Source organism: Streptomyces sp. NPDC127595 (assembly GCF_042671685.1).
In the GTDB taxonomy this organism is placed as follows: domain Bacteria; phylum Actinomycetota; class Actinomycetes; order Streptomycetales; family Streptomycetaceae; genus Streptomyces.
In genome coordinates this window covers 1-57,671 of sequence record NZ_JBHXWK010000015.1, presented here as the reverse complement: position 1 = coordinate 57,671, position 57,671 = coordinate 1, and the positions used below count along the sequence as shown (strand labels likewise).

Here is a 57,671-nt window from a genome sequence, read left to right as displayed (position 1 = left end):
CAATCATCGTGCTACACCTGCCGCATCCCGATCAATAAGGCACATTTCGGTGCCCCGGTTCTCTGGAGGTAACCATGAGCAGCGCAGTGGGCGACGAATCGCGGCCGGAGGACCCGTGCCAGGCCCGTGAAGTGCTCGGCATCGTCGGCGACAAGTGGTCGCTGCTGATCGTGCGCAACCTCAGCCAGGGGCCGCGCCGCTTCACCGAACTCAAGCGGGCCACCGACGGGATCAGCCAACGTATGCTCACCGTCACCCTGCGCGACTTGGAACGCGACGGGATCCTCACCCGAACCGTCCGCACCGTCATGCCGCCGCACGTCAGTTACGAACTCACTCCGATGGGCAGGACCCTCCGCGAAGCCACCGCGCCCCTGTTGGAGTGGAGCATCACGCACCTGACGCACATCGACGCCGCCCGCGCCGTGTACGACGCACGCCCCGACACCCCGCCCGCCTGACCCCTGCCCGGCTACTCACCCATCGGCAGGTACGGCTCAATGAGTCTCCCCCTGGTCGCCTGGGCGCGGGACTGCGTGAACAGTCCGGATGCGGCCTCGTAGAGGAACCCGCGGCAGACCCGCAGCTGACCAAGTGTTTGAGCTTCGCGCTGGTGCCCTGACCGCGAGGGAAAGGGATATCCGCTGGCACCGTGCGGCGTTGGCGCGATGAGGTGGTCTGGCTCCCGGCCGCCAGGGCTCCATCTCGGGACCACGCCCTGAAGAAGATCGCCGAGCGGGACGGGGAGGATGTGCTGATCGGCGGCACCCTCACCTCTAGTGCCGCATCAGGCAACGTTGGCCCTGTCGACGACCGCGCGGAGGCGCCGGTCGTCGGCATGGCGGTTTCGCCAGATGATGTAGCGGCGGATCATGCTGCCCTGCTCTTTGTCGGAGGCGTGGTCGGTGCCGTCGAGGGCGAAGTACCGCAGGGCGGTGAACTGGGCCTCGATCCGGTTCAGCCAGGAGGAGTTCGTCGGCGTGTAGGCGATCTCGACGTTGTTGGCCGCGGCCCAGGTGCCGGCCCGCTGGCAGCGTTTCGTGGTCAGGTGCGGGGAAAAGTTGTCGCAGACGATCGCGATCCGCACCGTCGGGGGGTTAGAGGGTGCGCAGGTAGCGGCAGAACTCCAGGAACTGCGTCCGCGTCTTGACCGGTTTGATGTGGCCGTAGAGCTTGTCCTTGGCCAGGTCCAGGGCGGCGAACATGTGCCGGACTCCGCCGTAGCGGTTGTAGGTGGCCCGGCGCCTGCGGCGCGGTTCGCGAGCGGGGTCTTTGTGCCTGCCGCCGCGTTCGGCCCATTGCCGTCCGGGGTGCGGCATCAGGTTGAGCGGCCCGAACTCGTCCATGCAGAAGACGACATCGGGTTCGCCGTCCTCGGGTATGACCTCGCCGTCGGCGATTGCAAAGAGGTGCTCGACGCGGGCCTTCTTGGCCGCGTAGTCGGGGTCGCGGGAGGTCTTCCAGGTCTTCACGCGTTGAAAGAGACGCCTTCCTCGCGGAGCAGGATGCGCAGGCCCTCGTGGCTGATGTCGTCGACCACCCCCTCGGCTACCAGAAAAGTCGGCCAGTTTGATCAGGCTCCAGGTCGAGAACGGCAGGCCGTGCTCGGTAGGCTTGGACTTGGCGATCTTCTCGATCTCGCGGCGCTCGGGCAGCGTGAAAGTCTTCGGCCGGCCACCGGAGTACTTGGGGTAGGGCGAGTCAAAGCCGTCGGCGTTGAAGTTGTGGATCACGTCGCGGACCCGGTCGTCACTGGTGAACAACACCTCGGCGATCTTCGCGACCGGCATGCCCTGAGCGGACAGCAGCACCATCTGCGCGCGCCGCCAGGTCACCACGGAGCCCGTGCTTCTGCGGACTATCCGCAGTAGCCGCCGGCCCTCGTCGTCATCGGTCTCGCGAACGCGCACTCGTTCTGCCACCCGTATAGCTTGGTGGCCCGATGCCGCTGGAACGTCAGGTTCAGGAGGAGTCGTTGGAGTCGGCCGCGAGCGCCTTGCCTACGATTCCCGACCGGGTGACGCCGTCGACTGCCACACAGATACCAAAGACACGATCGTGGCTGGTCCAGCCGTTGACGAGGCCACGGTTGTTGCTGATCTGCACCCGCTTCCTGGCAAGGTCCACGGACGACACCAAGTGCAAGTAGACCGTCCCCGCGACACGGGCGAGGACGATGTCTCCGACCTCCAACTTCGACGGGTCGACCGGGGCAACGACCACCTGCTGCCGACTACGTATCAGCGGGACCATCGAGGAGCCGCTGGGCCGGAACGTCACGGTGGCCCCGCCGGCAATCCTTCCCGCCACTGCATCCAATGCCCCCATCCGATGAGCGTGGCAGATTCCCCTGCATCACCCCACCGATTTACTTCTCCGTGCTCCACCAGCGAGGCGAACGTTGCCTGATGCGGCACTAGCTAGGCGGGACCACTCGACACCTGACGCCCCGCGACAGGAAGTGTTCGCACCGGCACACTGCACGCTGACCGGCCTCGACGGCCAGGTGGTCGGCGACGGCACGGGCCGGGGTCTCGCGGCAGAGGCCCCCTCCCCATACCCGACCGAGGTGCGCGGCCAACGACTCCTGATCGATCAAGTTCAGGCCGGTCGCCCCGTCGCGTACGTTGCCGATGAAATGGCCATCAATGATCGGCAAGACGTCCCCCAAGACGACCGGATACAGTGCGCGCGTCGCCAGTTTTGGCTACTTGAGGAGGGGACACATGACCGCCACCAGCGACGCCCGATCCGCGGACGGTGCAGCGCATGCGACCCAGCAGAGCCGACTGAGCCGCCTGATGCGCTACATCCCTTTGGCCGCCCCGGTCCTGCTGTGGGCCGTGCCCTGCTGGGTGCTGCTGCACGCCGGCCAGCACTGGCCGCTCCCCGTGGCGCTGGGCGGAACCGCGCTGTTCGTCCTCGGCCTGATCGTCATGCCGCTCGCGATGGCGCGCGGCCACGGCCGACGGCAGCAGGACTGGGCGGCGATCGTCGGAGACACCCTCCTCGGGGCCAGCTGGGTGCTGTTCACCTGGTCCGTCCTGCTCGGCGTCCTGCTGCGCCTCACCCTGACCATGACGGGCGTGGGCGAGAGTCAGGACCGGGCACGGATCGTCACCTGGGCGGTCCTCGGCGTAGCCGCCGTGCTGCTCGCCTGGGGGTACGCCGAGGCCCGCCGGGTGCCACGGGTGCGCCGGCTCGACGTACAACTCCCGCGCCTGGGAGCCGGATTGGACGGCACCCGCGTCGTCCTCATCACCGACACCCACTACGGCCCACTCGACCGCGCCCGCTGGTCTGCGCGGGTCTGCGAGACGGTCAACACCCTGGACGCCGACCTGGTCTGCCACACCGGCGACATCGCGGACGGCACGGCCGAACGCCGCCGCGCCCAGGCCGCCCCACTCGGCACCGTGCGAGCCACCCGGGCCCGGGTCTACGTCACCGGAAACCACGAGTACTACAGCGAAGCCCAGGGCTGGGTCGACCTCATGGACGAACTCGGTTGGGAGCCATTGCGCAACCGCCATCTGCTGCTCGAACGCGGCGGCGACACCCTCGTCGTCGCCGGCGTGGACGACGTCACCGCCGAATCCTCCGGCCTGGCCGGCCACCGCGCCCACCTCGCCGGAGCCCTCAACGGTGCCCACCCCGACCTGCCCGTCCTGCTCCTGGCCCACCAGCCCAAGTTCGTAGACCGGGCCGCGGATGCGGGCATCGACCTCCAACTCTCCGGCCACACCCACGGCGGCCAGATCTGGCCCTTCCACCACCTCGTCCGCATCGACCAGCCCACCGTCGCCGGCCTCAGCCACCACGGCACCCGCACCCTCCTCTACACCAGCCGCGGCACCGGCTTCTGGGGCCCACCGTTCCGCGTCTTCGCCCCCAGCGAGATCACCCTGCTCACACTCCGCTCCCCACAACGGCCTCCCACGCCCTGACACGAAGCGGGTCGACCCTAAGCAGCCCCTACACCGCCGTCAGAACCGTCACCACCAGCAGCAACGGCAAGTTGAGCACCACCGTCAAAGCCACCGCTGACGGCTACTACCGCTTCCCTTACGCCGGTACAACCGCCGCCACGGCCGCAGCAGCCCCCGGCGATTACATCGACGCGAAGTAGAGCCGTCGGGAGATTTCCACAACTTCGGGTAACCCCGTTCACGAGATCCGCCGCCCTGCTGGTCGCGGAGACCAGCCGGGCGGGTCGCGCTGCCCGCGTCGGCCGGTCTCCTGAACGAACGCAACCGTGACCGGCTCGGTGCGGCAGCGGCTCAGTGTCTACGAGACGGATCCGGGCCTGGAGTGGTTGATCGCCGCGTGGCGGGCCGAACAGGAATTGCCGGTGGAGATGCCGAGCCGGCAGCTCCCAGATGACGCGCGAGGAACGGAGAAGCCCACCACCGCCGGGCAGGTGAGGCACCTGCCGAACAACTGCCCGCCGAAGCCGAGCAGGCGACCCGCGCGCCCACTGGCACCCAGCCCTCAGCCCTCTCGGTGCCGTCCCCGCGTGACCGGCACCCTCCCTACGGAACCGCGAGGAAGCCCTGCCCAGGGAGCCGAGCCATACGTCACCCGGCGGGTTCGATACGGAGGACGGCGGCAGAGTCGCGGATCTCGACGACCTCCAGGCTCATGGCGTCGTTTATGGTCGCGACGGTTCCCTCGTCGCAGCTCAGCCCAACGCCGCCGCCACCCTCCGACGACACTCCCCCGCCACCGGAACAGCCCGAAACGCTGTAGCCCGACCCCGTCAGCGGCGCGACCATCTCGACCGTACCGCCGGTGATCGCCTTCACCTCGATCGGCCCGAGACCGTATGTTTCCGGCACTCTCACGACGTCCCCCACTGCGACCTCGATCTCGCACGTCCCGTCAGCGCACGGCCCGGTCGGCGAGGGCGATGGCGTGGCCGTCTCCGTGGAAGTCGGCGTGGGGCCGGACGCCGGCGACCCGGAGCCGGACCCGCTGCGCCGGCCCTCGGCGGGAGACCCGTCCGAGGAACACGACGTGAGAGCGGCAAACACGACAGCGACAACAACGCAACCGACAGCGGTGGATGACGTTCTACGCATCATGCTCGCCATGGAACCACGCCCCCGACCGACCGGAACCCTCCCCGCCCGAGTAGGCGAGCCGCCAACACGCCCAAGGAGAAACATTCACCACCCCGCTGGGAGCAACGCCGAGCCCCCCACGGTGGCCGGATCACGCCGTAACTGCGATGCACCCGGCGGTAGTTGGCGTGGCATGCGAAGCAACAGCCCCACCGGGGGCTCCGCGACAGTTTCCACCGGCCGAGCCCACGGCCGTCCACGGCCACCTTGACACTCGTTGATGACCTGCTGCGCGGTCATCTGGCACGTCTTCGCCACCCGCGCGCCGAAACCAGGCTGAAGACCGCCACGCCGATCGCCGACTTCCACAACACAAAACGGCGCCACAGCCCAGCCGGCGGGAACCCGCCCGCCGACTCCGAACGGATCACCCAGGCAACACCAGGGAGCCCACCACTGCCTCGTCGTCGACAACCAGAGCAGCAAGAACTCCTCCACCATCACCAAAGCCTGGGCCGACGGCTACAAGACCAAGGCCGTCGAACACATCGCCCGCCTCGGCATCGATCTTGAGGTCGTCCAACGCGAACCCGCACCCTGCGGATTCCAGGTCCAAATCCGCCGCTTGGTCATCGAACGCACTCTCGGCCAGCTCATGCACCACCGGCACCTCGCACCCGACTACAAAACCCACCCCCCACCGATCAGCACCCACGAACCAACTCGCCGCCATCAACCTTGCGCCCCGCCGAATCACCGACGAGACCACTCCCAACGGGCCCGACAGCCAAGACGAATCAAACAGACATCGGAGATCAAACGCTCACTCAGCCGATCGGGGCATCGAGGCATCGAGGCATCGAGGCATCGAGGCGAAGAAGTATCGTCACCGACCTGCTTGCAGAGCCAATTCTTCAGCCAACGGTCACCGTTTCGAAGTGGATGGCTCGACGGCGCAATTCCTAAGATCACCGCGTGCGATGGCGACGGATAGTCGTACTTGGCCTGGCTGGTCTGCTGGTGGCGGCCGCCGCCCTCGGGGTCCGCTCCTACGGTTCCTTCTACGGGTGGTGGGCCCGCCCGACCGTCCGCGACGCTCCGGTGGCGAAAGCGGCGGCCGTGGAACCGGTCGTGAGCGGGCTGCGCCTCCCCTTCGACCTGGCGTTCCTCCCCGACGGGTCGGCGCTGGTCACCGAGCGGGAGACCGGCCGTCTGCGGAAGGTCACCACGGACGGACAACTCACCGAGGTCCGGACCATTCAGGAGATCGCCGAACCGACCAAACAAGCCGGGCTGCACATCGCCGCTACGATCAACGACGCGGTGCGGGCCCGCTGGCAGTCGCAGGTACACAAGCGCCAGCAGCGAGTTAATGGATTTCGACTTCTGAGAGACTTCTGAGAGAGGGAATCGCGACCGCTGAACTGGCCAGCTGTTGAGCCGAAGCAGGACAGTTGTCACAGAGGCGCGCTTGTTGTCACCACGGCGGACATCTGTCACACGCGAGGGATGTGCTGGTCCAGGATCGCCCGTAGCCGCTCGATGTTCTCAGTCTCATGCACGCCCCGCTTGGGCAGGACGCCGACCCACATGATGTTGGGATCCCGGCTGAGCAGGACAAAGTGACTTGCCGTTTCCCGGTATCCCTGGAAAACGGACCACTTCTGGATCAGTGTGCCGTGGTCGGTACGGCACGTGATCCCGGCCGGAGTCACGGTGGCGCGGTACTCGCCCTGCCATCCGACGAGCCGCTGCACCTGGGCGGCTTGCAGCCGCGGGTACCCCCACAGCAGCAGGACGACCAACAGGAACAGAACTGTCGAGACCACGTCGACACTCCCACGGACCACGGCGGAGACCAGCCACTGCCCTATCAACAAGAAGAGGAGCACGACCCGCAGCAGTAGCCCGGTTCGCTTGATCCGCTCACGGACCTGCAGGCCGACCAAGGTGTCGGCAGCCTGGGGCCGGTACGCAAGTTCAACTACGGTCCGCTCGTCCACGACATTGTCAGAGTTCGCCATGTGGTTGGTGTGTTGGTCGCTGTGGCCTTCGGCCATGGTCACTCCCGGTATAAGGCGTACGGATTATGACGAGCCGAAGTTCGCCCTCAGCCCAGGTCGAAGACCCTCGCTCAATCGTGCTTCGGCTCAGCTGTGACCCGATGCCTCACTTGGCGAGTGGGCCCAGGAGTTGGCGGCTGGTGCGAGTACTTCGTCCGGCTGGAGTTCCCCGTTCGCCGTGACCAGTCCGCACCGACCTCGGTCCGGCCCACACCAGGTACCCGTGCTGGGAAGAACCCCGACGAGGAGAGACCTCTGAGCCCACCCAGAACGCCGTCGTCAGCATCGAACAGTGGGTGGATGCGGCCGCCGTGGTCGGCGAAGACCGGTGGGCCGCAAGGGCCGGCCCACCGGAGTCCTGACCGTGCTGGTCAGGCGGCGTACACCCGGCCTTCCTTCACCAGGTAGTTCACCGGGTCCGAGCAGCCGATGGACGGCGTGACCAGCAGGCTCACCGTGAGCGGCGCGGGCTCCGTGCTCGCGGTCGAGAACTCACAGATCGCGCCACTGCCCGTGACCGGGAACCAGAACCACCCGTTCACGTCGCCTACGGTGACCAGATCGGTCTCCTTCCAGGCGCCGCCGCTCTGCTCGTAGACCTGGAGTTCCACGGTGGCGGCGTACTGGTCCTCCGGTGACTGCAGGGCGGTCAGGGTGATCTTGTAGTCGCTACCGAGGGCGGACGAGGCGATCTGCTTCGTCTGCTGCGCCGGTGCCGACGTACCGGCACTGGACGCCCCGGCGCCGGCGGTCCCCAGGACCCCCGCCATCAGGACAGTGAAGGCCGCGGTGGAAGCGCGGCGAGTGCGAACGCGGTTACGGATGCCCTTACGGACCGAGCTCATAGTTTCCCCCGTTGAAACCAGTTTGCGCACAGTGGTCATTGTGCGTCGTACGGTAGATATGACGACTCACCAGGCCCAAGGGTTGTACGGCTGCACGATCTCCCGCTCGGCTTCATCTGGAGGATCCGTGACCTGTGCTTCCGCGCCGTCTCAGACTCCTTCATCGGTGGGCCGCCTCAACTCCGCTGCACTTCCCCGTGGTTCACCAGGCCAGCCATGAAAGTGCACGAGCCGGCCGATGACGTGCCCGCCGGTTCAGGCGTCTTTGCCCTTGCCGAGGGCGAACCCGTCCGCTCCTCCGACTACTGCCTGGCTTCACCCCACGCGGCCGGGTCGAGGGATGGAGCCTCGGCCCGACCAAAACCTCGTACACACTCCGCATCTGAGCTCGTTCAGTGTGCATACCGCAGGGACTTGATGGACTGGGGCGATGAAGTTCCTTTCGCCTCGTGTCCTGCGGGCTCTTGAGCGGTTCAACGCCGCCTATCCCTGGGATCACAACGCTCACTACCATCGCTGGATCCTGCGGCAGCTGCCGAGACACTTCGAACGCGCCCTGGATGTCGGATCCGGCAGCGGTGATCTTGCAAGGCTCTTGGCCGGACGAGCCGACGCTGTGAAGGCCGTCGATTCCGATCCGCTGATCACCGCCCAGGCCCAGGAGCTGACTCCTTCCGCGCTCCCCGTCACCTTCACTGTCGCGGATGCAAGAGCCGAGTTCCCTGCCGGCCCTTACGACGTCATCACGTGCGTCGCCACGATCCACCACATGCCGTTCACCGAGGCGCTCACCCGTTTCCGCCGTCATCTGGCGCCGGGAGGCACCCTGGTGATCGTCGGCCTGTCCCGCGCCCAGACCTCGGCAGACCACCTGCTCGGTGCTATCGCCATTCCGGCCAATGCCGCCATGGGCTGGCTAAAGAACAAGGGGCGCCCCTCGCCGCGGCCCGTCTCCATGACGGCCCATACTCGCTCAGCGGCCATGACCTTTCACGACATCGTCCGTGAAGCCAGAGACGTCCTGCCCGGCGCGCGGCTGCGACGACGCCTGTTCTGGCGCTATACGCTTGTATGGAATCAGCCCTGAGTAGCCCGGGCGCCTTCGACCAAGTATCGGTGCGGGGGTTTTGCGGGTGAGGCACCGGCTCCTCCATGGTGACGAGTGCCCAGTTCAAGTGAGCTTCGGAGTACTGGGGCAGCCGTTCGTGGTCGCGTGCGCTGCGGCGGGCGTTCATGCACCAGCTTGATCCCAGCGCTGAGGTGCGTCCGATGAAGGCAAAACCACAGGTAGTGAGAGGTCGAGGTCACTAGGCTGAGCGCCTTCATCCCAGGGAGGGTTCGGTTGGTACGGCGGGGCGCGCTTGGGCAGGACTTCCGGCGGTTGTGGGGCGCCTACGCGGTCAGTGCAGTGGGCAGTGCCGTCGGTATGGGGGCGTTGCCGCTGATCGCCCTCTTGGTGCTGCATTCCTCGGCGTTCCAGGTCTCCCTGCTCGCCGCACTGTCTGCCGTGGCCAGTGCGGTGATCGCCCTGCCACTCGGTGTACGTATCGAGTACCAGTACAAGCGGCCCGTCATGATCACCGCCGATCTGGCCCGTTGCGCGGTGCTGGCGAGCATTCCGGTCGCCATGGCCTTCGATGAGCTCACCTTCAGTCAGCTGTGTCTCGTCGGCGTTCTCCAGACGGCCGCGTCCGTCGCTTTCGATGCGGCGAGCGGCGCGCATCTCAAAGCCCTCGTCCTGCCCGAGCACCGCCTTCGTGCCAACAGCCTGTTCGAGACCACCAACTGGATCAGCGTCAGCGCCGGCCCGCCCGTTGGCGGGCTCCTGATCGGGGTGCTGGGCGCCGCCGCCACGGCAGTCGTCGACTCGGTGTCCTTCCTCGGATCGGCCCTCGGTATCCGCCGCATCCGGCGGCCCGAACCCACGCCGCCGGCACGCGCCTCCACCGCTCACCTGGGCCGCGACATCGCCGCCGGCTGGCAGTACCTTCTGCGGCATCCAGGGCTGCGCCCACTGTTCTTCAACGCGCTACTGTTCGGCGGCTCCGTCATGATGTCGTCCCCGCTGATGGCCGTCCTCATGCTGCGTGACCTCGGTCTGACGCCGGGGCAGTACGGACTGGCTCTGGGACTGCCGTGCCTGGGCGGAGTGCTGGGTTCGCGCCTGGCCCCGCTGCTCACCCGGCGGTTTGGACAGCGCCGCATTCTGCTGCTGTCCGGTGTCTCACGCACGCTCTGGACGATCTTGTTGCCGCTGACGCCTTCTGGTGCCCTTGGCATGTTCACCGTTGTGGCCGCCGACTTCGGCCTGCTCTTCGCCGCCGGCGTCTTCAATCCGTCGTTCACCACTTATCGCATGGAGGCCACATCGGACGCGTTTATGTCCCGCGTCAGCACCTCCTGGTCAGTCGGCTCGAAGACATGCCAGGCAGCCTTCATGATCGCCGGCGGCCTCATCGCCGATGCGGCGGGCGTCCGCGGCGCACTGCTCATCGCCGGTCTGCTGTGCATGGCGAGTGCACTTCTCCTGCCATGGCGAAAGGCGAGTACCTCCGCCGAAGGAGTTCCAGCACCCTCGGCGGCACTACTCCCCTCCCCCGCCACAGAAAGCCCTTCTTCTTAGCGGTTTTGCCACCTCCTCGCCGAACTCCAGACATAGGGCGGGCTGTTGGCGGCGTAGGTGTGTCGTCTCGGGAAGTTGGTGACGCCTCAGTGGCGGGAGACGGCGCGGCGGCGGACGGTGTGGGGGAAGGTCTGGCTGCGCCACGTGGTGAGTCGGATGTATGCGGGTGAGAGGTAGGGGGGACCTGATCGCGCTCGCGGAAGGCGTCCTCCGCCTGCGGCGGTACCGACACCGGCACTGACACCGGCACTGACACCGGCCGAACACACTGGTGAGACGGAGCGGCAGGATGCGAAGGGGCCGCGATGGCGGTGACCCCCAGCGGTCACCGCACGGTGTTCTGATCAATGATCGGCATCATGCTGCGGAACGTATCCCGCTGATCGCCTCGGCCGCGCCGTGTTGAACCGGCTGGTCGGGCAGCCAGTGGATCACCTCGGCAGACTCTCCGGTAACGTCGGAATATGAGTCATCCACATCCTGAGCTGAAAGCCGCCCCTCCCCTGTCCGAAGGAGGGCTGAGGGTCGTCGCCCTGGGCGGTCTGGGTGAGATCGGCCGCAACATGACCGTCTTCGAGCATGCCGGCAAGCTGCTCATCGTCGACTGCGGCGTGCTGTTCCCCGAAGAGAACCAGCCCGGCGTGGACGTGATCCTGCCGGACTTCACCTCGATCCGTGATCGCCTGGACGACATCGTGGCCGTGGTGCTCACCCACGGCCACGAGGACCACATCGGTGGTGTGCCGTATCTGCTGCGAGAGCGCTCCGACATCCCTGTCGTGGGCTCGAAGCTGACACTGGCGTTCCTGGAGGCCAAGCTCAAAGAGCACGGAATCCGGCCGCGCGCCGTGCGGGTACGTGAGGGCGACCGGCGCGCCTTCGGTCCCTTCGACTGCGAGTTCGTGGCGGTCAACCACTCCATCCCGGACGGTCTCGCGGTCGCGATCCGCACCGGCGCCGGGCTGGTCCTGCACACCGGTGACTTCAAGATGGACCAGTTCCCGCTGGACGACCGCATCACCGACCTGCGCGCCTTCGCCCGCCTCGGCGAGGAAGGCGTCGATCTCTTCCTCACCGACTCCACCAACGCCGAGGTCCCCGGCTTCACGACCTCCGAGCGCGACCTGAACCCGGCGATCGAGCAGGTGATGCGTACCGCCCCGCGCCGGGTGATCGTCTCCAGTTTCGCCAGCCATGTGCACCGCATCCAGCAGGTCCTGGACGCAGCGCACCAGCACGGCCGCAAAGTCGCCTTCGTGGGCCGCTCCATGGTCCGCAACATGGGCATCGCCCGCGACCTCGGGTACCTGAAGGTTCCCAGCGGCCTGGTCGTGAGTACCAAGGAAATGGAGAAGCTGGCAGACCACAAGATCACCCTGGTGTGCACCGGATCCCAGGGCGAGCCGATGGCGGCTCTGTCCCGGATGGCCAACCGCGACCATGTGATCCGCATCGGCAAGGGCGACACCGTCCTGCTCGCCAGCTCCCTGATCCCCGGCAACGAGAACGCCATCTACCGGGTGATCAACGGGCTGACCAGGTGGGGCGCCCATGTCGTCCACAAGGGCAACGCCAAGGTGCACGTCTCCGGGCACGCCAGCGCCGGTGAGCTCGTGTACTGCTACAACATCGTCAAGCCCCGCAATGTCATGCCCGTGCACGGCGAATGGCGCCACCTGCGGGCCAACGCCGACCTGGCCATCCGTACGGGGGTCGATCCCGAGCGTGTGGTCATCGCCGAGGACGGCGTCGTCGTCGACCTCGTGGACGGGCGTGCGACGATCACCGGCAAGGTGCCCGCCGGCAACGTCTACGTAGACGGCATGGAGGTCGGCGGCGCCACCGAGGCGTCCCTCAAGGACCGTGTCACCCTCGCGGAGGAAGGCGTGGTCACCGTGGTGGCGATCGTCGATGCCGACACGGGCGCCCTCGCCGAGACTCCCGACTTCCTGGCCCGCGGGTTCGTCCATGACGACAGCACCTTCGAACCGGTCATCCCTGTCATCGAGAAGACTCTGGCCGCCGCAGCCCAGGAAGGCGTCGGCGACCCCCACCAACTGGAACAGCTGATCGCCCGTGCCGTCGCGAACTGGGCCTTCCGTACCCACCGCCGCAGGCCCCTCATCATCCCCGTCATCATCGACGCCTGACCGGCGGCCCTTTCCCCGCTGCTGCCCTGTCGGCAGCGGGGACGGTTTCGCGTCTACGGCTCCACCTGGGCGGAGAGGCGTTCCAGGCACCGGCTTCGGGCACCGACGGTGCGTCAGAAAGGCAAACGGATGAGCGTGCGTTTCGAGGAGATCGACTGGCGCCCGACGGCGATGGGCGACATCAGCCTGCGGCGCCGACGCGACCCGGTATCGAACACCGACGTGTACGAGGTGAAGCTCGGCGACGAGTTCTTGATGTCCAGCCTCTTCACAGCCGGCGAGATCGCGCTTGCGGAACTCGGACTGGCGAAACTGCCGGGCACCGAACTGGACATCGCCGTCGGTGGACTCGGACTCGGGTACACCGCCAAAGCTGTGCTGGACGACCCCCGGGTGCGCTGGCTCACCGTGATCGAAACGCTCGCCGAAGTCATCGACTGGCATCAGCGAGGCCTGGTCCCACTCGGCGCCCGGCTGACTTCGGACGCCCGCTGCCGCCTGGTTCAGGGCGACTTCTTCGCGATGGCTGCCGATTCGGGCGGTCTGGACCCGAAGGAGCCGGGCCGCCGCTTCCACGCCATCCTGCTGGATGTCGACCATTCGCCGCGCCATGTGCTCCACCCGCGCCACGCGGCGCTGTACCAGCCCGCCGGGCTCCGCGCTCTCAGCGAACACCTCCACCCGGGCGGGGTCTTCGCCCTGTGGTCGAACGATCCGCCGGACAACCAGTTCACCTCCGCACTCGCAGAGGTCTTCCCGCAATCAGCGGCCCATGTCGTCGACTTCGACAATCCCCTGCAAGGCGGCACCTCGACCAACACCGTCTACGTGGCCGGGACAGAACCGGGCCCGCCGTAGGCAAGCGCACACTCCCCTGCTGCTCAGCAGGGAGCGCAAGCGAGCCAACGTCGCGGGGTTCGCCGTCAGCGACCCGAGCTGTCCCTGGATGGTCGGAGTCGCGTTGGCCGGCGAGATCTCGCTGACAGCAGAGGTCGTGCCGGCCCCGGTCCGCGAGCAGCGCACCAGCGCGGGGGCCGCCTCGGACGTACCTGCCGCAGCCGCCGCCACCGGCTGGGCGATGACGGGCACCCGCTTCCCACCGGCCGACGCCAGCAGCATCATCGGGCGACGGCAGCGCACCGAGTTGGTGCTGCCCCGCCGCACGATCTGCTGCAGCCGTTGCCCCTCCTGATCGGTCGGTCGTCGGACTCGTATCGATTCGGCCATCGCGTCTCCCATGGCAGTCGGACCAGCCGCGTCCCATCCCCGGTCCGCGACCCATCGAGCAGGCCATCTCGAACGCTCCCTGCGCAGTCCCACAGCCGCAGGACAGCAACGCGGTGAACCTGTGCGGGCGGCCACCTCCGCCCGCCGACATCTTGCCGAGCAACGCCCGGCGCCGGTTCATCGCAGGAGCACTGACGGGGCAGCCTCCCGCACAGATCAGCGCCCTCTCGTCAGCCGGTTCCACCGCACAGTGAATGCGCACCTCGGCGTGCCCGCCGACGGTCACTAAGCGGTTGTCGAGCAGTCCCGACGAGAGCCCAGGCACAGAGCTCCGCCGACGCGGCGCCCGCGCCCGCGGCAGCGGCAGCGGCAGCGGCAGCGGGGCCTGAGTCCCGCTGCGGACGGAACCTGCCGCTGCCGCGACCGGCCGGCCCTACGCCGACTCCCGCAACCTCAGCTTCCCGTGGACCGCCAACTCGTCCCGGCTGAGCCCGCCACTGCGGGTCAGCAGCCGCGCCGCCTGTTCGACGGCGAGGGCGCCGAGTTCCCGGGTGTCGAGGGCGACGGTGGACAGCGGGGGTTCGACCAGGGATCCGAGCTGGAGGCCGTCGAAGCCGATCACGGCGAGGTCCTGGGGGACCTGGCGTCCGAGCCGGCGGGCGGCGCGCAGGGCGCCGATGGCGATGATGTCGTTGAACGTGAACACGGCGGTGACGTCGGGGTGCCGGGCGAGCAGGTCCTTCAGCGCGCCCTCCCCGCCGTCCACGCTCTGGTCGGCGCGGCAGACCGCGTCGGAGTCGAGTCCGCAGGCGTCCATCGCGGCGGCGAACCAGTCGTGCCGGTTGCTCGGCTCGGACCGGCCCGCGTGATCGAGCATGCCGATCCGCCGGTGCCCCGACTCGGCCAGATGGCGAATCGCGGAGGCGACACCCTGCTTTCCGTCGATCCTGATCGTGCTGAACCGCTCGGAGCGGTGCTCCCGGTCGATGAGCACGACCGGCATCCCCCGGGTCAGCCGGTCGATCTCCTCCTCGGCCAGGCTCATGTATCCCACGACGGCGTCCACCTGCGAGGCGATCGCCTCCAGGGTGCCCCGCTCCTCCTCGACGCGATCACCGGTGTCGCACACGACGACATGCCAGCCGCGCGCCCGCGCCGCGTCCAGGGCGGCGGCTGCGACCTCGGTGAAGAAGGGGTTGAGCAGATCGGGGATCACGAGGCCGACGCTGATCGTGTCCTGGCGGACGAGCCCCCGGGCGAACCGGCTCGGCCGGTATCCCAGCGCGTGGGCGGCATCAAGGACCCGCTGCTTGGTGTCGACACCGATCTCGTCCTTGTCGTTGAGCGCCCGGGACACCGTCTGCCGGGACACCCCGGCGCTCCGGGCCACATCGTCGATCGTCACCCGGCGGGGTCCGGTCCCCGACGACGCCATCGTTCACCTCCGCCTGTTGCCGACGCGCGCGCGTCGCAAGGGACACTGAGTATGCCCCGGGCCGACATTGTGGTGCGACCACGTGTGCGAACGGTTGATGGTGCTCCCCTGGCTCAAGAGCCTTGACACTCGGCCCAACCGAAGCGCAAAATCCCAATCACTTCACGACAAGCCCTTCCGTTACCGCTCCCGTGATCGCTCCCGTGAGCGCTCACGGTACCGCTCACGGAAGCACATTCCAACCAGAAGGCATCCGCCTCCAGGTGTCAACGTCGACCCCGCCTAGCACCGTCGCTAGTCGTTCTCTGGAACGGAAGATATGAGCAGCACAGTCACACGTACTCGCCTCGTCATCGCAGCCGCGGCCGCCGGCGTGGTCGTCCTCGCCGGGTGTTCGTCGTCCGACTCGTCGTCCGGCAACGCGTCCGCCGCCTCCTGCGAGCCCTCCAAGGGCAAGGTCACCCTCCAGTACTGGAACACCGTCAACGGCATGGACAAGGTCGTCGACCTGTGGAACAAGGAACATCCCGACATCCAGGTCGAGTCGAAGAACATCTCCAACGACCAGTACGGCGCGATCGGCAACGCCCTGAAGGCCGGTACGGCGCCGGACCTCGCCCAGGTCGGCTACGACCAGCTGCCCACCCTGCGCTCCCAGGACGCCTTCGTTGACGCCTCGGCCTGCAAGACGGCCGCCGACGCCGAGTCTAAGTTCGTTCCGTGGACCTGGTCGCAGGCCAGCTTCGGCGGCGAAGGGGTGTTCGCCCTTCCGCAGGACACGGGCCCGATGGCCATGTACGTACGCACCGACATCTTCAAGAAGTACGACGTCCCGATCCCGACGACCTGGGACGAGTACGCGACCGCCGCGGAGAAGCTGCACAAGGCGGACCCGAAGCTCACCATGACGTTCTTCGACCCGAACAACGCCGAATGGTTCAACGGGCTCCTCTGGCAGAACAACGCGAACATGTACAGCTACTCCGGCGACAAGTGGCACGTCACCGTGGAGTCGGACAAGAGCAAGCAGGTCGCGGACTACTGGCAGAAGCTGATCGACGACAAGGTCGTGCGTACCGACCTCGCCAACGGGTCGACGCAGATGTTCGCCGCCTACCAGAACGACCAGATGGCCACCCAGATCGGGGCGGCCTGGGGTTACACGGGAATGCGTGACAACCTGCCCGACCAGGCCGGCAAGTGGTCGATCGTCCCGATGCCGACCTGGGGTGCGGGCGGCAACTCCGGCGACTGGGGCGGCTCGACCGTCGCGTTCATGAAGGGCGGCAAGCACCTCTACGAGGCTGCCGAGTTCAACACGTGGCTGAACACCGACCCCGAGGCGCTCGCGATGGCGAACGAGCTGGGCGGCCTGTACCCGGCGTCCACCGATGGACTGAAGCTTCCGGCGCTGTCCAAGGGTGTGCCGTACTACAACAACGAGAAGATCTTCGACGTCTTCGCCGAGTCGTCCAAGAAGGTCGACACCGACTTCAGCTGGGGTCCCACCCAGAAGACGGTGAACCTGGCACTGCAGGACGCGATGTCCAAGGCGGTGGCCGGTGACGGCAAGCTGACCGACGCGCTCGCCGCTGCCCAGGCCTCCGCGCTGAAGTCGATGGACGACCTGGCGATCCCGGCCACGGCGGGTAAGTGACCTCAGAATGACCGACATCGCCACCCGCCCCACCGACGCGGTGTCACCACCGCCCCGGGGCCGCCGCCGTCCGCGTCTGGACGTCGGCGGCCCCCGGGCCGGCACCATCGTCGCGTTCCTGACGCCCTTCTTCCTGCCGTTCGTCCTCTTCTACCTGGTGCCCATCGGCTACGCGCTCTGGCAGAGCTTCCGCGTGGTACGCCGCTCCGGCGGGCAGTACGGCACCTCGTACACGACGTTCGGCGGTTTCGAGCAGTACGTCGAGGTGTTCCAGAACAACGAGTTCTGGGCCAGCATCGGCCGTATCGGCCTGTTCGGCATCGTGCAGGTGCCCGTCATGCTGTTCGTCGCACTGGTCATGGCCCTGCTCCTTGACTCTCCCCTGCTGAAGCTCAAGGGGTTCTTCCGCACCGCCGCGTTCATGCCGTACGCGGTGCCCGGCGTCATCGCCGCGATCATGTGGTCGTACCTCTACTCGCCCCAACTCAGCCCGATCGTCGACCTGTTGAACGACATCGGCCTGAAGCCGGACTTCCTGGGCCCGGGCGCCGTGCTGTGGTCGGCGGCGAACATCTCGACCTGGCTGTGGACCGGCTACAACATGCTGATCATGTTCTCGGCGCTGCAGTCCATCCCGCAGGAACTCTACGAGGCCGCGAGGATCGACGGGGCCGGCAACTGGGCCATCGCCTGGCGCATCAAGGTCCCGATCATCGCCCCGTCCATCGTCATGACCACGGTGTTCTCGATCATCGGCACACTCCAGCTCTACTCCGAGCCGGCCGTGCTGCGCCAGATCTCCTCGAACATCTCCAGCACGTTCACCCCGAACATGCTGGCGTACACCGTGGCCATCGGGAACAACTACCAGCAGGCCGCCGCCATTTCGGTGGTCGTCGCCGTCATCACCTTCGTCTTGAGCTTCGGGTTCATGCGACTGACCTCCAAGAGGGCGGGACTGTGAACAAGCAACCCCGTGTCCAGGAACGCCACATGAGCCGTACGGCCGTCATGGCCCTGATGCTCGTACTGGCGATCTACTTCCTGCTGCCGCTGTACTTCCTGATCGTCGCGGCGACCAAACCGCAGGGCGATCTCGCCTCCACCAGCGGCCTGACGTTCTCGAACTTCCAGCTCTTCGACAACCTGCACACCCTGTTCACCTTCAACGACGGCATCTTCGCCCGATGGATCCTCAACACAGTCGTCTACGCGGTGCTTGGCGCGGCCGTGGGCACCCTGATCTCGGCGCTGTGCGGCTACGCGCTCGCCAAGTTCCGCTTCCGCGGCCGGGAGTTCCTCTTCTCGGTGATTCTCGGCGGTGTGCTGGTCCCCAGCACCGCGCTGGCGCTGCCGCTGTTCCTGCTGTTCTCCGAAGTCGGACTCGTCAACACCTACTTCGCGGTCTTCCTGCCCAGCATCGTCAGCCCGTTCGGCGTCTATCTCGCGAGGATCTTCGCCAACGCCGCTGTGCCGCAGGAACTCATCGAGTCCGCGCGCCTCGACGGTGCCGGCGAGTTCCGCACGTTCTTCTCGGTCTCGTTCAGGCTGATGTCCCCGGCGCTGGTGACCATCTTCCTGTTCCAGTTCGTCGGCATCTGGAACAACTTCTTCCTTCCGATGGTGATGCTCCAGAAGGAGGAGCTCTTCCCGATCACGCTCGGCCTCTTCACCTGGAACGGGCAGACCGCCCGCACCCCGCTCCTCCAGGAGTCCGTGATCATGGGCTCGCTGGTGTCGATCGTGCCCGTGATCATCCTGTTCATCGTCCTCCAGCGGTTCTGGCGCACCGGGCTCGCCGCCGGCTCCCTCAAGTGACCGTATCCGCCCCCCACTCCGTACAGAAGGTCCGCCCCGCCATGCCCAACTCCGCAGTATTCGTCCCCCACTTCCACTGGGACCGGGAGTGGTACGAGCCGTTCCAGGTCTTCCGGCACCGGCTCGTGACCGCCCTCGACACCGTGCTGGAGACGCTTGAGGCGAACCCGGACTTCCGGTTCACCGTCGACGGTCAGATGGCCGCGGTCGAGGACTACCTGGAGATGCGTCCGGAGAACCGCGAGCGGGTCGTGGCCCTGGTCCGCGAGGGCCGGCTCGCGATCGGACCGTGGCTCATCCTGCTCGACGAGTTCCTGTGTTCCGGCGAGACCATCGTGCGCAATCTCCAGATGGGGTGGGCGGCGGCGGAGCGGCTCGGCGGCTCCATGACCATCGGCTACCTGCCGGACATGTTCGGCCACGTCGCGCAGATGCCGCAGATCCTGGCACGTGCCGGGATCGAGCATGCGGCGCTGTGGCGCGGGGTGCCCGGCTCGGTCGAGGGGCACGCCTTCCGGTGGCGCGCCCCGGACGGCTCCGAGGTGCGCACCGAGTTCCTCTTCGACGGCTACGACAACGGCCTGGACGTCCTCCTGGTGCCCGACCAGATCGGCCGCGCGCTGGGCGAGTACGCGCAGATGACGGCCGAGCGGTGGGGCGGCGATCCGGTGCTGGCCATGGCGGGCACCGACCACAACGCGCCCGACCCGCAGCTGGCGGCCTGGCTGCGCAAGGCGTCCGGCGCGGAGCTGCCGATCACCGTCGCCACGCTCGACGAGTACATCCGCGGGCATGCGCGCGACGAGGTGACCTCCGTCGTCACCGGTGAGCTGCGCAGCCATGTGCGGGGCAACATCCTGCCGGGCGTGCTGTCCGTGCGGCTCGGACTCAAGCAGCGGATGGCCCTCGCGGAGCGCACCGTCGACCACGCCGAGCGCGTGAACGCGCTGTGGTCGCGACGCGACGACTCGGCCTTCCTCTCCCTCGCCTGGCACAAGATCATCGAGTCCACCGCGCACGACTCCGTGGTCGGCTCCGGCACCGACGAGACCTGCGACCAGGTCGCCGCGCGGCTCGCCGAAGCCGCGCAGACCGCCCGTGCCGTGCGGGACGCGGCACTCGCCGAGCCCGCCGCCCAAGTGCCCAGCGACGCCTACCTGGTGGCCAATCCACTGCCGTCGCCGCGCACCGCGCTGGTCGAGGTGGACGTCCTGGCCCCGGCTGCCGGGACCGCGCTCGTCGCCACCGGCGCCGACGGGTCGGCCCATCCCGTGCAGCTGATCTCCGAGGACCCGACCCTACTCAGCGACGAGCGCATGGACGCCTCGCAACTCGAACGCGTACTGCGCCGTATCCACCGCCGGGAGCTCTTCGGACTCCTGATCGACCGCTACGAACTCACTCCGGGCTCACTGGTGTTCCATCTCGCCGAGGTGCCGGCCAGCGGGCCGTTCGACCTGCTGATCCTGCGTCGCGAGGTCGCCGCCGCGGCTGCCGCGCATCCGGGCGAGTGGCAGGTGCGGACGCTGGCCGAAGCGCGGGCGACCGCGCTGGTGCCTGTGCACGTGCCCGCCTCCGGGCTGACCGCTGTCCGCATCTCGGCGGCCGACGGAAACACTGCCCCGGCGCCACAGCTCACGCCGGCCACGGCCACCGTGACGCCGACGGGGGACGCGCTGTCCAACGGCCTGGTCGAGGTGGTGGTGGCCGACGACGGCACCCTGGTCGTGACCGGCGCGGACGGCACCGTCCTGTCGGGTGTGGGCCGCCTGGTCGCCGGCGGTGACCGCGGCGACAGCTACAACTACGCTCCCCCGGCCCACGACACGCTGGTGTCGGAGCCGGCCCAGGTCACCGTCGAGCTCGTCGAGAACGGGCCGCTGCGGTCCCGGCTCCGCGTCACCCGCGTCTACGACTGGCCCGACGCGCTCGCAGCCGACCGCGACACGCGCGGCGAAACCACCGTCCCGACGCCGGTGGAGATGCTGGTGGAACTGCGCACGGGCGAGCCGTTCGTGCGGATCTCGACCGCCTTCCTCAACCAGTCCGCCGACCACCGGCTGCGCTTCCACGTGCCGCTGCCCCGGCCCGTGACCACGTCCGCCTCCGCCGGCCAGTTCGCCGTCACCGAGCGCGGACTCACGGCGGAGGGCGGCTGGGGCGAGTACCCGCTCCCGACCTTCCCGGCGAGCACCTTCGTGTCGGCAGGGCCGGCCACCGTCCTCCTCGACCACTCCAGCGAGTACGAACTCGTCGACGACGGCTCGGCGTTGGCCCTCACTCTGCTGCGCGCGATCGGCTCGATCAGCGTCAACATCCACCCCCTGCGCGACGAACCCGCGGCGAGCGAGATCCCCGCCCCGGGCGCACAGGACCTCGGCATGCGCATCGAGAACCGGCTCGCCGTCCTGCCCTCGGCCACCGGCTGGCAGGGGGCGGACGCGGTCGCCCTCGCCGAGGAGTTCCGCAACGACGTGCTCGTCACGCGCGGCACCGCATCCGCCGGCGGCACCCTGCCGGCCGACGTGAGCGGCGTACGGGTCGACGGCAAGGACGTGTTCGTGTCCAGCATCCGCCGGGTCCCCGCCGACGGGGACGAGCACGGAGGCGGGGGCGGTATCGAGGTCCGGCTCGCCGCGCTGAGCGACACCGGATCGACCGCCCGTCTGACGGGTGACTTCACCGAGGCCACCACGGTCGACCTGCTCGGCCGGCCGCTCTCCACCACGCCGGCGCCGGACGTCCTCGAACTCGCCCTCGCGCCCTGGGAGATCCGCACGGTCGTGCTGAGGCAGCACGCCACGGCCCCCGCCAACCGGTCGTGACCGTCACCTGGTCCCGCGGCGGATCATACGAACCTCCCGGGACCGACAGACGGTCTGGCCGCGGGCCGGACGAACCGTGCGTGACCAACACGGTCTCCCACAGGCAGTCGTACGAACTGGACACGACCGGCGCGGAGGCCCGGCTCGGGTCGTACGAACCGGCCGTGACCGACACCTGTCACCGCTCTACCTGTCGGCGGCCCTACACACCGGACACGACCGACCCCCACATCCGCCACCAGCCGTACGAACCGGCCGTCACCGGCCCTCGCGCCCGCCACGGCAGGGGCGACGTACACCGAGCCCCCACGACGAAAGACGTGACCTCTTGCTCTCCGAGCTCTCCGCGTATGTTTCGGACCCGGCACCGGGGCGCGGCGCACTGCGCCCGGCGCGCTCGTGGCTGCACACCGACGCCCCTTCCCTCTCCCTCAACGGGCCCTGGCGCTTCCGGCTGTCCCCCACGGCGTCGGTCGCGGCGGACTTCGTAGCCGACGACTTCTCCGACGACGGCTGGGACACCCTGGCGGTACCCGCGCACTGGGTACTGGAGGGGGACGGCGCCTACGGCAGGCCTGCCTACACGAACATCCAGTTCCCGTTCCCGATCGATCCCCCCCACGTCCCGGACGAGAATCCCACGGGCGATTACCGCCGCCACTTCGACCTTCCCGACGACTGGTCGGGCGCCGAGCGAATCGTGCTGCGGTTCGACGGGGTCGAGTCGCTCTTCACCGTGTGGGTCAACGGCGTGGAGACCGGCGGCGCCAGCGGCAGCCGGCTCGCCCACGAGTTCGATGTGACGGACGCGGTCCGGCCGGGTGACAACGTAGTCGCGGTGCGGGTGCACCAGTGGTCGGCGGCCAGCTATGTCGAGGACCAGGACCAGTGGTGGCTGCCGGGAATCTTCCGCGACGTCACCCTCCTCGCCCGCCCGGCCGGGGGCATCGAGGACGTCTGGCTCAGGACCGGTTACGCCGCCGGGCAGGGCCGGATCGACCCGGAGGTCACCGCCGACGCGTCGGCCTTCCCCGTCACCCTGTCCATCCCCGAGCTCGGCGTCGAGCGGGTCTGGGCGACGGCGGCCGAGGTGGCCCCGCTGGACGTGCCCGCGGTGGAGCCATGGTCGGCGGAGGAGCCGCGCCTGTACGAGGCCACGGTCTCCTCGGCGGCGGAGAGCATCGCCCTGCGGGTGGGTTTCCGCACGGTCGAGATCCGCGGTGACCAATTCCTGGTCAACGGCCGCCGGGCGGTCTTCCACGGAGTGAACCGTCATGAGGCGCACCCCGAGCGCGGCCGGGTCTTCGACGAGCAGCATGCGCGCGAGGACCTCGCCCGGATGAAGCGCTTCAACGTGAACGCCATCCGCACCAGCCACTATCCCCCGCACCCGCGCCTCCTCGACCTCGCCGACGAACTCGGGTTCTGGGTCGTCCTGGAGTGCGACCTGGAGACCCACGGCTTCGACAAGATCGGCTGGGTCGGCAACCCGAGCGACGACCCGGCATGGCGCCCGGCCTACCTCGACCGCATCCAGCGGACCGTCGAGCGGGACAAGAACCATCCCAGCGTCGTCATCTGGTCCCTCGGCAACGAGGCGGGCACCGGCAGCAACCTCGCCGCGATGTCGGCATGGGTCCACGCCCGGGACGCCGAACGCCCGGTGCACTACGAGGGCGACCACACGGGCGAGTACACGGACATCTACTCACTCATGTACCCGACGGTCCCGGAGACCGAGCGGGTCGGCACCGACGACGCCTCGTCCACACTCCTGGACTGCACCCCCGCGCAAAGCGCCCGCCAGCGCGGCAAACCGTTCCTGCTGTGCGAGTACGCCCACGCGATGGGCAACGGACCGGGCGCGTTCGACCAGTACGAGGCGCTCGTGCACGAGTATCCCCGGCTGCACGGCGGCTTCGTCTGGGAGTGGCGGGACCACGGCCTCCTGGCGACAGCCCCGGACGGAACGCCCTACTACGCCTACGGCGGCGACTTCGGCGAGGTCGTGCACGACGGCAACTTCGTGATGGACGGCATGCTGCTGAGCAACGACGTCCCCACGCCCAGCCTCCACGAGTACAAAGCGGTCGTGCAGCCGCTCCGCTTCGCCTTCGACGGCGAGAAGGCCGCGATCACGAACCTGCGGCACTCGGCCGACACCTCGGATCTGCGGTTCCTGTGGCGGGTCGAGCACGACGGGGTATCCGTGGACTCGGGCGAGCTGGACGTCCCCGCGGCCGCGGCGGGCGAATCGGCCCGGGTGACACTCCCCAGGGTCACGGTGTCCCCAGACGCCGAGACCTGGCTCACCATCGACGCGGTGCTGGCGACCGACACCACTTGGGCGGCGGCAGGGCATGTCGTCGCCACCGCCCAACACGACCACACGGACCGCCGCCCGGTCCCCCGTGCCCGTCCGCGCGCCGACTGGCGGCCCGGCGACGGCACCCTCACCCTCGGCATCGCAGAGTTCACCGGCGGGTCACTCACCCGTCTCGCCGGCCGCGCCGTGACCGGACCGCGTCTGGAACTGTTCCGCGCCCCGACCGACAACGACGAGGCACCGGGAGACCGCCTCGAAGGCAGCGACGACAGTATCGCCGGGGTGTCCAGCGCCGACCTGTGGCGCCGCGACGGCCTGGACCGGCTCACCACGCGGCAGGTCACCGTGGAGCACGCGACGGACGCCCTGCGCACCGTCACGAAGGTCTCCGCCGCGGACTCCGCCCTCTCCGTGACGGTGGAGACAGTCTGGTCGGTCGAGGAGGGCGAACTCGAACTACGCGTCGAGATCGAACCGTCGAGCGGCTGGCGGACGGTGTGGCCGAGGATCGGTGTGCACTTCGGCCTGCCCGACAGCACGGCCCCCGTCGACGGCGCAGAGTGGTTCGGGCTGGGCCCGTTCGAGTCCTACCCCGACAGTCTCCACGCCGCACGCACCGGACTCTTCACCGCCCCGCTCGGCGACCTCTCGGTCGACTACGCGCGCCCCCAGGAAACCGGGCACCGCTCCCAGTTGCGGCACCTGACGCTGACCAGCGGTGCGGAGCGGGTGGTGCGCATCACCGCACTGCCCGACACCCAGGGCCGGCGCCCCGGCTTCACCCTCAGCCGCCACACCCCCCAGCAGATCGCCCTGGCCCAGCACCCCTTCGAACTCCCCGCGTCGACGACCAGTCACCTCATCATTGACGCGGCCCAGCACGGCCTCGGCTCCCGCGCCTGCGGCCCCGACGTATGGCCGCAGTTCGCGCTGCGCCCGGAGGCGCGCACGATCAGGCTCCGGATAACGGGAGGCGCTGACGGGGGCTGAGTTCGCGTACTTGTGACCGTCGGGTCCAGGTCGTGTCGTGCTGTGGCTGGCGTAGGGCCTCGCCGAGCTGGAGCAGCGGCCTGGCCCTGGTCTCCTCGGGCCGTTCGCGCATCAGGAGGTTGGCCGCCCAGGCGGAGACGCTGAGGCGGCGCAGTGTGCGGATCTCCTCGGCGGGGGCGCGCTCCCCAGCGCTGCCGGCTGCGGCTGCGGCTGCGGCTGCGGCTGCGGCTGCGGCTGCGGCTGCGGCTGCGGCTGCGGCTGCGCAAGTATTGCGGGCGGCGGGGGAAGTCTGGGTTCGTACCTGACGTGCGGCTCTGGTCCAACTCTGTGGAGCGGTGACGCTCAGTGTTGTCGAACAGCTCTGTGCAGGGTGTGCCAGCACGACCGATGGTGGTGTCGGTGGGACGGTCGATAATGCCGGACATGGCAGATCGCAGTCCGGTCCTCCGGATCGTCACGTCAGCGGCACGGGAGTCCCTGAAGCCGCTTGGACTGGCCCAACGCGGGCGGTCGCGGCTGTGGATTGACGATCACGGGTGGTGGCTCGGGGTTGTGGAGTTCACCCCGCCGCGGACGGCCGGCAACGGTCTGTACGTCGGTGCGATGTGGCTGTGGCACGACGTGGGCCACCTGGCCTTCCACGTGGACGCAGTCCGCACAGGCCCCGAGCTGTTCCGCACCGAGGACCAGTTCACGCCGCTGGCGCTCGACCTCAGCCGACAGGCGGCTGCGAACGTGACCGCGCTAAGGGAGAAGTTCCCGGCGCTGCCGGATGTCGCCCGGTACCTGACGTCGAGGCCGGTGCGGCGGGGATTCCTCTGGGACAGTCTCGACGCCGGGATCGCGGCCGCCCTTATTGGGAACCCGGACGTGGCCCGCGATCACTTCGAGCGAGTTCTACGAGAAGACGCGTTGGCGCCTTGGATTGTCGAAGCCCAGGAGAAGACTCGTGAGCTTCACACGATCGCGGCAGATCACGACGCCGTGACCGCCTGGATCACGCGGGCCGTCGACGGATGCCGAAGCAGGCTGGGCCTCGATCCCGTGGTGCTGGCGATCAGCTGAGCGGACAGCGAGTTCCAGATCTGAAATCAGGCAAGAAGGACTCTCTTCCGCAACAACCCGAAGCTGGCCCGGCCATACATCTGACGCTTGATCATCTTGATCCGGTTTACGTGGCTTTCGACGACGCCGGAGCTCCAGGGCAGTGTGAGGCCAGCAGTGACGGCGGCGAGATCACGTTCGAGGCCATTGACGAAGGCGTGGGGGCTGGGCAGGTCGTCGGCGCGGACCGCCTTGATCCACTGTGGGAGCTGGTCGCCCTGGAGTCGGGTGAGCATCTCGCCGGACGCGCGGACGTGTCCAGTGACAGCGTCCAGTTCGGGGCAGTTGGCCAGGACGGCGTTGAGCTGGAGTCTGTCGCCTTCGGGCGGGGCGTCGGGGTGGGTGAGGATCCAGCGGGTGACGGCGCGGGCCGACGGCGGCCGGGGACCGACTGGTTGGGGCTTGCCGCGAAGATTCCTGCTGACGTAGTCGCGGCCACTGGCACAGCCACGGGGATGGCCCTGTTCCTTGATCTCCTCCCACAGTTTCCAGGCGTTGGTGCAGCCTTCCTGCCAGCGCTGATCGAGGTAGGGCTTGAAGTCATCGAGCATGGTCGCACGGCTTTGCCACTGACCGGTGAACATCTCCTCCGGAGTCGTGGCGCGAGAGAAGCACAGGATCGTGTTGAGGGTCATGCCGAGCTGCCGGGCGACGGACCGCTTGCTGTGACCGGCGGCCAGGAGAGCGTGGATGGGGGCGTGCTTGGCGCGGGTGCGCTCGGCGAACCGGTGCCCTGTCGGCCAGGGCGACAACACGGTCGGCTCCAGCTCCTCCGGGGGTTCCTCCGCCTGTGCCGCCGCCATGGAGCGCAAGCAGCCACGGTGCCGGTAGACGCACTTCTCGGCGGCTTCTTCCAGGTTGTGCCAGAGATGCCACCGGTCTGTGACCTGGAGAGCCTGCGGGGCGCCTCGGGTGGCACCTTCGGCGAAGAAGGGAGCCCGGTCACGGCAGACGATCTCGATGCCGGGCCGCTCGGCGAGCCAGGCCGCGAGCGTGTCCGCCTCCCGGCCGCGAAGGAGGTCGACCGGCCGACGTGTCTCGACGTCGACGAGCACGGTTCCGTAGATACGCCCCTTGCGCTGGGCGTACTCGTCCACACCGACCACGCGGGGTGCTGCGACGGCGGGGGCCGGAAGCGAGGCGATCAGCCTCAACAGAGTGTTCCGGCTGACCGGAACCGTGAAGGCGCCCGTCATCCGGGCACAGGCCCGGCCCGCGAGCGCAAGACCGACCGCCACCAGCGTCGACCGCAGCCGCTCGGTCCGCCGCCCGAACCTGCGGGTGAGACCAGGTACCTGCTCGGCGAAGGTCTTCCGCTCGCAGAATTCCTCCTCGCAGATGAACCGCCGCACCCGCAACGACACCACGACGAACTTGCCCGCCGTTGGCAGATCACGAGGGAACCGCAGGTAGGAGCCGTGTATTCGCCCCGACCAGCACCCGCACCCTGGACAGGCCACCCGCCCCGCGGTCGTACGAGCTTCGACCCGGAACACCGTGTCGGACACCTCGACCGACTCCACCAACACGCCCTCGACCGACGAGAACAGCAGTTCATCCAACTGCGACAGCACTTCGTTCACGGCGAAGGACTGTCGACCACACCACCATCCAACCGGGCGGTTTCCGGACGAAGTCAACCGGCATCACATGAAGACCAACAGTCACCCTGCGTACGCGCCCACAGAAAGCGGACCAGAGCCTGAGAACTGACACCAGTCATGTGGTCCCGTCCTTGGCGCCTTCGTGCTGGCTGGCATCGGAGGGTGCCAAAGATCAGCGAAGTAGGCTCTTGCCTATGGGTGCGTTCTTACCGTTCCTGATCTTGCTTGCGATCCTCGCAGCGGTCCTGGGCTCCTTTGCGTGGCTGGCATCACGTATTCGTCGCCGGGGCCTCGCCGGAGGGGCCGTGAGTGCAGCCATGGCCTCGTATGAGGAGGCGTTCCGTATCACGGCTCACGAATCTCACGTTGAGATCCGAGCTCAAGCGGAGCGCAAGGCACCGATCCTGTCGCCTGACGATCACTGGGGGCGAAGCCCTGGCGAAGCCGGTCCTGCGGAGGCTGAGGATCGTCGGCAGCTGCGGCCGCGTTCTCGCCGGTCACGACGGGGCCCTGGCCGCTGGGTCGATCGGCTGCGGCGCGGACGTTGACTGGATCTACTGGCCCAAGACCAAGGGCCTGTCATCCATCGGTGTCGACCTCATCCAGGAAGGTGACGCCGGGCCCAGGCCGTCAAGCGCGCTATGGAACAAGAACGCGTGCGCAAGAACGTCAGGCCGGCAGAAGACCCACCCCTCCGGGTGGACCTGGACACCGGCCCGGTTCGACATGCCCGCCCGGACATCACGGCGGATCGCCGCGTACAGATCGACCTTGGTCTTCGGTGGCACCGGCGCCCCCTCACCACGCAGAGCACCCTCAGCATCCCGCCGCGAGCACCCAAGTGGTCTCAGAACTCGGCGATATCACTTTCCGCCAACACCGGGCGGTGTCGCCGCCGATCGACAACCGGTGTCAGAACTCCCGAGCTTCTTGTAGCAGGGCGGCGGCCATGGCCAGGCCTCGGTTCTGCCAGTAGTTGCGTACCACGTACGGGATCTTGAGACCACGAGCAGCCCATGGCAGGCTCATGCCGCATGATCGATGAATTCGCGAAGGACAACCTGCACGGAAGACTGCGGCGGGACCGCAAGGCGCTGCTCTGGAAACTCGACGGCTTGTCCGAATACGACGCCCGCCGGCCTTTGACGGCGACCGGGACCAACCTCCTCGGACTGGTCAAACACGTGGCCGCCGTCGAGGCCAGGTACTTCGGCGAGGTCTTCGGCCGCCCTTCCCCGGAGGCGCTGCCCCGGTGGCAGGACCACAACGGCAACGACCTGTGGGCGACCGAGGACGAGACCCTCGACCAGATCATCGGGTTCTACCGGCGCACGTGGGAACACTCTGACGCGACGATCAACGAGCTTCCCCTCGACGCCCCCGGCCACGTGCCGTGGTGGCCGGAGCCCCATACCAAAACGAACCTGTTCGCCGTCATGGTCCATGTCCTCGGCGAGTCCATCCGGCATGCCGGACACGCGGATATCCTGCGCGAGGGCCTCGACGGCCGGACCGGGATGCGCGCCGAACACGAGCAGCAGATCGACGAGGAAGCCCGAGCAGCCTACTGCGCCAAGATCGAGCAGGCTGCCAGGTCGGCCGCACCAATCAAGGCTTGGCCAGCGGTCTAGCGGTGGGTGAACGAGCGCATGGTCCGCGTGTAGTCCCATTCGGACTGCTCCACACCGGAGCAGGTGCCGTCGTGCACACCGGGGCAGTCACCGTTGTCCCGGCCCAGGGCCCAGAAGGAGAGGGAGGCGATGCCCTTCTCCCCCGCCCACTTCGTGACGGCCTTGGCGTCGGCGAGCGTGAAGATCTCCGGCGGGCCGGTCTCGCCGCAGCACCCGTAGTCGTCCAGACCGATCATCTCGGTGATGCCGACCATTCCCCACAGCTGCTTCGACTTCCGGTCGGGGTAGATCTCCTTCAGGGTGGCGACCAGACTGTCCGCCGCGGTGAAGGTGTCGGCGGCCATGTCGTGCTGCTTACCGTCCCAGTAGTCGAAGGTCATGATATTGACGAGATCGATATCCGCACCGTTGACCACGGCGTTGGTCAGCGGCACTTTGCCGTTCGCCTCAAGGCCGGTCGGCGACGACGGAAGGGTGTAGCCGAACTGGACCTCGCGATGGGTCCGCTTCGCCCACTCGTCGACCAGGGCGATCGCCTTGTTGCGCCGGTCGACCCCTGCGGTGTTGTTCAGCGACGTCCCCTCGACGTCGAGGTCGAGCCTCGTGATGCCGTAGGTGGTGATGACCTTCTCGTAGGCGGCCGCGATACGGCTGACATCGGTACAGCTGTCCGCGATGTCCGTGCCCAGCCCGCTGGCGGCGCCGCCCCCGAAGGAGACAGAAACATCCCCGCCCCGGCTCTTGATCTTCGCGATCTCCTTGCCGTAGACAGAGGTGGAGATCGGGGTCTCGGGCAGGCCGTTCCACAGCGGTTCGCAGGAACCGGGCTCCTCGGTCTGCACGAACGCCATGGTCAGGTAGCTGGCCCCCGACTCCTTGGCCAGCGCCGCGGGGTCACCGGGCCGATAGCTCTGGAAGTACGGAGCGAACACGTGCGCCGGCATGGTGCGGGACGAGCCGAGCGAGGCGGCCGAGGCCTGCTCGGCGGACGAAGCTCCTGTCATGCCGGCGGTCAGAGCCGCCACAACTGCCACCACTGCGGCTGATCTACGGAGAATCGGACGGAATACGGACACGTCTATCACCTTTGGGGGATCCGGCATCGTGACAATCAGGCATTGATATCCACACCGATACCAAGGACCGTCGCCCATCAAAAAGCGGTGGAACTCCAGCCAAGTCGGGCAATCCCGGAAATGCGCGCACCACATCACGAGATGCGGTGAGTTGACCGACTAGGCCTCCACTTTGGATCATTAATATGGCTGCCACAATTCACCGAAGTCAAGGGATCTTTACGCCACTTGAAAGTCGGCGGCTGGAGACCTTTCATGGCTGGGGTTACGGCAGTTGGAGGTCGAGTCCGGTCTTGGCCATGAGCCCCTCGATGAGGCGGGGTCGGTACTGCATCCGTTTCAGCCGCGTCTTGACCAGCGCGGTGAGCTGGTCAATGTTGTGTTTGGTGAGGTTGGCCAGGGACCTCTTCAGGTGCGGCCACACACCCTCGACCGGGTTGAACTCCGGGGCATACGGCGGTAGTTGGTAGACGGTCAGCCATAATCGCGCGGCGATCAGCCGTCGCATCGTAGGGCTGACGTGCGGGTGTTCAAATTGTCCCAGACCAAGACGATGGGGCCGCCGAGCTGCTGGTGCGCGGCCTCGAGCAGGCGGGCGTAGTCGGTCTCGGTGAAGCCCTTGCGTCGGCCTTTGGCGGGGCCTGGGTCCATGTGAATGCGGTAGATCAACCGTGGCGTGCGGCCGGCCGTGGTGCAGATCAGCGCGGCCATCGAGACCCGTTTGATGCCCGCGGCGGTGCCCTTCACGACCGGCGTGCAGCCTCGATGGCCCCAGGTGCGGCCCTTGGCCGGCCTCAGACCCTGACCTGCCTCGTCCTGGAAGCAGAGCCAGGCGCCCAACTCCGCCGCCCTCTTCTTATGACGGGCCACTGCTCCTCCTTCCACACGGCGATCCTCGGCTCGTCCCGCTCGGTGGCCTTACGCGCCGGGACCTGCACGCTCCAGCCGATGCGGTGCAGCAGCAGGTCCAGCCCGGCCAGGGTGTAATCGACCCCGAACCGGCGGCGCACGACCTCGCCAATGCGGGCCGGCGTCCAGCACTGGTCACTCCTGCCGGCGTACGGCGCAATGTGCACCGCCAGGTACAGATGAACGTGCGTCGCTCCCCAAGGACACCAAGCCGGGTGTGCGGCTGATTCAGCGCTGTCAGTGAGCCAGGGCATGATCCGGTGGATGCGCTACACAACGTGGACTTCAGATCGCATGTTTGTCTCCTATAGGCAGTACTACCTGCAGGGCGACGACTTCCTCAGCGAGTACGACGACACCGACACGGTCGAGCGGATCTACGCGGGAAACTGCCTGGCGGCCGGAGGCCCAGAACACCTCACGGTGCTCGCCGGCACGCACACCGGCTGGATACGTCTGACCACCCAGCACTGCGCAGATGAACCACTCCTGCCCGGCCAGGAGTGGGAGACCGTAGTGGACGTGAGCATCTGCAGCACGAGTGGCGTCCTGCGGCTATTCCGATGGGGCGGGGATGTCGAGGAGGATGCCGGGAACTTCGCAACGGCCGGCGCGGGCTGGTACCGCGTCCGCGTCCAGGCGCGCGGACGCGATGAAGGCGATGAAGGCGATGCACACGAAGGCGACACTACTGTGGAAGAACACTTTCTGAGCGCCTGGCCGGCACCACCGCAACCCGACACCGTCCACCGCGCAAACGACACCTTCGCCCGGACGCACTACGACGCCACCCGGCCTCCCGGCCAACCCATTCAACCCTGAGAACGTTCACCTGTACTGCGTGGAGCAACCAAAGGTGTACGCCAACAACTCCAGCCACACGTGGCCGGACCGGCCTCCAACACCGCCTCCAGAGCACGCAGTTGACCGGCACCGAGCTTGCAGCGGGCGCCGCCGGAGCCCTTGGAGACCAGCGCCTGGCGGCCGCCCTAGGCCAGGGTCCGACGCCAGCGGTTCGCCGACATCCGCGTCAGCCGGAACCGCCGGGCCGCCTCCCGGTCACTGGCCCCCGCCTCGATCAAGTCAGCTGCGGCGAGCCGGACTTGCTCACGCCGAACCCGCTCCTCGGCTGTCAGTCCACCGCCATCGGGATACCTCACCCCTCCGGCATAGCGCGGCCCACACCAACCGTCACGACCAGACGTAACCCGCACCGTTAAAGATCTCTAGAGGTCGCCTCACGTGACTTGATGTTCGTGCGGCCCCCTGCCGGTCGTAGGTGCCGATCCGTCGAAGCGTCTGGTCCCTGATGAACTCTGGGAGCCGACCGCGCCGTTGCCGTCGTCGTTCGCTGCTCGTCCGCAAGGTGTGGCGACCGCTCCGCGTGACGCGCGGGCCGTGTTCGGCCGTGGTGTACGCGCTGACCAGCGACTGTGCTTAGCGGCATCTGCCACCGCGTTCGGCACGCCGCCCGCCACCGCGCAACGCTGCTTCACGCTATGGACCGAGGCCGGCCTGCGGCGTCGACTGCACCAGGCGGTGCAGGACGAACTCGGGGCCCGGGGCGAGGTGGACTGGACCTCGGCGATCGTCGACGCAGCCTTCGTTCGCGCCAAGAACAGGGGGGATCGCTTACGGGGCCGAACCCGTTCGATCGCGGCAAGAAGCGCACCAAACCGCACGTGCTGTCCGATGCCAGGGCATCCCGCTCGCCGTCGCCGTGTCCGGCGCGAACATGCACGACAGCCTCGCTCTCAAGCCTCTCATCCGCCGCATACCCACTGCCCGGTCCGAGGACCACGGCGACGCCCCCGTCAAACCCCACGCGGACAAGACGTACTTCGCCGCCGACACCTGGCCTGGCTGCACAAGCGCGGACTCGTCGCGCGCATCACGCCGCCCGGCATCGAGTCCGGCGAACGCCGCGGTCGTCACCGCTGGAGGATCGAGCGGTCGATCGCCTGGCTCTTCGACTGCCGCCGCCTCACCCTCCGATACGAACGAAGGGGCTCGCACCGCCTCGTCTTCCTCGGCCTGGCCGCCGGGCTGAACATCATCACCGGTCTGACCGGCTACGTCTCGCTCGGCCAGGGCGCCTTCGTCGGACTCGGCGGCTACACCATCGGGACGCTGGCGACCCACTTCGACGGCGTCTCGCCCTGGCTCTGGGTCCCGGCGGCAGGTGTCGTCACCGCGCTGGTGGCCGTCCTCCTCGGACTGGTCTCGCTGCGCTCGCGCGGACCCTCCTTCGTCATCATCACCGTGGCGTTCCTCTTCCTCACCCAGGTCATCGCCATCAACTGGGTGGACCTCACCAACGGCACCGCCGGACTGACACTCCCCCTGCCGTCGTGGAGCCGCGACATCATCAACTGGCCCTTCTACTACACCCTGGTGGCCATACTCGCCCTGCAACTGCTGATGACGTGGTGGATCAGGCGGACGAAGTTCGGCATGGGTCTCGTCGCCATCCGTGAGGACGAGACCAAGGCGGCCACCATCGGGGTGGCGCTGCCCACCCACAAGGTCCTGGCGTTCGTGGCCAGCAGTGTCTTCGTCGGCATGGCAGGCGCGGTGTACGGCTACTACCTGACCTTCATCGACCCGCGGGGCATGTTCAGCATCCTGATCAGCGTGCAGATCGTCCTGTCGCTGCTCATCGGCGGCAAGGCCACCCTGTGGGGTCCGGTGATCGGCGCGTTCGCCATCGAGCCGCTGAACGAGTACGCGAACAACAGCCTCGGCGGGGGCAACACCCGGCTCTTCCTCTTCGGCGGACTGCTGATGGCCGTCGTGATCCTCCTTCCCAACGGCGTGCTCCCCGCGGTGGAGTCGCTCCTGCACCGGCGCCGCACCTCCGGCAAGGCCGGCCTCGTGGGAGCCCGGATCGGCACCGGCGGCTCCCTCGCCTCGCTGACCTCCTACGCGGAACGCGTCCCGCCCCCGGACCACGGGAGCACCCCGGCCCCCGCCCTGCTCGAAGTCTCCGGCCTGCGCAAGAGCTTCGGCGGGTTGAAGGCAGTCGACGGCTGCTCGTTTCACGGTGCCCGAGGGCTCCATCACCGGTCTGATCGGACCCAACGGCTCCGGAAAGACCACCGTGTTCAACCTGATCGACAACACCATCGCGCCGGACGCGGGCCTGATCACGCTGGCCGGCCGGCGGATCGACACCCTCCCCTCCTGGGAACGGGCCCACCTCGGCCTCGGCCGTACCTTCCAGATCACCCGGCTGTTCGGTGAGATGACCGTCCTGGAGAACGTCGTCGCCGCGCAGCGGAGTTTCTCCTGGCGACAGCTCGGCCGGATCGCGGTAAGCGGCGCGGAGGCGGCGGCCGCGGACGAGTTGCTGGAGTTCGTCGGCATGCGGGCGTTCCGCGACCAGAAGGCGCAGGCTCTCTCGTACGGTCAGCGCAAGCTCGTCGAGCTCGCGCAGATCCTCATGCTCGACCCCAGGATCATCCTGCTCGACGAGCCGGCCGGCGGCATCAACCCGGTCCTCATCGAGCGGATGGGCGAGATGATTCGCGAGCTCAACTCGTACGGCAAGACGTTCCTGATCGTCGAGCACAACATGCCCTTCCTCCTCGATCTGTGCGACCCGATCCATGTGCTCGCCCGCGGATCGGTCATGGCCTCCGGCACCCCCGAGGACATCAAGGCCGACCCCCATGTCATCGACGCCTACCTGGGCGACGACTTCCAACTGGAGCAGGAGGCGGTGAAGTGATGTTGGAGATCCGCGGCCTGGTCGCCGGTTACGGCGGGGGCGACGTCCTGCAAGGCGTCGACATCGACGTCGACAAGGGTGCTCTCGCGTGCATCGTCGGGCCGAACGGCGCCGGCAAGTCCACCGTGCTCAAGGCCGTCAGCGGCCTGCTCACACCGCGCCTGGGAGAGATCCGGCTGGCCGGGCAGCGCATCGACCGGTGCTCGCCCGCGGAGATCCTGCACCGCGGGATCTCCCAGGTGCCACAGACGGGCGCCCTGTTCCCCAACCTCACCGTCCGGGAGAACGTGCTGCTCGGCGCGTACATCATTCGCCGGGACCGCAAGCTGGTCCGCAAGCGGTACGACGAGGTCGCCGAACTCTTCCCCCTGGTCGCGACGCGGGCCGACGACAGCGCGGGCAACCTCTCCGGCGGCCAGCGCCGAATGGTGGAGTTCGCCCGGTCCCTGATGCTGGACCCCGCCCTCCTGCTGCTCGACGAGCCCTCCGTCGGTCTCGATCCCAAGGCGCTGCACGCGCTGTACACCTCGGTGATGGTCCTGCGCGACCTCGGCAAGACGATCCTCATCGTCGAACAGAACGTGCGCTTCGGCATGCGGATGGCCACCGATGGCGTGGTGATGGAGAGCGGCCGCGTGGTCGCGCAGCGTCCCGCAGAGGCCATCCTCTCCGACCCGGACCTCGCCCAGATGTACTTCGGCGGCACCACCGGCCACGCACCGTCGGCAGACCGGGGGGAGCCCAAGTCGGCTACACGGTAGGGGTGACGTAGAACGGCACCTTCTCCAGGCGGAATCCGGTCGGGCTGGGGCGGGCACCCAGCATGACCTCTTCGTACTTGGTGTCGCCGATCGGTATCTCCTCGGAGAGGACCTTCCCGTCGACCTCGGCACCGGAGGCCAGCCGGGGCGCGCCATGACGCGGATGTGGGTCGGCTCGAGGATGACGGTCTTGCCGGTCGGGGCATGGCTGAGCTGGAGTCCGCCGGGGTGGAAGATCCGCCCCTGTGGGTATCCGCTGCGCGAGCGATCGCCTCCGACTCCGCAGTACCTTCAGCCGCTACGGCTGCCGTTCCTCCGTTCGTTGCAGCCGAAGCGACCCCAACTCCGACGGCCGGCACCACACTTCCGAGAAGTGCCGCAGCCATCGCCCCGATCCGCACCCTCTGGCGCCGTTTGCCGCACCGCCACCGTGTCTCCTCAGCCAGCGCCACCCGCCGGCGGCCGACGCACCACGCCCCTGTCGGCTCACCGCAACCACCGCCGCGACGACCAACCGCGCACCCCGGGGATCGGGGATCTTGTCTCGGTTTCTGGACCCGGGTGTCGTGATCGGATGCGAGCACTTCGGCGTGGGCACCCGATTTTCTGTTCCCGTGTCCGGCGCACGGGTGTTGCGCTTCGCCTCAAACCATTCACCCGGGCCAAGACCGCCGACCAGATCCCGGCAAGTTTGCGCTCCGGCCGAAAAAGTCGACGATCGCCGCGTTCACCGCGTTCGGGTTCTCCAGGTGACCGTAGTGGCCGCAGTCGGTGATTTCCCGGTAGGTGCCGCGGGGAATGGTCTCGGCGACCTCTCGGCCCAGATGTGGTGGGGTCACCACGTCGTCTGAGAAGGCGAGGATCAGGCATTCGGGCTCGATGCGGCGGTAGTCGTGCAGGCGGCCCGGCAGCAGGTCCATCGTCAGTTGGGAGCGGCTCAGCGACTCGCTGGGTGGGGACATTTCGAAGATGTCCAGCCAGTCGCGGACCGTCTGGTCATCGCGCAGGGTGCGGGGGGAGAACCAGCGGAGCAGGCTGACGGCCGCCTCGTAGCGGGGCGGTAGCTTGACGCCTTGGTCGTAGCGCTCCAGTTCGGCCGCAGCCAGCGCCTCGCGCAGGGCGTCCGTGCGGCCGCGCGTGCCCATCAGCACGGCCTGGTCGATCAAGTCCGGGCGGGCCAGCGCGACTTCCTGCGCGATGATCGCCCCCAGGGAGAAGCCGACGAGGCGGCAGGGGCCGACGTCGAGGTGCTCGATGAGTCCCACGACGTCGGCGGTCATGTCTGCCAGCGTGAACCCCTCCGGGCACACATCGGTCGGCGGCACCCCCCGGTTGTCCAGGGTGATCGCGCGGTAGCCGGCGTGGTTGAGCGCGGGCACCTGGTGCGCCCGGAAGGTCCGGCCGCGCGAGCCCGTGCCGGCGATGAGCACGACCGGGTCGCCGGTGCCGTACTCCTCGTAACTGAGGTGGATCCCGTTGATCACACTGATCGGCATCGGCCGTCCTTCGTCTGGCGCCGGGGAGGCGGCGCGGGTCATGCTGCGGCGCGGGTCATACCGTGCGCAGTGCCTCGGTGGGCTGCATCCGGGCCGCGCGGATCGCCGGGAGCAGTCCGGCGATCGCGCCGATGGCCAGCGCGGATCCGACGCCGCCCATCCACGCCTCGGGGGGAACCACGACCGTCCAGCCCTTGACGGAGGTGTAGACGACCGTGGCCACGACTCCGCAGAAGACGCCCACCGTCCCGCCGATCCCGGCGAGCAGCACCGCTTCGGAGAAGAACTGGGTGCGGATGTGTCCGCGGGTCGCACCCAGTGCGCGCCGCAGTCCGATCTCCGATCGGCGTTCCAGGACCGAGATGACCATGGTGTTGGCGACCCCCACCCCGCCGACCAGCAGCGCCACCGCGCCCAGGCCGAGGAACAGGCCGTTGAGCGCCGACTCCGCGGCCGCCCGGGCGACCAGCGCGTCGGACGGGTTGCTGACCGTGGCGTTCGCCGGGTCCTCCGGGTTGGCGGTCCGCGCCAGCACCGAGTGCACGTCGTTCACGTAGTCGGTCTGCGACCTGACGTAGATGGTGGTGGGGTGCCCGCTGTAGTTGAGATAGCGCTCAGCGGCCGGGTAACCGACGAGTACGGAGGCGTCGATCTCCGGGGCGAGGGCCGCCTTTTCGAGGATGCCGATCACGTAGAACCACTGGTCGCCGAGCCAGATCCGCTGCCCGGTGCGTATCCGGTCGATCCCGAGGCGCTTGGCCGCGTCGTAGCCCAGCACCGCGGTCGGCTGGGTAGCGGTGGCCTTGTTCAGGAACGCGCCGTGGGCGACCTTGGTGCGCACCGTCGCGGGCAGCTGCAGGCTCGTCGCCTGGACCTTGAGCCCGTTGGTGTTGAGCGTCGGAACCAGCGGACTGCGGTACACCTTGGCCGTGGTGACGCCGGTGTTCTCCACCTGCTGCACCGGGCCGATACGAGAGATCATTCCCGGGGCCGTCTTGGGGAGTTTCACCTCGTTGCCCTGGATGTCCCTGCCGGGGGTCACGGTCAGCATATTGGTGCCGAGCCGGTCGATCTCGGCCAGCAGTCCGGCCTGCGACGAGGCGGACAGCCCGAGTACGGCCACGATCGAGGCCACCCCGATCGCGATGCCCAGCGCCGACAGGGCCGCCCGCAGCCGCCGGGTGCGCAGCCCGACGCTGCCCGTGCGGGTGAGGTCGACGAACCCCAGATGTCCGGGGCGGTAGGTCACGGTCACTGGCTCCAAGCCCCCTTTCGGGACGCGTTGTCGGCGACTACCCGGCCGTCCAGCATCTCGATGCGGCGGGGCAGCTGGGCAGCCATGTCCCGGTCGTGCGTGATCACGACGATGGTGGCGCCCTGCTGATTCAGGTCGGTCAGCAGCGACAGGATCGCCGAGCCGTTGACGCTGTCGAGGTTGCCGGTGGGCTCGTCGGCGAGCACGATCGCGGGGCTGCCGACCAGCGCACGGGCGATCGCGACCCGCTGCCGTTCGCCGCCGGACAGCTTGGACGGCCGGAACTCGGCGCGGTGCGCCAGCCCGACCCGGTCCAGAGCCTCGGCCGCCGCCCGGCGCCGGGCCGTCCGGCCCACGCCCGCGTACAGGAGCCCGTCGGCGACGTTCTCCAGCGCACTGGTGTGGTCGGCCAGGAAGAACTGCTGGAACACGAAGCCGATCTCGGTGGCCCGCATCGCCGCCAGCTGACGGTCGCTCATCTGCGCGACATCGGTGCCGGCGATGCGCATGACGCCGGCGCTCGGCCGATCCAGCGTGCCCATGACGTTGAGCAGCGTGGACTTGCCGGAACCCGACGGGCCGACGATTGCGACCAGTTCGCCGCGTTTGATGGTGAAGTTCACCCCGCCGAGGGCCACCACAGGCGACGCACCGCCCGGGAAGAGGCGGGTCACCCCGTCCAGTTCCAGAACCGGGGACTCGGCGCCCCCCTCCGGCGCGTCGGCCACCACCGCGATATCGCCCGCGCGGGCGCTGAGTTCACTCATGACGTCGGCACCACAATCCGCTGACCGGCCTTCAGACCGTCCCCGGTGACCTCGACGAGTCCGCTGTCCTGGTCGAACATCCCCAGCTCGACCGGCACCAGCCGGCGCTCGCCGCCGGAGCCGACCACCTCGACGCCGTAACCGCCGTCAAGCAGCGCCAGCAGGGAGTTCACCGGGACGTTCAGCACGTCGTCGGCGCTGCCGGTGATGATCGACACCTGTACCGGCGCCTGGTCGAGACTGCCGGTGGCCTTGGGGTCGTTGGGCTCGATGCCCACCGTGACCTTGGCGCCCTGGTTGTCGCCGCCCGACTCGGCGACCCGGCCCACCGACGTCACCTTGCCCTCGGTCGTCTTCAGGTCCGGCAGCGTGATCGTCACCTTGTCACCGCGCTTCACCTGCGACTGGTAGGCGGTGTCGATCTGCACCGAGACGTACCGGCGCAGCGAGCTGGCTGTCAGCACCGCCATCCCCGGCTGGGCCTGGGCACCCAGCTTGAGGTTCACCTTGGTCACCTTGATCGTGTCCTGAGGCAAATACACCACCTCGCTCATCGACAGCTTCCCGTCCTCCTCCAGGCCGAAGTCGTCCTCCATCTCCTTGACCGCGGCCTTGGTCAGGTAGCTGTAGTCGCTGGAGGAGGAACTCAGGTAGCTGCTGTAACCGAGCTTGACCAGCGCGGCGTTGAGCTGTTTGACGTCGGCTCCCTCGTCGCCCTGCTTCAGATCCCGGAATACCGGGATGGATCCCTTCAGGAAGATGACCGGCTTGCCGTTGACCTCGTACAAGACCTGGCCCGCGCGGCGCTGGTCGCCCGCCTTGGGCACTCTGGTGACCACACCGCTCGCCCGGCCGACGGCCTCATAGCTGCCGGCGTAGGCCAGCGTGCCGTTGACCGATGTGCGAGCGGACACCGTGCCCCGCTTCACGGTCGCTGTACTGATGGGCGTCTTGTCGCTGGTGTCGTCGGCCTTGGCTTCCTGGTCGAAGGGGACGACCAGGTAAGCGGCGACGGCCGCTCCCGCGGTGCCGATCACCAGGATCGTCACGATCGTCCACCGACGGCCCTTGCGCCGCCCGGTCTCCGCGGTCGCGGGCTCCGTGTCCTTGCTCTGCGTAGGGGAGGGCATCACATCCACCGTCCGTCACCGCCCAGCCGCCGCGCCTGGCCGTGTTCATGCACGCGCATACCCGTCTCCTTCGACTGACCTTCATCAGCTGCCTATTTGCCTGCTGGTTTTGTTCTACGGGAGCGGCGGTTTCGGGACGGTATCGCCCGCCGCCGAATTCCTGGAGCCGTGGGCGTGACAACTTCCACGCCCGCCGCGGGCATGCCGGACGGGGCGGTCAAGCCGTCCCGGAACGCCCGGATGAAACCCCGCCGCAACCGTCCGGTCGCTAACATGGGAAAACGGCACGGGCTTAATAACTGTGGGCTGAAGTCTTTTCCCCGGGGGGAGAATAAGGTGCGCGTTCTTATCGTCGAGGACGACGAGGAAGTTGCCAACGCGGTGGCGGTGGGGCTGCGCCGGCAGCGGATGGCGGTCGACGTCGCGCTGGACGGGCTGTCCGGTCTGGAACGCGCCCTTGTCAACGACTATGACGTGATCGTCCTCGACCGGGACCTGCCCGGGATGGACGGCGACACGTTGTGCGCCAAGCTCGTCGCCGCGGACTGCCGCAGCCGGGTGCTGATGCTGACCGCGGCCGCGACCAACGAGGACCTGGTGGACGGGCTGAACCTGGGCGCCGACGACTATCTGTGCAAACCGTTCGACTTCCGCGTGCTGACGGCCCGGATCGTCGCGCTGGCCCGGCGGGCGCATCCCGCGGTGCCTCCGGTGCTGCAGCACGGCGACATCGAGCTGGACGCGTCGCAGCGCCGGGTGACTCGGGGCGGCGAGCCGCTCGACCTGGCTCCCAAGGAGTTCGGCGTGCTGGAGTTGCTGCTCGCCGCCCAGGGCCGGGTGGTCTCGGCGGAGGAGCTGCTCGAACGGGTGTGGGACGAATCGGCCGACCCGTTCACCAAGTCCGTCAAGGTCACCATCAGCCGACTGCGCGCCAAGCTCGGCGACCCACCGGTGATCCATACCGTGGCCAAGTCCGGCTACCGCGTCTGAGGGCAGCCCATGCGCACCGTTTTCCGCATGCCCCGCAACACCGTCCGGTTCCGCCTGATGCTGCTCTACGGCGGGGTCTTCCTCGTGTCCGGCGTGGCACTGCTCGCGATGACCTTCTTCCTGGTCGACCGGGCCGACCCGGGCCTCTACGTGTACAACGGCCAGGGCGGCACGGCCACGGTCAAAGAGGTGGCGAAGCCGCCGGACAAACGCGGCCCGCAGGAACTCAACAACGAGGGGGAGGACCTGCCCGCGCCGGATGCCGGTGAAAGCGAAGCGCTCATCGAACTGGCGCAGCGGCAGAAGGCCGAGCGGCGGCACACGCTGCTGGTCCAGGGCGGCACCGCACTGGGCATCATGGTGGTCGTCTCGGCGGGTCTCGGCTGGGTGCTGGCCGGGCGCGTGCTGCGACGCCTGAGCACGATCACCCGCACGGCCCGGGAGATCTCCGCGACCAACCTGCACGCACGGCTGGCCCTGCCGGGGCCCGCCGACGAACTCAAGGACCTCGGCGACACCTTCGACGAGCTGCTGGCCCGTCTGGAGGCCGCTTTCGAGGCACAGCGCCGGTTCGTGGCCAACGCCTCGCACGAGCTGCGGACTCCCATGACGCGGCAGCGCACCCTCGGGCAGGTCGCCCTGTCGGATCCGGACGCGAGCGTGGAGTCGCTGCGGGAGGCCCACCTGCGGATCCTCGCCGCCGGCCGCGAGCAGGAGCGGTTGATCACGTCGCTGCTGACCTTGGCCAGGGGGCAGGCCGGCCTTGAGCGGTGGGTGCCGTTCGACCTCCAGCAGCTGGCCGGGAAGGTCGTGGCGACCCGCGCCGAGGAGGCCGAGCGGCGCAGCGTGTCGTGGCGCACGACGCTGGATCCGGCGGCCGCGGTCGGTGGCGCGGGCCTGGCGGAACGCCTGGTGATCAATCTGGTGGACAACGCGCTGAGCTACAACACTCCCGGCGGGTGGGTCGAGGTCGCCACCCGCGCCGAAGGCGGCCGGGCCGTGCTGACCGTGAGTAACTCGGGCCCGGTCGTCGCCGCCGACGAGCTGGACCGGCTGTTCCAGCCGTTCCAGCGGGTCGGCACCGCGCGCACCCACCGTGAGGGGCTCGGTCTCGGACTGTCGATCGTCAGCACCATCGCCACCGCCCATCACGCCGAACTCGACGCCGTGCCCCGGCCGGACGGTGGTCTGACCGTGACGGTGCGCTTCCCCTGCACCACGGCGGACGCGGCCGTAGGGCCGGCCGCCGTTGAACGCGTCTAGCGACGGCGGGACAGCGGCCGGGGACACCCGGATCGCTGTCCCACGGGACGTCGCGGTCATCCGCCCTGCGTGTCCTGGGCGCCTTCTTCCGCGCCTTCCCCGCCGTTCCTCAGGACCTCTTTGCACTTGTCGTCAGCCTTCTTGAAGACGGGACCGGTGATGTCGACGCCGAGCGCATCCCGGTCGATGTCGGTCCCGCCCTCGGCATTGGGGTCCGGGAACTTGGGCACACCGTTCTCGCGCATGCATTTGGCGTATTCCAGCGCGGCCTCTCGGTCCGGAGCCGCCTCAGGCGCCGGCGCGGCGTTGTACTGCTTGCACTTCTCCGCGGCCTTCTCGTACGTCGGCGTGCCCAGACCCACCTTGTCACCGTCGATCTTGAGACCGCCGTTGGCGTCCGGGTCCGGGAATTCGGGCACGCCGTTCGCCCGCATGCACTTCGAATAGGCGAGGGGACTTTTCTCAGTGGAATCGCCGCCCTGCTTCGCGCTCGCACTGTTACTGGGGCTGGCCGCGGCGACACCGCTGTCACCGCCGCCATCGCCGTCGTCTCCGCACGCGGTCACCAGCAGGCCGACGGCGGCGATCGCCGCGACCAGTGTGACGCGCGGCCGGATGCGACGCGGCAACGCTGCGGTCTTCCATTCCTCGCGCTCAGCCGTATTTGTCGGCATGCTTTCGCACCTCTTTCGAATCGCTCCTGAGAAAGTTCTATCGGACGGACGGTTGCGGGAAGGTATCAGCGAAAAGGGAGGGGCTAGCGCTGTCTGTCGGCCCCTCGGGCAGGCTTTCCGCCAGTTATCCGGATCCCTGCTCCGCACGGCATTGCGTGGTGTTGAGCGTGAAGGAAGAGGGGTCGGTGTCGCGTCCCCTCCAGGCACCGGCGAGTTTGATCTCACGGGTCTCCCCGGGATCGATCGCGCCGCCGGTCGGGGGGTTCGTGAGGGAGACATCGGTGCCGTTCTGCGCGACGACGGCGCCCTCCGCCTCGGTGATCTCCTGCTCGTCTGCGTACCGGAACCGCAGTGCCCAGGCGTCGATCGGTCGCTTCGTGGTGTTCGCGAGGCGAACGGTCGCCTCGTAGGTGCCGGAGTCGGTTCCGGTCTGCGCCGTCGTGCGGTAACCGACCCGGCAGCTTTCCGGCGGCACCTGTCCCTTGGCGAAGAACACATTGCCGGCCAGGTCCGATCGTTTCACATCGGAATTGCGGGCGATGAGGTCACCCAGGTTCTCCCGGAAGTCGATGCCATAGCGCTTCTTGATGAGTTCGAGCACCGGCAACTGGTTGCCGTAGAAGAAGCGGTCACCGTCACGCAGCCGTTGGAATTCGCGGCTCCACATCGCCCGCTGCAGTTCGCCGAACTCAGGGCCGGAATTCTTCTCCGCGAGCATTCCCACATAGGCGTCGATTTTGTCCACCGAGCCGTACAGCGCCTTCAGCCGCGCGGCCAGCGGGGTGCGCCGCGCGAACGAGACGGCGCTGGTGTCCTCCGGATGGTTCTCCGGAGAGACCTGGCTGCCGAACAGGTTGGTGATGCGAGTGAAGTCGATGCTGTCGGGGTCGTTGATCTCGTCGCCGGGAGTGAGCAGCGGGTCGGTAGGGAACGTCTCGGTGTTCTCCCCGGTGATGTCCTTGAACGAGTTCTTGGCCGGCAGGCCGTAGGCGCGCCGCATCTCGTTGTAGCTGGGCATGCCATGGTCGCGGCCCCGCTCCAGGTCCAGCGCGCCCAGGTCGAACACGCACTTGGGGTTGGCGTCGGGGGCCGAGCACAGCACGTCCCGGATCTCGCGCTCGATCTGCTCGTCGTTCTGGTACTGCGCCTTGGAGCCGAGACCCTGGAGGAACGGCCCGAGCCCGACCATCGGCAGGACCATGGGGTTGTCCCGCGCCTGCGCCAGCACGAACTGAAGCTTGATCTTGTCGGGGTCGTCGCTCGGATCGATGTTGAAGCCCATTTCGCGGAACTTCTGGATCTGCTCGTCGGTGTACCGGGAGCGTTCGGTCTCCATCGGGAACCCGCTGTGGATCATGCTGTGGATGCGGTATCCGACGGTCGAGAACTCATTGCTGAGGGTGGCGTTCACCGACGGGTTGTAGCCCTGGTACGCGGGCAGACGGATGCCGTGCGCCGGCAGGAACTCGTTGTAGGTGACGTACTGCACCTTGGCGATGACGACCCGGCGGGCGATCTCGAACTTCTCCTGCTCGCCCAGCGACGTGGGCAGCAGGTCGACGATCCGGTTGTGCTCGCGTGCTATGAGCGTCTCCACCGCTGTGACACCGGTGTTGTTGTTGGCCCGCGCGTCCCCCGTGACGACCGCCTGGCCCGGGTTGGCGATCAGCTCCCCGCCCAGCTCCACCTCGGGGGCGTTGGCGGTGTCTCCGCGCGCGTCCCTGCGCGGCAGGTACTCGTCCGGCATCAACAGCTTGGCGCCGTTGTTGGCCAGGTTCCCGTCGACGGGCCCCACCCTCAGCCACTCCAGGCGCTGGTCGTCCGTCGAGTAGACGGCCGAGGCGTCGAGATAGGAGCTGACGTTGTTGATCTGCTCACGGGGAGTGGTCACCCCGGTCCCCGGCGCGGGCGTCGAACGCGTGAACTTGAGCGTAGCCGGATCCTCCCGAGTCTCCAGCGGATCCTCGCCGTTCACGGGGACGTCGGCCCGCTCGCCCTGCGGGTCGCTGATCAGCACACCGCTGCGTAATCCGAACTCGTGGTCGATGAACTGACCCCAGACCCACGACCACTGGCTGAGCTGCTGCTCGGAGAAGATATTCACCGAGAAGCCGAAGCCGCCCTCGTCCGCGAACTCGTCGTTGAAGATCCGGTTGCTGACGGTGCGTGCGTTCGGCCCGCTGACGGGTGTGCCGCGGCCGTCGGCGTAGCGAGCGCCCGTGACCCGGGAGTAGTTCGTCTCGGCACGGCCCCAGTCGGGACGCAGTACGTTGTTGCCGCGCCCGTCGAGGCTCTGGCCCCACACCCAGCTGGACCCCAGCGCGCTCGGCGCCGCGGGATCGACAAGCCCGCTCCCGGCGAACAACGCGGTGAGCGCCGCTGCGAGTGCCGTCCGGCCCCGGATGAGGCGCATTCGGCTGTTTCCGCGCCGCGGAGCGGCGCTTCCCGATAAGACCCGTGATCCTTTCGCCGATCGGCGCATCATTCGCGACCGGCTTCGATCAGGCTGAGGGCATAGGGCAGTTCGACCACGCGCTCGACGCTCAGCCCCGCCTTACCCAGCAGCGCCAGGTACTCCTGCTCGCCGCGCTCGCGGCCGCCGTCGTAGAGCGCCAGCAGCCGCATGTCCATCTCCTTGCCGAGGTGCGGCGCGTCTCCCTCTGGGAGCAGCATGTCCAGCAGCAGCACCCGGCCGTGCTTGGGCAGTTCGCGGCGGATGTTGCCGAGAAGGCGCAGCGCGTCGTCGTCGTCCCAGTTGTGCACGATGTTCGACAGCAGGTAGGCGTCCGCCTTCGGCACCGCCTGGAAGAAGTCGCCAACGACGAATTCGCACCGGTCGGCCATGCCCTGCTCGGCCATGAACTCACGGGCGCCGGCCATCACCGGCTCCAGGTCGAGCAACAGTCCCCGCATGCCGGGCGTGACGCGCAGCGCCGTCGCGAGCACCGTGCCCTTGCCGCCGCCGATGTCGGCGAGCGTCCCGATGCCGGAGAGGTCGATCGCCGCCACGGCGGCCTCGGCGATGGCCCGGGACCGCGTGGTCATGAAGATGTCGAAGTGCTTCCGGGACTCGGGGCTGGTCGCGAGCCAGCCGTAGAACGAGCCGAACCGTGCCGCGAACGAGGAGCAGCCGTCCCGGACGGCGGCGGCGAGCGAACCCATCGCGTCCAGCAGGTCGGGTGCCCCCTGCAGCAGGCTGACCGACCGCATCGAGCCGGGAGCGTCGGCGCACAGCGACTCGCCCGCGGGGGTCAGCCGGTACCGTGGGGTGCCGGCCACGTCCTCGGACCGCACCACGCCGAGCGCCGCGACGGTGCGCAGCAGCCGGCCCAGCGCGACCCGGTCCACGCCGAGCTTCTCGGCCAGTTCCGGTACCGGCAGCGGTCCGTCGCACAGGGCGCCGGCCACGTCGAGGTCCACGAACGCGTACAGCGCGGAGAACCGCCACTGCCCACGCAGCAGGTCCCAGATGAGCGCCCGCGGATCGGACTCGTCCACGACGTCCTTCGCCCGCCCGGACGAGTCCACTGTGCTTGTCTCTGACATTCCGCCTCCTGGCGTTAGATGTGCCGGTCGTCAGATGTGCCGGTCGTCGGTTCCGCGGAGCTTCGCGGTCAGCAGCTCACCGATGCGCGCCGCCGGATCCGCCGTGAGCATCCGATGGTGGTCGGCCTCCACCAGATGGCGTTCGATGGCGCCGTCCACGTACGGCTCCCAGATCTCCACGGCCCGCTCCACCGGCAGGCTCTCCGGCCGCGCCTGGGTCGCGACGATGAGGAGCAGGTCGCCGTAGAAGGCGCGCGGAGTGTGCTCCATGACGAGCCGGACGTTGTTGTCCGCGACCCGCTTGACGGCCTCCAGGGCCGGGACGCCCGCCGGCCCCGGGCGGCGCCGACCTGCCGGTTGCCTTGCCTCCGGCTCGTCCTCGGACTCCTCGTCGGACTCCTCGTACGGGTATCCGTCGAGGATCGCCAGCAGGGCGATCGTCTCGCCCGCGTCCTGCAGCCGGGCCCCGACGGCCTGCGCGACCACCCCACCGAACGACCAGCCCACCAGGTGGTAGGGGCCGTCCGGTTGTACGGCCCGGATCTGCTCCACGTAGTCGGCCGCCATCTCCTCGATGCTCGCGGGCAGCTCCTCAACCCGCTCCAGACCGCGCGCCTGGAGGCCGTAAAGGGGTCGCCCCGACGGGAGGTGAGCGGCCAACTCCGCGTAGTTCCAGGCGAGTCCGCCCCCGGAGTGGAGGAAGAACAGCGGTGCGCCACCGCCGCCGGAGCGGAGCGGAAGGAGCCGGTCGAAGTCGCCGGTGGGGCCGCTCTCGTCGAGCGCCTCCGCGACCGCCGCGACCGTGGGTGCGGCGAGCAGGGCGCGGATGCTGACCTCGGCGTCGAGCACCGACCGGATGCGGGCGATCAGCCGCATGGCGAGCAGCGAATCGCCGCCGAGGGTGAAGAAGGAGTCCTCGGCCCCGACTTGTTCCAGGCCGAGAACCTCGGCGAACAGGCCGCAGAGGATCTCCTCGACAGGGGTGGCGGGGGCGCGGCCGGTGGTCCGGCCCGCCAGGTCCGGGGCGGGGAGGGCAGCCCGGTCCAGCTTCCCGTTCCTGGTCAGCGGGATCGCGTCGAGCGTCACGAACGCCGACGGCACCATGTACTCCGGCAGGCGCTCGGCCGCCCACTCCCGCAGCGCGGGCTCGTCCACATCGCCGACAAGGTAGGCGACCAGCCGCTTGACACCGGGCTGGTCCTCCCGGGCGATCACCGCCGCCTGACGCACGCTCTCCTGCGCGCTCAGTACGGCCTCGACCTCGCCCGGCTCGATCCGGAAGCCCCGGATCTTCACCTGCTCATCAACCCGCCCCGCGAACTCCAGCACACCGTCCCCACGCCAGCGGGCCAAGTCCCCGGTGCGATACATCCGTTCACCGCACTCACTGAACGGGCAGGCCACGAACCGCTCCGCACTCAGCCCCGGACGACCCGCATAACCACGCGCCACACCCTCACCCGCGACATACAACTCACCGGCCACACCCGGCGCCACCGGACGCAGCGAGCCGTCCAGGACATACGCTCGGGTGTTGTCCATCGGACGACCGATCGGCACCGCCGCAGGCACCTCATCCCCCGCCGTGAACGGGACCTGAGTGACGAACGCAGTCGTCTCCGTCGGGCCGTAGGTGGTACGCACCACCAGACCCGGATGGGCTCCGAGCAGGGTCCGGATCGCGGATGCGGAGACCACATCACCACCGGTCAGCACCTCCCGCACCCCGGCAAAAATCTCCGGCGACTGCTCCGCCAACACCCGGAACAACCCCGACGGAGCCACCACATGCGTCACACCATGCTCCGCGATCAGAGCACCGCGCTCCGCCGCGTCCACCTCCCCCGCCGGGGCCACCACCAGCCGACCACCACGCAACAACGGCGCCCAGATCTCGTACGTCGAGGCATCGAACGCGTGGTTCGCCTGCACGAGCACCCGCTCCAGCACATCCGCACGCCACGCCGCATCCAGACAGAACGCCACCACATTGCGATGCGTGACCGCCACACCCTTCGGCACACCGGACGAACCAGACGTATACATCACATACGCGAGGTTCTCCGGCCCCGGCCTCACCTCCGGGTTCTCCACCACCGGGGCAACGTCCTCACCGCCGGTGAGCGTCACCACGACCCCCGCCTCAGCCGCGATCGCCTCCCGCCGCGATCGCGGAAGCCCGACATCCAACGGCACATACGCCGCACCCGCCTTGAGCACACCGAGCAGCATGGGCACCAGGTCCGCCGACCGCTCCGCACGGACACCGACCAGGCTCTCGACGCCCACGCCCTGACCCCTGAGATGGTGAGCCAGACCATTGGCCCGCGCATTCACCTCCGCGTACGTCAGTCGCGTCTCCCCAGCCACCACCGCCACCGCACCCGGCGACCGCACCACCTGCGCCTCGAACAGGGCGACCAGGGACTGTTCCGGCACCGGACGGGCGGTGGCATTCCACTCCGCCACCACCCGATGCCGCTCGTCGGCGGACAGTACGTCGATCGCGCCGACCCGCACGTCCGGATCCGCGGCCACCTGCTCCAGGACGCGGGTCAGCCGTACCGCAAGGGCCTCGGCGGTGTCCGGATCGAACAGGTCGGTGGCGTACTGGATACCGCCCTGGAGTCCGGCCGGTGCCCCCTGCTCGTCGCGGTGCTCGGTCAGGCTGACCGAGAGGTCGAACTTGGCGACCTGCGTCTGCTCCTGGCCCTCGTCGAGCGGCTGCGCGCGCAGGCCGGCGAGCCTGAGGCCCGTGTCGCCCTGCGGCAGGTTCTGCAGGGTGAGCATGACCTGGAACAGGGGGTGGCGGGCCAGTGACCGAGCGGGGTTCAGGTCCTCCACCAGCCGCTCGAACGGCACGTCCTGGTGCGCGTAGGCGGCCAGGTCGGTCTCCCGCACCCGCCCCAGCAACTCCACGAACGACGGATCACCGCTGACATCCGTACGCAGCACCAGCGTGTTGACGAAGAACCCGGCGAGGTCGTCAAGAGCGGCGTCGCCACGCCCCGCCACCGCCGTGCCGAGCGGGATATCGGTGCCCGCGCCCACCTTCGACAGCAGCACCGCCAGCGCGGCCTGCACCACCATGAACATCGTCACGCCACGCCGCCGCGCCACCTCCGACAAGAGCGCATGCACCTCGGCGCCTGTCTCCACCCGGACCGCGCCGCCCTGGAAGGACGACTCCGACGGCCGCGGGCGATCGGTCGGCAGCGCCAGCTCCTCCGGCAGCCCGGCCAGCGCCGAACGCCAGTGGTCGAGCTGGGCGGAGATCAGGCTGTCGGGGTCGTCGAGGTCGCCCAGCAACTCGCGCTGCCACAGCGCGTAGTCGGCGTACTGCACCGGCAGCGGCTCCCACCCCGGGGCGGCACCGCGGCACCGCGCCTCGTACGCGGAACTCAGATCGCGCAGCAGGACGCCCATCGACCAGCCGTCCACCGCGATGTGATGCGCCACGACGATCAACACGGACTCGGACGGGGACAGCACCAGGCACCGGGCCCGCCACGGCAGCTCACGGGTCAGGTCGAAGCCTCGCGCCATCTCATCACCGGCGACGGCGGGCACGTCGTCCTCTGCCACCTCGTCCACCCGCAGGACCAGGTGGCCCCGCTCACCCTGGAGCACCTCCTGCCGGGCAACGCCTGCGGCCTCGGGGAAGACCGTACGGAGGCTCTCCTGCCGGTCCGCCACATCGCGCAGCGCCGCCTCAAGGGCCGGTACGTCCAGCTCGCCGGTCAGCCGCAGCGCCAGCGGCACGTTGTATCCGGCACCGGCACCGGCCTCCTCCAGCCGGTTGAGGAACCACATCCGCTGCTGCGCGTACGACAACGGCACGACCCTCGGCCGCTCGCGCGCCGCCAGCGCCAGGCGGGGGCCGCCTGCCCCGCCGTCGGCGACGAGCCGGGCGATGGCCTCGACCGTGGGCGAGGTGAATACGTCACGGATGTTGATCTCGGCGTTCAGCACTGCCTGGACGCGGGCGATGAGCCGCATGGCGAGCAGCGAATCGCCGCCGAGGGTGAAGAAGGAGTCGTCGGCGCCGACTTGTTCCAGGCCGAGGACCTCGGCGAACAGGCCGCAGAGGAGTTCCTCAGTGGGGGTGGCGGGGGCGCGGCCGGTGGTCCGGCCCGCGAAGTCCGGGGCGGGGAGGGCGGCCCGGTCCAGCTTGCCGTTCCTGGTGAGCGGGATCGCGTCCACGGTCACGAACGCGGCCGGGACCATGTACTCCGGGAGCTTGTCCGCGATGTGTCGGCGAAGGTCGGCGTCATCCGCCTCGGTCTCCGCCACGAGGTAGGCGACCAGGCGCTTGACACCGGGCTGGTCCTCCCGGGCGATCACCGCCGCCTGACGCACGCACTCCTGCGCGCTCAGTACGGCCTCGACCTCGCCCGGCTCGATCCGGAAACCCCGGATCTTCACCTGCTCATCAACCCGCCCCGCGAACTCCAGCACACCGTCCCCACGCCAGCGAGCCAGATCCCCAGTGCGATACATCCGTTCACCGCACTCACTGAACGGGCACGCCACGAACCGCTCCGCACTCAGCCCCGGACGACCCGCATAACCACGCGCCACACCCTCACCCGCGACATACAACTCACCGGCCACACCCGGCGGCACGAGACGCAGCGAGCCGTCCAGCACATAGGTACGGGTGTTGTCCATCGGACGACCGATCGGCACCGCCGCAGGCACCTCATCCCCCGCGGTGAACGGGACCTGCGTGACGAACGCAGTCGTCTCCGTGGGGCCGTAGGTGGTACGCACCACCAGACCCGGATGGGCCCCGAGCAGGGTCCGGATCGCCGACGCGGACACCACATCACCGCCCGTGGACACCTCCCGCACCCCGGCAAAAATCTCCGGCGACTGCTCCGCCAACACCCGGAACAACCCCGCCGTCGCATGCACATTCGTCACACCATGCTCCGCGACCAGAGCACCACGCTCCGCCGCATCCACCTCCCCCGCCGGCGCCACCACCAACCGACCACCACGCAACAACGGCACCCACAACTCATACGTCGAGGCGTCAAAGGCATGGTTCGCCTGGAACAGCACACACTCGACCACATCCTCCGTCCAGGCCTCATCCAGGCAGAACGCCACCACATTGCGGTGCGTGACCGCCACACCCTTCGGCACCCCGGACGAACCAGACGTGTACATCACATACGCCAACGCACCCGGCGACACCCTGACACCCGGGTTGTCACCCACCGGCTCAAACACATCGGCATCGGTGAGGACCACCGACACCCCCGCCTCCGCCACCACCGACGCCAACCGCTCCTGCGGAAGCCCGACTTCCAACGGCACATACGCCGCACCCGCCTTGAGCACACCAAGCAACGTGGGCACCAGGTCCGCCGACCGCTCCAACCGCACGCCGATCAGCGCCTCCGGACCAACCCCCCGCCCGATCAGCCCGTACGCCACACCATTGGCCCGCGCATTCAGCTCCGCATACGTCCACGACCGGCCCTGCCCCACCACCGCCACCGCACCCGGCGACCGCACCACCTGCGCCTCGAACAACTCCACGAGCGTGCCGCCGGGCACCACACGACCGGTGGCATTCCACCCGTGCAGGACCAGCCCACGCTCCGCGTCCGACAGCACCTCGATCGCGCCGACCCGCACCCCCGGATCCACCGCCACCTGCTCCAACACCGCGACAAGGCGTCGGGCGAGGGAGTCCACGGTGCTTGCGTCGAACAGGTCGGTGGCGTACTGGATCCCGCCCTCGATCCCGGCAGGTGCACCCGTCTCGTCCCGCCGTTCCATGAGGGTGACCGACAGGTCGAACTTGGCCGTCACTACCTCGTCCGAGGCCAGCGGCCGCACCCGCAGACCCGGCAACTCCAGGGGCGCGTCGGAATCGGGAACGTTCTGGAAAGCCAGCATGACCTGGAACAGCGGGTGCCGGGACAGCGAGCGGGCCGGGTTCAGGTCCTCCACCAGCCGCTCGAACGGCACATCCTGGTGCGCATAGGCGGCCAGGTCCGTCTCCCGCACCCGCCCCAGCAACTCCACGAACGACGGATCGCCAGTGACATCCGTACGCAGCACCAGCGTGTTCAGGAAGAACCCGACAAGGTCGTCCAACTCGGCGTCGCCACGCCCCGCCACCGGCGTGCCGAGCGGGATGTCGTCACCCGCACCCGACTTCGACAGCAGCACCGCCAGCGCGGCCTGCACCACCATGAACATCGTCACGCCATGCCGCCGCGCCACCTCCGACAGTCCTGCGTGGATGTGGCCGTCCACCCGCACGGGAACATCGGCGCCGCTGAACGACGCCGTCGTCCCACGCGGGCGATCGGTCGGCAGCGCCAGCTCCTCCGGCAGCCCGGCCAGCGCCGAACGCCAGTGGTCGAGCTGGGCGGAGATCAGGCTGTCCGTGTCGTCGAGGTCGCCCAGCAACTCGCGCTGCCACAGCGCGTAGTCGGCGTACTGCACCGGCAGCGGCTCCCACCCCGGGGCGGCACCGCGTACCCGGGCGACATAGGCCGTCTCCAGATCCCGGGCCAGGATGCCCATGGACCAGCCGTCCACAGCGATGTGATGCGCCACGATCACCAACACCGACTCCGTCGGCGCGAGCACCAGCAGCGAAGCCCGCCACGGCAGCTCTTCCGCCAGGTCGAAACCCCGGCCGAGTTCGTCGACGACGGCCTCGGACAGGTCCGCTTCGGTGGTCTCCCGCATCTTCAGCCGGGGGTGCGACTCCTCGCCGTCGAGGATCCGCTGGTGGGGCAGCCCGTCGGTCTCGGGGTAGCGGGTGCGCAGGCTCTCGTGCCGGTCGGCTACGTCGCCCAGCGCCAGCTCCAGGGCTGCGATGTCCAGGTCACCGGAGAGCCGCAGGGTCAGCGGCACGTTGTAGCCGGCGCCCACGCCGGCCTCCTCCAGCCGGTTGAGGAACCACATCCGCTGCTGCGCGAACGACAACGGCACGGTGTCCGGGCGCTGTTGAGGCTCAAGTGCCAGACGCCGGTCCGCCCCACGGGCGGTCTCGGCGAGCCGGGCCAGCCCTTGGACCGTGGGTGCGGCGAACAGGTCGCGGATGCTGACCTCGGCGTCCAGCACCGACCGGATGCGGGCGATCAGCCGCATGGCGAGCAGCGAATCGCCGCCGAGGTGGAAGAAGGAGTCTTCCGTCCCGACCCGGTCCACGCCGAGGACCTCGGCGAACAGGCCGCACAGCACCTCCTCGGTGGGGGTGGCGGGAGCGCGGCCGGTGGTCCGGCCCGCCAGGTCCGGGGCGGGGAGGGCAGCCCGGTCCAGCTTCCCGTTCCTGGTCAGCGGGATCGCGTCGAGCGTCACGAACGCCGACGGCACCATGTACTCCGGCAGGCGCTCGGCCGCCCACTCCCGCAGCGCGGACTCGTCCACATCGCCGACAAGGTAGGCGACCAGCCGCTTGACACCCGGCTGATCCTCCCGGGCGATCACCGCCGCCTGACGCACGCACTCCTGCGCGCTCAGTACGGCCTCGACCTCGCCCGGCTCGATCCGGAAACCCCGGATCTTCACCTGCTCATCAACCCGCCCCGCGAACTCCAGCACCCCATCCGCACGCCAGCTAGCCAAGTCCCCAGTGCGATACATCCGTTCACCGCACTCACTGAACGGGCAGGCCACGAACCGCTCCGCACTCAGCCCCGGACGACCCGCATACCCACGCGCCACACCCTCACCCGCCAGATACAACTCACCGGCCACACCCGGCGCCACCGGACGCAGGAACTCATCCAGCACATAGGTACGGGTGTTGTCCATCGGACGACCGATCGGCACCGCCGCAGGTATCTCATCCCCCGCGGTGAACGGGACCTGCGTGACGAACGCAGTCGTCTCCGTCGGCCCGTACGTAGTACGCACCACCAGACCCGGATGGGCCGCAAGCAGGGTCCGGATCGCGGATGCGGAGACCACATCACCGCCCGTGGACACCTCCCGCACCCCGGCAAAAATCTCCGGCGACTGCTCCGCCAACACCCGGAACAACCCCGCCGTCGCATGCACATTCGTCACACCATGCTCCGCGACCAGAGCACCACGCTCCGCCGCATCCACCTCCCCCGCCGGCGCCACCACCAACCGACCACCACGCAACAACGGCACCCACAACTCATACGTCGAGGCATCGAACGCATGGTTCGCCTGCACGAGCACCCGCTCCAGCACATCCGCACGCCACGCCGCATCCAGACAGAACGCCACCACATTGCGATGAGTGACCGCCACACCCTTCGGCACCCCGGACGAACCAGACGTATACATCACATACGCGAGGTTCTCCGGCCCCGGCCTCACCTCCGGGTTCTCCACCACCGGGGCAACGTCCTCACCGCCGGTGAGCGTCACCACGACCCCCGCCTCAGCCGCGATCGCCTCCCGCCGCGATCGCGGAAGCCCGACATCCAACGGCACATACGCCGCACCCGCCTTGAGCACACCGAGCAGCATGGGCACCAGGTCCGCCGACCGCTCCGCACGGACACCGACCAGGCTCTCGACGCCCACGCCCTGACCCCTGAGATGGTGAGCCAGACCATTGGCCCGCGCATTCACCTCCGCGTACGTCAGTCGCGTCTCCCCAGCCACCACCGCCACCGCGTCCGGCGACCGCACCACCTGCGCCTCGAACAGGGCGACCAGGGACTGTTCCGGCACCGGACGGGCGGTGTCGTTCCACTCCGCCACCACCCGGTGCCGCTCGTCGGCGGACAGTACGTCGATCGCGCCGACCCGCACGTCCGGATCCGCGGCCACCTGCTCCAGGACGCGGGTCAGCCGTACCGCAAGGGCCTCGGCGGTGTCCGGATCGAACAGGTCGGTGGCGTACTGGATACCGCCCTGGAGTCCGGCCGGTGCCCCCTGCTCGTCGCGGAGTTCGGAAAGCTCAACGGAGAGGTCGAAGCGGGCAGTTGCCGTCTCCTCCGGCCGGATGGGGTGCACCTGCAGCCCGGGAAGGTCCCAGTCCCAATCACCCTGGTCCTGGGGAGCGCTCTGCAGGCTGAACATCACCTGGAAGAGGGGGTGGCGGGAGAGTGAGCGGGCCGGGTTCAGGTCCTCCACCAGCCGCTCGAACGGCACGTCCTGGTGCGCGTAGGCGGCCAGGTCCGTCTCCCGCACCCGCCCCAGCAACTCCACGAACGACGGATCACCACTCACGTCCGTACGCAGCACCAGCGTGTTGACGAAGAACCCGACCATCCTCTCGACCTCGGCGTCATTGCGACCCGCCACCGCCGTGCCGAGCGGAATGTCCGTGCCCGCGCCCACCTTCGACAACAGCACCGCCAACGCCGCCTGCACCACCATGAACATCGTCACGCCATGCCGCCGCGCCACCTCCGACAAGAGCGCATGCACCTCGGCATCCGTCCGCACGGGGACCACACCGCCCCGGAAGGACGACTCCGACGGCCGCGGATGGTCCATGGGCAGGGACAGTTCCTCGGGGAGGTCCGCGAGAGCGTGGCGCCAGTGGTCGAGCTGCCCGGTGAGGCGGCTGTCGGGGTCGCCGAGGTCGCCGAGGACCTCGCGCTGCCACAGTGCGTAGTCTGCGTACTGCACCGGCAGCGGCTCCCACCCCGACGCCTCACCCCGCACCCGGGCCGTGTATCCCGTGCCCAGGTCACGGGCGAGCACGCCCATCGACACGCCGTCGACCGCGATGTGGTGCGCGACGAGCACCAGCACCGACTCCACCGGTGACAGCACCAGTAGCCGCGCCCGCCACGGCACGTCCGTGGCCAGGTCGAATCCGCGACCCGTCTCTTCCGCGACCACCCCTTCGAGGTCCGTCGCCGCAACCATGTCGACCCGCAGCACCGGACGGTCGGCGGTGATCAGCTGGTGCGGCTCCCCTTCGGTCTCGGGGAAGACGGTTCGCAGGGTCTCGTGCCGGTCGGCGAGGTCACCGAGCGCGGCCTCCAAGGCCGCGACATCCACCTCGCCCGACAGGCGCATGCCCATGGACACGTTGTACGCCGCGCCCGCACCGGCGTCCTCCAGCCGGTTGAGGAACCACATGCGCTGCTGCGCGTACGACAGCGGCACCCGCTCCGGGCGTTCCCGAGGCGTCAGCGGAATGCGTGCCACGCCGCGGCCCTGGTCCACCAGCCGGGCGAGGCCGGCGACGGTCGGGGCCTCGAAGAGTTCCCGGATGCTGATCTCAGCGGCCAGCGCCGACCGCACCCGGGCGATGAGCCGCATCGCCAGCAGGGAGTCACCGCCGAGTTCGAAGAACGAGTCCTCCGCCCCGACCCGCTCAAGTCCGAGGCTGTCCGCGAACAGCCCGCACAACACCTCCTCGACGGTGGTCTCGGGCCCGCGGCCGCTGGTCAGGCTCGCGAAGTCCGGGGCGGGGAGGGCAGAGCGGTCGAGCTTGCCGTTCTCGGTCACAGGGAACGCGTCGAGCGGGATCACCGCTGCCGGCACCATGTGCCCCGGCAACCGCCCGGCCACGAACGACCGCACCTCCACCGGGTCCAGGGCCGCACCGTGCTCGGCGACGACATACGCGACCAGGCGGCGCACACCGGCATCGTCCCGGGCCAGGACAAGCGCACGACCGACCTCCTCGTGCGCCGCCAGCACCGCCTCGATCTCACCCGGCTCGACCCGGAACCCCCGGATCTTGATCTGCGCGTCCGCACGCCCGGCGAACACCAACTCGCCACCAGCCGTCCACCG

The 57,671-nt window shown here is 68.7% G+C and carries 40 protein-coding genes and 3 pseudogenes; 21 read left to right on the top strand and 22 right to left on the bottom strand.

All coding sequences use genetic code 11. The features are described 5' to 3' along the window. Positions 1–74: 74 nt before the first annotated feature. Entirely contained in the window at positions 75–461 is a 387-nt protein-coding gene (locus ACFVKT_RS35240; RefSeq protein ID WP_385739329.1) for a winged helix-turn-helix transcriptional regulator, read from the top strand. 326 nt (positions 462–787) lie between these two features. Here the strand turns inward: ACFVKT_RS35240 and ACFVKT_RS35235 are convergent. Together ACFVKT_RS35235 and ACFVKT_RS35230 are read right to left on the bottom strand one after the other, a co-directional pair. After that, positions 788–1,922: pseudogene (locus ACFVKT_RS35235) on the bottom strand (IS630 family transposase). A gap of 40 nt (positions 1,923–1,962) precedes the next feature. After that, positions 1,963–2,328 carry a S26 family signal peptidase gene (locus ACFVKT_RS35230; RefSeq protein WP_385739326.1) on the bottom strand — a complete coding sequence of 122 codons (366 nt, stop codon included), beginning with the start codon at positions 2,326–2,328 and terminating at the stop codon, positions 1,963–1,965. 398 nt (positions 2,329–2,726) lie between these two features. On the opposite strand from ACFVKT_RS35230, the gene ACFVKT_RS35225 reads away from it, so the two are divergent. Beyond that, a complete protein-coding gene (locus ACFVKT_RS35225; RefSeq protein WP_385739323.1) occupies positions 2,727–3,947 on the top strand; it encodes a metallophosphoesterase in 1,221 nt (406 codons plus the stop codon). A 630-nt stretch (positions 3,948–4,577) separates the two neighbouring features. On the opposite strand, the gene ACFVKT_RS35220 is transcribed toward ACFVKT_RS35225, so the two are convergent. Beyond that, on the bottom strand, positions 4,578–4,838 hold the full coding sequence (locus ACFVKT_RS35220) for a hypothetical protein (RefSeq protein ID WP_385739320.1): 261 nt from the start codon (positions 4,836–4,838) through the stop codon (positions 4,578–4,580). A 652-nt stretch (positions 4,839–5,490) separates the two neighbouring features. Further along, positions 5,491–5,724 (bottom strand): hypothetical protein, encoded by a 234-nt coding sequence (locus tag ACFVKT_RS35215; protein WP_385739317.1) that lies wholly within the window; start codon positions 5,722–5,724, stop codon positions 5,491–5,493. Positions 5,725–6,038: 314 nt separating this feature from the next. Here ACFVKT_RS35215 and ACFVKT_RS35210 point away from each other — a divergent pair, with 314 nt between their 5' ends. Then, on the top strand, positions 6,039–6,464 hold the full coding sequence (locus ACFVKT_RS35210; RefSeq protein WP_385739314.1) for a PQQ-dependent sugar dehydrogenase: 426 nt from the start codon (positions 6,039–6,041) through the stop codon (positions 6,462–6,464). A 95-nt stretch (positions 6,465–6,559) separates the two neighbouring features. Here ACFVKT_RS35210 and ACFVKT_RS35205 read toward each other — a convergent pair whose 3' ends face one another. Together ACFVKT_RS35205 and ACFVKT_RS35200 are read right to left on the bottom strand one after the other, a co-directional pair. Beyond that, positions 6,560–7,123 (bottom strand): YcxB family protein, encoded by a 564-nt coding sequence (locus ACFVKT_RS35205; protein WP_385739311.1) that lies wholly within the window; start codon positions 7,121–7,123, stop codon positions 6,560–6,562. Positions 7,124–7,497: 374 nt separating this feature from the next. Next, the gene (locus ACFVKT_RS35200) at positions 7,498–7,896 is read right to left on the bottom strand and encodes a hypothetical protein (RefSeq protein WP_385739308.1); all 399 of its coding nucleotides are present in this window, start codon (positions 7,894–7,896) and stop codon (positions 7,498–7,500) included. 505 nt (positions 7,897–8,401) lie between these two features. Between ACFVKT_RS35200 and ACFVKT_RS35195 the strand changes: the two genes are divergently transcribed. The 4 genes from ACFVKT_RS35195 to ACFVKT_RS35180 all read left to right on the top strand — a co-directional run bounded on the left by ACFVKT_RS35195 (position 8,402) and on the right by ACFVKT_RS35180 (position 13,602). Continuing rightward, positions 8,402–9,058 carry a class I SAM-dependent methyltransferase gene (locus ACFVKT_RS35195; RefSeq protein ID WP_385739305.1) on the top strand — a complete coding sequence of 219 codons (657 nt, stop codon included), beginning with the start codon at positions 8,402–8,404 and terminating at the stop codon, positions 9,056–9,058. A 255-nt stretch (positions 9,059–9,313) separates the two neighbouring features. After that, positions 9,314–10,594, top strand: coding sequence for an MFS transporter (locus ACFVKT_RS35190; RefSeq protein ID WP_385739302.1), 1,281 nt, complete (start codon positions 9,314–9,316; stop codon positions 10,592–10,594). Between the two features lie 464 nt (positions 10,595–11,058). Beyond that, complete coding sequence (locus tag ACFVKT_RS35185) at positions 11,059–12,744, top strand: ribonuclease J (RefSeq protein WP_385739299.1); 1,686 nt, start codon at positions 11,059–11,061, stop codon at positions 12,742–12,744. A gap of 129 nt (positions 12,745–12,873) precedes the next feature. Then, positions 12,874–13,602 carry a spermidine synthase gene (locus ACFVKT_RS35180; RefSeq protein ID WP_385739296.1) on the top strand — a complete coding sequence of 243 codons (729 nt, stop codon included), beginning with the start codon at positions 12,874–12,876 and terminating at the stop codon, positions 13,600–13,602. A 201-nt stretch (positions 13,603–13,803) separates the two neighbouring features. Here ACFVKT_RS35180 and ACFVKT_RS35175 read toward each other — a convergent pair. Both ACFVKT_RS35175 and ACFVKT_RS35170 read right to left on the bottom strand, forming a co-directional pair. Further along, positions 13,804–13,971, bottom strand: a pseudogene (locus ACFVKT_RS35175) (IS630 family transposase); the annotation flags it as partial. 433 nt (positions 13,972–14,404) lie between these two features. Continuing rightward, entirely contained in the window at positions 14,405–15,406 is a 1,002-nt protein-coding gene (locus tag ACFVKT_RS35170) for a LacI family DNA-binding transcriptional regulator (protein WP_385739293.1), read from the bottom strand. 319 nt (positions 15,407–15,725) lie between these two features. On the opposite strand from ACFVKT_RS35170, the gene ACFVKT_RS35165 reads away from it, so the two are divergent. The 7 genes from ACFVKT_RS35165 to ACFVKT_RS35135 all read left to right on the top strand — a co-directional run bounded on the left by ACFVKT_RS35165 (position 15,726) and on the right by ACFVKT_RS35135 (position 26,087). Then, positions 15,726–17,063, top strand: coding sequence for an ABC transporter substrate-binding protein (locus tag ACFVKT_RS35165; RefSeq protein ID WP_385739290.1), 1,338 nt, complete (start codon positions 15,726–15,728; stop codon positions 17,061–17,063). 7 nt (positions 17,064–17,070) lie between these two features. Beyond that, a complete protein-coding gene (locus ACFVKT_RS35160; RefSeq protein ID WP_385739287.1) occupies positions 17,071–18,027 on the top strand; it encodes a carbohydrate ABC transporter permease in 957 nt (318 codons plus the stop codon). Between the two features lie 29 nt (positions 18,028–18,056). Further along, the gene (locus tag ACFVKT_RS35155; protein WP_385739284.1) at positions 18,057–18,881 is read left to right on the top strand and encodes a carbohydrate ABC transporter permease; all 825 of its coding nucleotides are present in this window, start codon (positions 18,057–18,059) and stop codon (positions 18,879–18,881) included. A 41-nt stretch (positions 18,882–18,922) separates the two neighbouring features. Then, entirely contained in the window at positions 18,923–21,706 is a 2,784-nt protein-coding gene (locus ACFVKT_RS35150) for an alpha-mannosidase (protein ID WP_385739281.1), read from the top strand. Between the two features lie 328 nt (positions 21,707–22,034). Continuing rightward, positions 22,035–25,022 carry a glycoside hydrolase family 2 TIM barrel-domain containing protein gene (locus ACFVKT_RS35145; RefSeq protein WP_385739278.1) on the top strand — a complete coding sequence of 996 codons (2,988 nt, stop codon included), beginning with the start codon at positions 22,035–22,037 and terminating at the stop codon, positions 25,020–25,022. Positions 25,023–25,175: 153 nt separating this feature from the next. Beyond that, complete coding sequence (locus ACFVKT_RS35140) at positions 25,176–25,361, top strand: hypothetical protein (protein WP_385739275.1); 186 nt, start codon at positions 25,176–25,178, stop codon at positions 25,359–25,361. Between the two features lie 48 nt (positions 25,362–25,409). Continuing rightward, positions 25,410–26,087 (top strand): hypothetical protein, encoded by a 678-nt coding sequence (locus ACFVKT_RS35135; protein ID WP_385739272.1) that lies wholly within the window; start codon positions 25,410–25,412, stop codon positions 26,085–26,087. Positions 26,088–26,113: 26 nt separating this feature from the next. Here the strand turns inward: ACFVKT_RS35135 and ACFVKT_RS35130 are convergent, their stop codons facing one another. Beyond that, the gene (locus ACFVKT_RS35130; protein WP_385739269.1) at positions 26,114–27,709 is read right to left on the bottom strand and encodes an ISL3 family transposase; all 1,596 of its coding nucleotides are present in this window, start codon (positions 27,707–27,709) and stop codon (positions 26,114–26,116) included. Between the two features lie 1,055 nt (positions 27,710–28,764). On the opposite strand from ACFVKT_RS35130, the gene ACFVKT_RS35125 reads away from it, so the two are divergent. Next, positions 28,765–29,361: a DinB family protein gene (locus ACFVKT_RS35125; protein ID WP_385739266.1), complete on the top strand. Its 597-nt coding sequence runs from the start codon at positions 28,765–28,767 to the stop codon at positions 29,359–29,361. Here the strand turns inward: ACFVKT_RS35125 and ACFVKT_RS35120 are convergent. The 4 genes from ACFVKT_RS35120 to ACFVKT_RS35105 form a co-directional block, all read right to left on the bottom strand. Continuing rightward, entirely contained in the window at positions 29,358–30,365 is a 1,008-nt protein-coding gene (locus ACFVKT_RS35120) for a chitinase (protein ID WP_385739263.1), read from the bottom strand. The two genes, ACFVKT_RS35125 and ACFVKT_RS35120, sit on opposite strands and share 4 nt — an antisense overlap. 337 nt (positions 30,366–30,702) lie before the next feature. Next, positions 30,703–30,945: a transposase gene (locus tag ACFVKT_RS35115; protein WP_385739260.1), complete on the bottom strand. Its 243-nt coding sequence runs from the start codon at positions 30,943–30,945 to the stop codon at positions 30,703–30,705. Then, entirely contained in the window at positions 30,933–31,307 is a 375-nt protein-coding gene (locus tag ACFVKT_RS35110; RefSeq protein ID WP_385739675.1) for a transposase, read from the bottom strand. Before ACFVKT_RS35110 ends, ACFVKT_RS35115 begins: the two co-directional genes overlap by 13 nt. Further along, positions 31,232–31,600 carry a winged helix-turn-helix domain-containing protein gene (locus ACFVKT_RS35105; protein ID WP_385739257.1) on the bottom strand — a complete coding sequence of 123 codons (369 nt, stop codon included), beginning with the start codon at positions 31,598–31,600 and terminating at the stop codon, positions 31,232–31,234. Before ACFVKT_RS35105 ends, ACFVKT_RS35110 begins: the two co-directional genes overlap by 76 nt. A gap of 10 nt (positions 31,601–31,610) precedes the next feature. On the opposite strand from ACFVKT_RS35105, the gene ACFVKT_RS35100 reads away from it, so the two are divergent. Beyond that, positions 31,611–32,168: a hypothetical protein gene (locus ACFVKT_RS35100; protein ID WP_385739254.1), complete on the top strand. Its 558-nt coding sequence runs from the start codon at positions 31,611–31,613 to the stop codon at positions 32,166–32,168. A 167-nt stretch (positions 32,169–32,335) separates the two neighbouring features. Here the strand turns inward: ACFVKT_RS35100 and ACFVKT_RS35095 are convergent, their stop codons facing one another. After that, on the bottom strand, positions 32,336–32,506 hold the full coding sequence (locus ACFVKT_RS35095) for a helix-turn-helix domain-containing protein (RefSeq protein WP_385739251.1): 171 nt from the start codon (positions 32,504–32,506) through the stop codon (positions 32,336–32,338). A 532-nt stretch (positions 32,507–33,038) separates the two neighbouring features. On the opposite strand from ACFVKT_RS35095, the pseudogene ACFVKT_RS35090 reads away from it, so the two are divergent. The 3 genes and pseudogenes from ACFVKT_RS35090 to ACFVKT_RS35080 all read left to right on the top strand — a co-directional run. Next, positions 33,039–34,130, top strand: a pseudogene (locus tag ACFVKT_RS35090) (hypothetical protein); the annotation flags it as partial. Positions 34,131–34,389: 259 nt separating this feature from the next. After that, positions 34,390–35,076, top strand: a complete 687-nt coding sequence (locus ACFVKT_RS35085; RefSeq protein WP_385739248.1) for an ABC transporter ATP-binding protein — start codon at positions 34,390–34,392, stop codon at positions 35,074–35,076. After that, positions 35,076–35,837, top strand: a complete 762-nt coding sequence (locus tag ACFVKT_RS35080; RefSeq protein ID WP_385739245.1) for an ABC transporter ATP-binding protein — start codon at positions 35,076–35,078, stop codon at positions 35,835–35,837. Before ACFVKT_RS35085 ends, ACFVKT_RS35080 begins: the two co-directional genes overlap by 1 nt. A gap of 653 nt (positions 35,838–36,490) precedes the next feature. On the opposite strand, the gene ACFVKT_RS35075 is transcribed toward ACFVKT_RS35080, so the two are convergent. The 4 genes from ACFVKT_RS35075 to ACFVKT_RS35060 are packed head-to-tail and all read right to left on the bottom strand — an operon-like array spanning position 36,491 to position 40,485. Continuing rightward, complete coding sequence (locus tag ACFVKT_RS35075) at positions 36,491–37,333, bottom strand: alpha/beta fold hydrolase (protein ID WP_385739242.1); 843 nt, start codon at positions 37,331–37,333, stop codon at positions 36,491–36,493. A 55-nt stretch (positions 37,334–37,388) separates the two neighbouring features. After that, positions 37,389–38,588, bottom strand: coding sequence for an ABC transporter permease (locus ACFVKT_RS35070; RefSeq protein ID WP_385739239.1), 1,200 nt, complete (start codon positions 38,586–38,588; stop codon positions 37,389–37,391). Next, the gene (locus tag ACFVKT_RS35065; protein WP_385739236.1) at positions 38,585–39,355 is read right to left on the bottom strand and encodes an ABC transporter ATP-binding protein; all 771 of its coding nucleotides are present in this window, start codon (positions 39,353–39,355) and stop codon (positions 38,585–38,587) included. Before ACFVKT_RS35065 ends, ACFVKT_RS35070 begins: the two co-directional genes overlap by 4 nt. After that, a complete protein-coding gene (locus ACFVKT_RS35060) occupies positions 39,352–40,485 on the bottom strand; it encodes an efflux RND transporter periplasmic adaptor subunit (protein ID WP_385739233.1) in 1,134 nt (377 codons plus the stop codon). The genes ACFVKT_RS35065 and ACFVKT_RS35060 overlap by 4 nt, the downstream gene beginning before the upstream one ends. A gap of 336 nt (positions 40,486–40,821) precedes the next feature. Here ACFVKT_RS35060 and ACFVKT_RS35055 point away from each other — a divergent pair, with 336 nt between their 5' ends. Together ACFVKT_RS35055 and ACFVKT_RS35050 are read left to right on the top strand one after the other, a co-directional pair. Further along, complete coding sequence (locus ACFVKT_RS35055) at positions 40,822–41,475, top strand: response regulator transcription factor (protein WP_385739231.1); 654 nt, start codon at positions 40,822–40,824, stop codon at positions 41,473–41,475. A gap of 27 nt (positions 41,476–41,502) precedes the next feature. Further along, positions 41,503–42,738, top strand: a complete 1,236-nt coding sequence (locus ACFVKT_RS35050; protein ID WP_385739228.1) for a sensor histidine kinase — start codon at positions 41,503–41,505, stop codon at positions 42,736–42,738. Positions 42,739–42,794: 56 nt separating this feature from the next. Here ACFVKT_RS35050 and ACFVKT_RS35045 read toward each other — a convergent pair whose 3' ends face one another. The 4 genes from ACFVKT_RS35045 to ACFVKT_RS35030 all read right to left on the bottom strand — a co-directional run bounded on the left by ACFVKT_RS35045 (position 42,795) and on the right by ACFVKT_RS35030 (position 57,647). Then, positions 42,795–43,412, bottom strand: a complete 618-nt coding sequence (locus ACFVKT_RS35045) for a hypothetical protein (protein ID WP_385739225.1) — start codon at positions 43,410–43,412, stop codon at positions 42,795–42,797. Positions 43,413–43,536: 124 nt separating this feature from the next. After that, positions 43,537–45,825, bottom strand: a complete 2,289-nt coding sequence (locus ACFVKT_RS35040) for a peroxidase family protein (RefSeq protein ID WP_385739223.1) — start codon at positions 45,823–45,825, stop codon at positions 43,537–43,539. Positions 45,826–45,893: 68 nt separating this feature from the next. After that, complete coding sequence (locus tag ACFVKT_RS35035; protein WP_385739219.1) at positions 45,894–46,958, bottom strand: methyltransferase; 1,065 nt, start codon at positions 46,956–46,958, stop codon at positions 45,894–45,896. Positions 46,959–46,988: 30 nt separating this feature from the next. Further along, entirely contained in the window at positions 46,989–57,647 is a 10,659-nt protein-coding gene (locus ACFVKT_RS35030) for an amino acid adenylation domain-containing protein (protein ID WP_385739216.1), read from the bottom strand. Positions 57,648–57,671 lie beyond the last annotated feature (24 nt).

Coding starts and splice junctions, on each gene's coding strand:
- ACFVKT_RS35240 (WP_385739329.1), top strand. CDS start 75: ATGAGCAGCGCAGTGGGCGACGAATCGCGGCCGGAGGACCCGTGCCAG.
- ACFVKT_RS35230 (WP_385739326.1), bottom strand. CDS start 2,328: ATGGGGGCATTGGATGCAGTGGCGGGAAGGATTGCCGGCGGGGCCACC.
- ACFVKT_RS35225 (WP_385739323.1), top strand. CDS start 2,727: ATGACCGCCACCAGCGACGCCCGATCCGCGGACGGTGCAGCGCATGCG.
- ACFVKT_RS35205 (WP_385739311.1), bottom strand. CDS start 7,123: ATGGCCGAAGGCCACAGCGACCAACACACCAACCACATGGCGAACTCT.
- ACFVKT_RS35200 (WP_385739308.1), bottom strand. CDS start 7,896: ATGGCGGGGGTCCTGGGGACCGCCGGCGCCGGGGCGTCCAGTGCCGGT.
- ACFVKT_RS35195 (WP_385739305.1), top strand. CDS start 8,402: ATGAAGTTCCTTTCGCCTCGTGTCCTGCGGGCTCTTGAGCGGTTCAAC.
- ACFVKT_RS35185 (WP_385739299.1), top strand. CDS start 11,059: ATGAGTCATCCACATCCTGAGCTGAAAGCCGCCCCTCCCCTGTCCGAA.
- ACFVKT_RS35180 (WP_385739296.1), top strand. CDS start 12,874: ATGAGCGTGCGTTTCGAGGAGATCGACTGGCGCCCGACGGCGATGGGC.
- ACFVKT_RS35170 (WP_385739293.1), bottom strand. CDS start 15,406: ATGGCGTCGTCGGGGACCGGACCCCGCCGGGTGACGATCGACGATGTG.
- ACFVKT_RS35165 (WP_385739290.1), top strand. CDS start 15,726: ATGAGCAGCACAGTCACACGTACTCGCCTCGTCATCGCAGCCGCGGCC.
- ACFVKT_RS35160 (WP_385739287.1), top strand. CDS start 17,071: ATGACCGACATCGCCACCCGCCCCACCGACGCGGTGTCACCACCGCCC.
- ACFVKT_RS35155 (WP_385739284.1), top strand. CDS start 18,057: ATGAGCCGTACGGCCGTCATGGCCCTGATGCTCGTACTGGCGATCTAC.
- ACFVKT_RS35150 (WP_385739281.1), top strand. CDS start 18,923: ATGCCCAACTCCGCAGTATTCGTCCCCCACTTCCACTGGGACCGGGAG.
- ACFVKT_RS35135 (WP_385739272.1), top strand. CDS start 25,410: ATGGTGGTGTCGGTGGGACGGTCGATAATGCCGGACATGGCAGATCGC.
- ACFVKT_RS35125 (WP_385739266.1), top strand. CDS start 28,765: ATGATCGATGAATTCGCGAAGGACAACCTGCACGGAAGACTGCGGCGG.
- ACFVKT_RS35120 (WP_385739263.1), bottom strand. CDS start 30,365: ATGACAGGAGCTTCGTCCGCCGAGCAGGCCTCGGCCGCCTCGCTCGGC.
- ACFVKT_RS35115 (WP_385739260.1), bottom strand. CDS start 30,945: ATGCGACGGCTGATCGCCGCGCGATTATGGCTGACCGTCTACCAACTA.
- ACFVKT_RS35105 (WP_385739257.1), bottom strand. CDS start 31,600: ATGCCCTGGCTCACTGACAGCGCTGAATCAGCCGCACACCCGGCTTGG.
- ACFVKT_RS35100 (WP_385739254.1), top strand. CDS start 31,611: ATGCGCTACACAACGTGGACTTCAGATCGCATGTTTGTCTCCTATAGG.
- ACFVKT_RS35080 (WP_385739245.1), top strand. CDS start 35,076: ATGTTGGAGATCCGCGGCCTGGTCGCCGGTTACGGCGGGGGCGACGTC.
- ACFVKT_RS35075 (WP_385739242.1), bottom strand. CDS start 37,333: ATGCCGATCAGTGTGATCAACGGGATCCACCTCAGTTACGAGGAGTAC.
- ACFVKT_RS35065 (WP_385739236.1), bottom strand. CDS start 39,355: ATGAGTGAACTCAGCGCCCGCGCGGGCGATATCGCGGTGGTGGCCGAC.
- ACFVKT_RS35060 (WP_385739233.1), bottom strand. CDS start 40,485: ATGCCCTCCCCTACGCAGAGCAAGGACACGGAGCCCGCGACCGCGGAG.
- ACFVKT_RS35050 (WP_385739228.1), top strand. CDS start 41,503: ATGCCCCGCAACACCGTCCGGTTCCGCCTGATGCTGCTCTACGGCGGG.
- ACFVKT_RS35045 (WP_385739225.1), bottom strand. CDS start 43,412: ATGCCGACAAATACGGCTGAGCGCGAGGAATGGAAGACCGCAGCGTTG.
- ACFVKT_RS35040 (WP_385739223.1), bottom strand. CDS start 45,825: ATGCGCCTCATCCGGGGCCGGACGGCACTCGCAGCGGCGCTCACCGCG.
- ACFVKT_RS35035 (WP_385739219.1), bottom strand. CDS start 46,958: ATGTCAGAGACAAGCACAGTGGACTCGTCCGGGCGGGCGAAGGACGTC.